This is a genomic window from Pedobacter sp. KBW01, assembly GCF_003852395.1.
Lineage (GTDB): Bacteria > Bacteroidota > Bacteroidia > Sphingobacteriales > Sphingobacteriaceae > Pedobacter.
In genome coordinates this window covers 173,014-230,684 of the sequence record NZ_QAJQ01000002.1, presented here as the reverse complement: position 1 = coordinate 230,684, position 57,671 = coordinate 173,014, and the positions used below count along the sequence as shown (strand labels likewise).

Genomic DNA, 57,671 nt, shown 5'->3' with positions numbered 1-57,671 from the left:
CATTACCTGTATTAATTGAGCTTGATGGTACAAATACTCCCCTGTTTCCTTCATTTGATAAGGTGAAGAAAGGATTGGCAACCATATTCCGATCCACATACATATAGTTGTTACGTGCTAAAGTTGCATAACCCGTAATACCTATTCGTATTTTATCATTTATCAATTTGTTGTATGATAGGTTGGCTTTATAAACCACTGGTACTTTCGCATCATCAGCATAGGTGTTTATGGTAGGGATTTGTAATGCAGGTAGGGTTGGTGCTGTAGCGGTTCCGTTTCTATAGCCGATAAAGTTTGGAGTTGGTACGCCCGTGCCAGTAACATCAACTGTAGCTAAATGTTTACCATCAAATGTTAAGTTGTTAATGGTTACATAGTTGTTAACATCCGATCCGAAAATACCTGCCCCTAAGCGAAGGTAGTCGGTATGGTTTTCATTAACATCCCAGTTAAACTGGATACGGGGCTGAATTAAAAATTGTTTTAACTCATGATCTGTTCTTACACCGATAGCATCAAATAATTGTTGATTTAATGGTGATGTTGGGTACTTGCTATAATCTAAACGTAAACCACCTGTAAAGTCTAAGCCTTTACCTAGTTTGGTTTGCATCTGGCCGTAAATTGCAGTATTCCATAACTTGCCTACAACAGTTGGATCAGCAACTAACGGAACTTCTCTGTAATAACTGATTGGTAATAAATTATCGAAGTTTTGTAGCGCGGTTGGATCGGTTGCTCCAGTGCCTGATCTGTTAAACGTAAAACGACCATTTACTTCACTGCCATACAATGATTTTGCATGGGTGTACATGATATCTACACCAAAAGTGTATTTAATTTTATCTGTGTTATAATATAAGTTATCTACCAATTGGAAAACGTTATTGGTAAAGCCTTCTTGTCCGAAGCGGTGACCACCAATTTGAACAGCTGTTAATAAATTGCCAGCTGGGGTAGTAGATTGTAAGTTAGAAACTACCGCTCTTGGTATAGCAAAACCTAATTCATCATTTTGCGTACTGGCCTGGTAGGTGTACAAATGCTGCAATTTTAATTCATTGGTAACTTTGCTACTAATGGTTGAACGTAAGGTAGCCAATAAACTATTATCAACGTTTTTATCATTACCGTAACTTTCATAAAAGTTGATAGCCGTATTATCCGCCAATCCCAGCGGATTTCTATCGTTGGTATAGTTATCCCTAACCGTTAATAAATTCTTTTCATCAATTTGCCAATCCAAACGTAAGAAACCGGCATCAGTTCCCCGCTTTTTATCGAAAGAACCAAATTGTGGCGTGTTGGCTACACCATATTTTGATCTTGCAACAGCTAAGAAATTATTTAATGTGGCATTTGTAATGTTGAAACGGGCAACATCCGCATCCGAGTTAATATCAGCAATAATTAATGGACGCGAATCTCTTTGGTGATCCCAAGCTGCAAAATAATGTAATTTATCTTTAATGATCGGGCCGCCTAAGCTAAAACCATACTGATAAGTTGAAAAATCATTAGTTCTTCTGTTGCCTCTGATGTCATACTTACTCGCAAGGAAATCGGCCCGGTTATAAGCAAAAGCACTACCTGTAATTTGATTTGTACCAGATTTAGTTACAGCACTGATTGTACCGCCACCAGAACGGCCTAAACTTACGTCGTACTGATTGGTTACTACTTTAAATTCCCTAACACTTTCAATAGAAATGGAGTATGGTGCACCACTACGACTGGTTGTACTACCTGCCGAAGTTGGGTTTTTGGCGGTCATACCATCAATGGTGAAGTTGGTAGAAGAACCTAACTGACCAGAAATACCACCCGGACCAGCCAAAGGAGATAAATCTGTTAAGCTTGAAAAGTTACGGCCATTTACCGGCAATAAATTCATGGTTTTCGACGAAATCTCTGTAGAGGCACCAAATTGCTGAACCTTATTTTTTAATGAAGATCCATTAACTTCTACTCCATCAAGCATCTGGGCGCTTTCTTGCATGTTAATGGCAACACGTACGGCATCACCTTGATTTAACATGTAGCCTGTTCTGTTTTGCTCAGCATAGCCGATATAAATGGCCTTTACAGTATAAGGACCACCTAAAGGAAGTTCTTTAAAAGTGTACTCGCCCTGTGCATTGGTTGAGGTTCTGGTGGTAAAACCAGTAGAGTTGTTTCTGATCTGTACCGAAACTCCAGGAATAGGTTTCTTTTGCTGATCGGTAATGATACCTGAAATAGATGCCTGTGTGGTTTGCGCCAGCACTGCATTATGGGTACAACACAGCAGCAGCAACACTGCAATAAGTAAATTTTTCATCATCGTTTTTTTAAGAATTGGATGTCTGCCAGGCGTTATTTATCTGCCACGCAGGTCATCATGATTAGTTTCTGATTTTTTATGATGACAAAGATGTTAATGTAGTATTAAGCAGAATTGGATTCTACATTATGAAATGGTTTAGGAATAGTTAGGTTTTAAGGCAATTGTTAAAATAAATACATCAGGCCAATTAAGTAAGGGGGGCTGGTGTTAAACTAATGTTAGCTGAGTTTCTTTTTGCAGTGTATTGGACGCTGAAAATTTTTAATTGCTTTTATTTTTTATTAATAATTATTAATTTAGTTATCTGCTGATAAGCCATATAAATTTGTTAATGGCACAAGGCAACGTTTCCTTCCCAGGCCCTTTATGGCCTAAAACCCACCCTAAAAAGGGCTCTCAAAGCCCAACATCCCACAATGATAATGCAGAGGTATAAAAGCTTCAGCATGGTATTTTATATTTTTTAATGCTTGCTGCTGACCAATCCTCAGTGGCAGCGAAATTTAACAATGTGTGTGATGACCAATTGACTACTGCAACGAAACAATTAATACTGGAAGCCCAGCATAGCATGGTGGAAGCAAAACAATTAGTGCTGGTAGGTTAGCAAAGCAGGCTGCAGTACAAACAATCGACTATGACAATGAAACATATAACTCTTGCATAAAAACATTGGTGTGTGGCTTTTGAACAACACATTGATCAATAAAAAAACATTAATAAGATTTATCTACAAACAAAACATGACACAAAAAGAAGAGAATTACCTAACAATGGCTAATGTAACATTTTAGGTATTGCATGCAAACAAATCAATCTGGTCTGAGCAGGCCGTATTCAGTAAAATTGTTGACGAAATTGAGGAGGATGTGAAAAGCATTAATGCAGCCATCAATAGCGCCGGCGTAAAAAGCACCGGAGCTACGGCAACAAAATATCAGGCAGCAAGCTCAGCTATTGGCCGTGCGGTTAAATACTCTGGCCTGGCCCAAATCCATGCTTTGGAAATTGGGGATACTATACTGTTTGATGCGCTTAGAACATCGGCCACTAAATTAGAAAGGCTGCCCGATCAACAATTAATCCCTGCATTGGAGCATATTTCACTCATCCTCGTTACAAACGAGGACCAAACACTGCTCAAACAAAAAACGGCCGATAAATGAATATCGGCCGTTGTATTTTTGGGTACTAACAGTTACAGTTAACTGTATGCACAGTTTTCAGTTAGCAATTGGCAGTTAATAATAGGCAGTTTGCTATGCAGCAATCCAACAATTAACCGATTTAAACAATTAACCAGTTAACCCAACAATTGCTATTTCTTATCCGCTGTATATTTATCGCTAAATTTCTTGTCCAGCTGTTTGTGTAGGTTATCGAGGTTAATATCCCTGCCCTGAATAAAAGCCTGCTCAACTTTGTTGGTACGCATATCCAATGCATCGCCGGCAGAAATAAAGAAAGTGGCATCTTTGCCGGTTTCGATACTGCCAGTGGTTTTATCAACCCCCATAGCTTTAGCAGCATTTAAAGTAATGGTAGATAAGGCTTTTTCCTTATCCAATCCCCAGGCAGTAACAGTACCGGCCATAAAAGGCAGGTTGCGTTGTTGCCAGTAACCATCTATACTTAATACCACATTTAAACCTGCATTGGCCAGTACGGCTGCGTTTTTATAAGGCATGTTAACATCGTCATCATTATTGTTGGGCAAGGCATGAGGCTGCTTAACTATTAAGGTGATGTTGTTGTCTTTTAAGAAATCGATTACCAGATAAGCTTCATCAGCACCGGTAATAACCGGGGTAATGCCGAATTTTTTGGCAAAATTTACTGCAGCAACAATATCTTTCTGACTATCGGCTGCAATAAATAATTTTTCATCGCCTTTAAAAACCTTTTTCATGGCTTCGAAACGGGTGTTGATTACTTCGGGCTTGCTGATTTCAGCATAGGCTTTAGCTTCGGCAAAGAAAGAGGTTAACTGTGCAATGGCTGCCTGAGTTCTTTCTGCTAAAGCTTCGGGCGATTGCTGGGGACGGCCGAAACCACCAAAGCCACCTCTAAAACGTGGGGTAACCGGCCAGGTCATGTGCATGGCATCGTCGGTTTTTAATGCGGCATCTTCCCAGTTCCATGCATCGAGCTGTACTACTGATGAACTTCCTGAAACGGTACCGCCTTGCGGGGTTGGCTGTGCCATTAAAATACCATTACTACGTAAAGTTGCGGGAACCTTTGAATCAGTATTGTAGGCCACAATAGAACGGATGTGCGAATTGTAATCGCCAATCTCTTCAAAATCCAAGGTAGCCTTTACTGCTTCAATTTCTGTTAAACCAAGGTTGGTGGTTGCGGCAATAAAACCGGGATAAATGTGTTTATCCGTAGCTACAATGCGCATTACATCATCCTGCGGTACCTGCCCATTGGCTGTAACCGAAATAATTTTTCCATTGCCAAAAAGAATGGTGCCATTTTCGATTATGGTTCCATTGCCAACGTGCACCGTAGCACCTGTAATGGCAATGGTTTTGCTTTGTTTTTTTGCAGGCGAAATGTTGGCCTGGGCAAAGCACATCAGACTTGTTGCCGATAAAGCCAGACTGAATAAATATTGTTTAGTGTGCATGTTCTTTCTCGGTTAATTCTGCTGAATAGTTTTCTAAGGTTTCGCAATTGTAAAGGCGTGGTGCATCACCCATTGGGCGTTGTGTGCGGCCACCTTTGCTTTTGCTTTCTAACATTTTTTGGATCAAACGGGCTTTTTCTACCTGTTGGGCTTTAATCACCTGTGCATCTTTATCAAGATCCCAATAAGCAACGCCATCAACAAAGGTTTTTTCTGCTTTGGCATAAATAGAAAGTGGATTGGCCGTCCAAATCACCACATCGGCATCTTTACCAGCTTTTAAACTGCCCACTTTATCATCAATGTGAAGCATTCTGGCTGGATTTAAGGTTACGAATTTTAAAGCATCCTCTTCAGGCACATTACCGTATAATACCGATTTTCCAGCCTCCTGGTTTAAGTGACGGGCCATCTCGGCATCATCAGAGTTAAAGGCAGTGGTAACACCTACATTGTGCATAATTTTTCCATTGTATGGGATTGCCTCAGCAACCTCGTTTTTATAAGCCCACCAATCAGAGAAAGTAGAACCTGCTATACCATGTGCCTTCATTTTATCGGCCACTTTATAGCCCTCTAAAATGTGCGTAAAAGTGTTGATTTTAAAACCTAAGCTATCGGCTACGTGAATAAGCATGTTGATTTCGCTCTGCACATAAGAGTGACAGGTAATAAAACGCTTGTTGTTTAAAATTTCTACAATAGCATCTAATTCTAAATCGCGGCGTACGCTGTTACCTTTTACCGAAAGGGCTTTGGCATATTCTTTTGCGCGGGTAAATTCATCAACAAAAGTTTGCTCAACACCCATGCGGGTAACCGGGAAACGTGCACCTGTACCAAAGTTACTTTGTTTCACGTTTTCGCCGAGTGCGAATTTGATGAAACCATCAGCACCTACAAATTTCAATTCCTCAGGCGATTTACCCCAGCGCAGTTTAATCAATTGCGACTGGCCACCAACCGGGTTTGCCGAGCCGTGCAGAATGTGCGAAGTAGTTACTCCACCGGCTAACTGGCGATAAATATTTACATCTTCTGAGTTAATGATATCGGCAATGCGTACTTCGGCTGAAACCGATTGTGCCCCTTCGTTGATACCTCCCGCACCTGCAATGTGCGAATGCTCATCAATAATACCAGCAGTAATGTGTTTGCCAGTAGCATCAATTACTTTAGCTCCGTTTGCCGATAGGTTTTTACCTACGGCCTTAATTTTTCCGTTTTCTAAAAGTACATCAGCATTTTGCAGAATGCCATCTTTCTCATTCGTCCAAACGGTGCCATTTTTAATCAATACTGTTTCTTGTTTAGGCAGCTCTGTTGCGCCAAATGCAGTAAAAGGATAAATTATCGGGCCAATGGCTAATGTTGATTTAGGCTCGTCCTTTTTAGGCGTTTCTTTTGCCGCTTCTTTATAGGTTGCGGTAAACTTGCCTGTAGTACCATCGGCCAGTGCCGATTCGCCTTTTATGGTAATGGGATTGGCCGAAGTAATGTAACCACTTAAGCGAATATCGCCTTTAGGGTTTTTCTTTAAATTGAAGTTAATGCTTACCCAGTCGCCATTTCTGGTAAAGGTTGCAGTGGTTTTTACGCTATCAGCACCAGTTCTTTCAATGGCTGCGGCCGAACCACCGCCTGTACCTGTAATTTTAAGGGTTAATGCACCAACACCATCAACATTGAGGTTGTAAGTGCCACGCACATCGCTCACATCCATTTTGTTTACAATGAAACGTTTGCCCTGCACCCAGTTTTCGAAGATAATATTGGTGTTTTTAAACAGGTTATCGGATGAGATTAAAAAGTTGGCCACTTTTCCTTTTTCGAGTGAGCCTACTTTGTCGCTAATACCCAGTAGGGAAGCTGGTACTTCTGTTACCGATTGTAAGGCCTGCTTTTCGGTTAAACCGTTTTCGATGGCGGTGCGGATGTTCGCCCAAAAGTCGCGGCTGTTTTCTAATCCAAAAGTGGTTAAAGCAAATTTAATCCCTGCTTTTTCTAATGCTGCCGGATTGGTAGGTGCCAGCTCCCAGCCTTTCATTTGCGATAAACTCACATTTCTGGCCTCGGCAGGATCTTCCACATCGTAAGCTTTGGGGAAAGTTAAAGGGATAATTAAACTTGCCCCTGTAGCCTTAACTTCGTTAATGCGCTGATATTCATCGCCCGTAGATTTGATGATATAACTCTTGCCAAATTCCTTGCCTATTTTATTGGCGCGGAGAATATTTTGCCAGCCATCTACCTCAAAAATTTGTGGGATAGCTTGTTGTTTGCCGAATTCATCTAAGGAGATATTGTACTCATCTTTTTGTTTGCCATACCATTGGGCATCGTAATAAGTTTGGCGCAATAAAGCAATCGAACCCATTAACGAAGTTGGGTAATCGTTTGATGATGTACCCTTGTTGAATGAATAATTGGCTGCGGTTTGATCTTTCAGGATTACATTGTTATCGGCACCTTCGTTTAAGGTTACTGCTGCCGAAACACCACGGGCAATACCATCACGGTTAATTACATTTACACTTCCAAAACCTACTTTACGCAACTCGTCGGCTTTTTTGCTATCGGTTGAGAAAATATTTTTGACGTAAGTTTCTGGTCTGATGGCTTCGTTCCAACCGTACGCCCCTTTTTTAGTCGAAACAAAAATAGATTGGCGCTGACCGCCAAAACCACGTTGCGCGGCTGGCGTTTCACTAATGCCGTAGCTGGTAAAGGCATCTACCAGCGATGGATAAATAAATTTTCCTTTCAAATCGACCACCACATAACCTTTAGGCACGGCTAAGCCGGCTCCAACAGCCTGAATAGTTTGTCCTTTAATTAAAAGGGTAGCATTTGTTAAGGTTTGATTGGCATTTACTACTATAGTTGCGTTGGTAAAGGCAAACATTCCAGGTCTGGTATCAAAAGAGCCGTTAACAGGGAAGGTTGTTTGCTGTGCAAACAGAAATGTAGCAGAAAATACCAACCCAAGGGCGAGTAAAATTTTCTTCATAATAAGTTTAGATTTTAATTTGTTTAAAACTAATATAAATAAGCGTTCATTTTGCAGAATAACCTATTTTTTACAATTAATGCCTACTTTTGATTAAACATATTTTAGAAAAATGTACAATATCTTAAAATCTGCGCACTCCGGATGGCGCTACATCGTATTAATTTTATTGGTTATCGCGGTAATAAATGCATTATCGGGCTGGTTTGGGAATAAAACATACACAGAAGGTAACCGCAAACTAAATGTATTTACTTTGATTAGTGCACATATCCAATTGTTGATTGGCTTGGTGTTGTACTTTTTAAGCCCTTTAACAAAATTGCCAATGAGCGAGGCTGTTGGAAGGTATTTTAAAGCAGAGCATACTGCTATGATGATTATTGCAATCATTTTGATTACGGTAGGTAATGCCAGATCGAAAAAAGTAGCAGACTCTGTTGCCAAACACCGCACCATTGCTGTGTTTTTCAGTTTGGCCCTGATTCTGATTATTGTGGCTATTTTATTGATGGTTAAAGCAGTTCCCGGAAGATCGTTTTTTGGAGTTTCTTAATAAGATATTTTTTGCGAATTAATATAGAATCCTGCTTTATAAGAGCGGGATTTTTTGTTTTAAAAGCACCGTCATTTCGAGCGAAGTGCAACGTAGCCAAGAAATCTTTAAAGTAAATCACTCCGTTTTTGTTAAGCTGTCATACTCGATGCAATGAAGCATCTGAAAGAGAAGAGCTCCATATGTGAACAATAATCTTTGCTATGTTAGAGATCCTTCGCTGCGCTCAGGATGACAACTTGAAGTAGGTTCCCGCAGATTTCGCTGATTTGCTCGCAGATAGCTTACCACTTATATTCCCTTACATTTCTTAAATGTTGAATGATTAACCTTTGCCTACTTTGCGCCTCCCTTAGCGACCTTTGCGGTTAAAATGATTAGGCTTATAAAGTATCATTCTCTCAAAATAATTAACCGTTTGCTCAATTATTTTTATAAATATTTCGCTTTTTCAAAATTCTTTATATTTTTGTGGCTCATGATCAACAATATACACACATGGCTTTGGCAAAGTAATTCGAAAACGGATTGCGCTGGCTGCGTATGAAAAAAATATAGTTTATCAACCTAAACCTTATTAAAGAACCATTAAAGCCCGGCGTAGAACCACACGCCGGGCTTTTTATTGTTAAAAAAAATAATTTAACCGTTGTTGCAATGCACGAAGCAATAACCACACTGTAAAATCATGTATAAAATAAATACAACTTACAAAAAACTACTTGCCGATACCACCACACCAGTAAGCATTTATTTGCGCCTGCGCGATGTATATCCAAACAGCATTTTACTGGAGAGTTCGGATTATCACAGTCGCGAAAACTCGATGAGTTTTGTATGCGCGGATCCTGTTGCTGGTATCATTTTAAAAGGTTCACGACTGGAAACCTATTTTCCTGATGGAGTTGTTGAAATTACCGAAAGCAAGAACCTGATTGATGAAATTGCCGATTTTAAGGATAAGTTTAAAGAAACAGAACTGCCTGAAATCAAATTCATTTCGAGCGGCCTGTTTGGTTATTTTACCTGGAATGCCGTGCAGCATTTTGAAGATATCAAATTTGTTTCTGAAACGCCGGAAGGAGAGGAAATCCCCGAAATGCAATATCACCTTTACCGGTATATTATTGCTATCGACCATTTTAAAAATGAAATTACCCTTTTCAAAAATACTTTCGAAGGTGAAGAAGAAGGTGGCCTGGAGAAAATGGAATACCTAATCCAGAACAAAAACTATCCCGAATATAAATTTCAGACCAGAGGTGAAGAATCTTCAAACCTGACCGATCAGGGTTTTATGGATCTGGTAGAAAAACTGCAAAAACATATTTACCGTGGTGATGTTTTTCAAATTGTGCCATCACGCGCTTTTAAACAAGCTTTTTCGGGAGATGAATTTAACGTTTACCGTTGCCTGCGTTCTATAAACCCATCGCCTTATTTGTTTTATTTCGATTACGGTAATTTCAAGCTTTTTGGCTCGTCGCCAGAAGCACAGATTACCATTAAAAACAATTCTGCTAATATTTTTCCCATTGCCGGTACCTTTAAACGAAGTGGTAATGACGTTGAAGATGCTGAACAAGCCAGAAAGTTAGAACAAGATCCGAAAGAAAGTGCTGAGCATGTGATGCTGGTTGATTTGGCCCGGAATGATTTGAGCAGGCATTGTAACCGGGTAGAGGTAAAATCGTTTAAAGAAGTACAATACTATTCGCACCTGATCCATTTGGTAAGCAAGGTTAGCGGTCATTTGCAGGAAAACGTAAGTGCCTTTAAGGTGGTGGCCGATACTTACCCTGCGGGTACGCTAAGTGGAGCGCCGAAATATAAAGCCATGCAGTTGATCGATGAAAATGAAAAGCTTGGCCGTAATTTCTACGCCGGCGCAATTGGCTTTATGGGCTTTAACGAAGATTTTAACCATGCGATCATGATCAGGACTTTCATGAGTAAGAATAACGAACTGCATTACCGGGCAGGAGCAGGTATTGTGGCCGATTCGGTACCTGAAACCGAAATGCAGGAAGTAAACAATAAAATTGCCGCATTGCGTAAAGCAATAGAGATGGCAGTGAGTATTTAGCCAGGGCAAAAATGATAGATTCGCCAGAAAGCTGTAAAGATATAAATGAAATCCGGTCTGCTATTGATGCTATCGACCAGCAGGTTATTCAATTGATCGGGGAAAGATTTAAATATGTAAAAGCAGCTTCAAAATTTAAAGTAAACGAAGAGGCTGTTAAAGCTCCCGAAAGATTTAAAAATATGCTTTTACAAAGACGGGATTGGGCGGATGCAGCTGGTTTGAACCCCGATATTATTGAAAAAGTATACAGAGATCTGGTAAACTATTTTATCAGTGAGGAAATAAAAAATTGGAATATTGAAAATGGAAACAAATAATAAAGTTCTGGTAATCGATAATTACGACAGTTTTACCTATAATTTGGTTCACTTAATTAACGAAGTTGGTTATGAGGCCGAAGTATGGAGAAATGATAAATTCGATTTAGCAGATGTAGATAAATACAATAAAATTTTACTTTCACCAGGACCGGGCATCCCTGAAGAGGCTGGTTTACTTTTAGATGTAATTAAAACTTATGCCTCAACCAAAAGTATTTTTGGTGTTTGTTTAGGACAGCAAGCCATTGCCGAAGTTTTTGGTGGTACCTTACTTAACCTGGGCAGGCCAATGCACGGAATTGCTACTCCGGTTACTGTAGTAGATGGCGATGAGCCATTGTTCTGGGAATGCCCGCAAACGATAAATGTTGGGCGTTACCACAGCTGGGTAGTAAGTAAAGAGAACTTTCCTACATGCTTAAAAATTACGGCCCGCGACCATAAGAATGAAATTATGGCCTTAAGGCACGAAACGCTTGATGTGCGTGGTGTGCAATTCCACCCCGAAAGCGTGCTTACAGAGTATGGCAAACAGATGATGGAAAATTGGTTAACAGCCCCGAACCCCTAGCGTCTATTCACCGGTCGTCATCCTGAACTTTCTTCAGGATATCAATTGACTGGAATTAATTAAATTTTAGGTGCTGAAACAAATCCGATAGCTATCGGATCAGCAATACGGATTAGAAAAAAATGAATATTTTAGATAAAATCGTACTTCGTAAAAGAGAAGAAATCGCAGCTGCTAAAGCACTAGTTTCGATGCAGGATTTAGAAAAATCGGTACATTTTAACCGAACCCCTTATATTTTTAAAGAGTTCTTGCTGGCCGAAGATCGTACTGGTATTATTGCCGAGTTTAAACGCAGTTCGCCCTCAAAAGGATTAATTAACGGAGTGGCTGATGTAGCTGAAGTTACGCAGGCTTACAACAATGCAGGTGCATCGGCTCTTTCAGTACTAACCGATGTTGATTTTTTCGGCGGTAAAACAGCAGATCTTGTTGCAGCACGGGCAGCAAACAATATCCCGATTCTGAGAAAAGATTTCATGATTGATGAATATCAGATCCTTGAAGCTAAAGCCTGGGGAGCAGATATTATTTTATTAATTGCCTCGATTTTAACGCCGCAACAGATTAATGATTTTGGCAAGTTTGCTCATGATTTGGGTTTAAATGTGCTTTTAGAAGTGCATAATCTCGAAGAGTTGGAAAGAAGTATTTCGCCTAATTTAGATGCAATTGGGGTAAACAACCGGAACCTGGCCGATTTTACAGTTGATATCCAAACCTCGTTCGATTTGGTGAATAAGATTCCGAATGAGTTTTTAAAAATCTCCGAAAGTGCCATCAGCAATACAGAAACCATTAAAGAATTGAAAACAGCTGGTTTTAATGGTTTCTTAATTGGCGAAAACTTTATGAAAACCGATAATCCAGGTCTTGCCATTCAGCAATTTGTAGTCGGATTATAAACCTCACAGATTTTTAAAACCCCTGAGGTTTGGAAGAGCTAAAGCAACTTTCAGTGGGTTACTTTTCCATTTCATTGCGTTAAAAACTTTTATTGCATCCACATGGTTTGTTAATGGATTTACACGTTTGCAAATTTTGTATCTTTGTATCAATTACATGGGAAAACAAAAATTTTATGATACTGCCGTTGTGCAGGAACGGGCAATTTTAGTGGGGGTGGTTACTCCCGGCGAAAAGGAAGCCCAAACCAAAGAATATTTAGATGAGCTGGCCTTTTTGGTAGATACAGCCGGTGGGAAGGTGGAGAAGGTTTTTACGCAAAAAATGCTTAAGCCAGAGCGTGCCACTTTTGTGGGCACCGGTAAGCTGGAAGAAATTAAAGCGTATGTAAAATCAGAAGAAATTGATACTGTAGTGTTCGATGATGAATTATCGCCATCGCAACTACGCAACATAGACCGCGAGTTAGGGGTTAAAGTATTAGATCGCAGCAATTTAATTCTCGATATTTTTGCCAACAGGGCTCAAACTGCTCAGGCCAAAACACAAGTAGAGCTGGCCCAGTTACAATACGTATTGCCACGCCTAACAGGTATGTGGACGCACTTGGAGCGCCAGAAAGGTGGTATCGGGATGCGTGGGCCGGGTGAAACCCAGATTGAAAGCGACAGAAGGATCATTTTAAATAAAATCTCTTTATTAAAAGAACGCCTTAGAAATATCGACAGGCAGAATGAAACGCAGCGCAAAAACCGTGGTCAGTTGATTAGGGTGGCTTTGGTAGGTTACACCAACGTAGGTAAGTCGACCATCATGAACATGCTCTCGAAATCGGAAGTATTTGCAGAGAATAAACTGTTTGCTACTTTAGATACGACTGTTCGTAAAGTTGTGATCGAGAACCTGCCTTTCCTGTTATCTGATACGGTTGGATTTATCCGCAAACTTCCTCACCATTTGGTAGAATGTTTCAAATCTACATTGGATGAAGTTAGGGAAGCCGATTTGTTGGTTCATGTGGTAGATGTTTCGCATCCAAATTTCGAAGATCAGATCAATACGGTTAACGAAACTTTAAAAGATATTGGCGCAATTGATAAAGACATGATCCTGGTTTTTAATAAAATTGATGCCTATGTTTCGCCAGAGGTAGAGGAGGGTGATGAAGATGGGAAACTGACGCTTGAAGATTTTAAAAACAGCTGGATGAGCCATGGCAAAGTGCCGGTGCTGTTTATTTCAGCCACACAAAAAGAGAATATAGAAGAATTTAAAACGTTATTGTATGATAAGGTTAAAGCTGCGCATGTGGCGAGATACCCTTACGATAGCAATTTACTTTATTAGATAAAACCCCGTCATTGCGGTGGACAAAATAAACCTTGCGGGTTTTAAAAACCTGTATGGTTTGGTTCGTAAAAGCGCAATAACGATAGACAAATACAATATGGAAAGTAAACGTCAGCAGAAATTTGCAGGAGTATTACAAGAGGAGTTAGCACAGGTTTTTCAGCGCGAAGGGGCTTCATTTTTGCCAAATACATTGGTTACCATTACCCGCGTAAGGGTTTCGCCCGATTTGGCAGTGGCAAAGGTTTACCTGAGCTTTTTTAATACCAATAATACCACGCTTTCTATCAATACCGTTAATGCACATGCGGGTGAGATCAGATATAAACTGGGTAGCAGAATCCGCCATCAGGTAAGGGTTGTACCCGAACTGACTTTCTTTGTAGATGATACCAACGAATACGTAGAGCGTATGGATCATCTTTTTGATAAGATTGCAAAAGAACCCAGACAAAAGGACGAAGACAGCGAATAATTTTCTGTGAGGAAGCTAAGGGAACCTGTTAATTTCTTCACACACTTTATACCGGCTTTGATTGCAATTCCGGCAGGGTACTTTTTGCTTCAGAAATGCAATACGCCAATTGAACATACTGCCGCCTGGATTTATAGTATCGGTACTTTTATTCTATTCGGGGTAAGTGCGATGTATCACGGTTACCCGACAACGGAGTACGGTGTGCGGTTTTGGCAGAAATTCGACCATTGCTGTATTTACCTTATGATAGCTGGCTCTTACAGCCCAACAGCTTTACTGGTTTTTGATGACTGGTTAAGCTGGAGCCTTTTCGCTATTGTGTGGATTATTGCCATTGTAGGCTGTCTGCTAAAAATCTTTAACCGGTTAAAATCCACAGCCATGTCTTTATCAATCTATATTTTAATGGGTTGTTTAATTGTACCTTTACTTCAAAAAATGTTGGGTACACTGCCCATTGGTGCCGTAGGTTGGCTGCTTTTAGGCGGTATTTTTTACATTGGCGGCACTTACTATTATGCAAAAGACAAACAATTATCTAAGTGGATGCACAGTCATGAACTTTGGCATTTGTTTGTAATTGGCGGAGCGTTATCGCACTACATTTACAATTACGTTTATATTTTTAAGTAAACTTTCTGATGCATATGCTTGAACAGGTAATTGCAGCCAACCGTGACTTGATCCACAGGGTTGTGGATTTCGATCCGGCACTTGATCAACTTTTAGCCCTGGATTTTACCGCTGCCAATACCGAACTTAGTAACGATATTTTAGATAATATTGATCGGTTCACGGCTTGGATTGAAGAAAAACTTAAGCTAAATAACACGAGGTACGGCATTGGTGGTTATAATGAACACCGCACCATATATTCGCGCAGTGCACATTTTGATACCGGCGAAGAACCCCGGAGGCTGCATTTGGGAGTAGATGTTTGGGCTCCGGCCGCAACGCCGATATACAATTTCTACGATGCAACTGTTCAGAGCTTTGCCAATAACAATAACTTTGGAGATTACGGTGCAACCATTATTTTAGCTTATGATATTGCAGGGTATAAATTCAATGCACTTTATGGTCACCTGAGTCTCAATTCTTTAAACCACCTGGACGAGGGAATGTTTATTAAAGCCGGAACGAAATTCGCCGAGCTTGGCAACAAGGATGAAAACGGTTGCTGGCCACCACATCTTCATTTTCAACTGATAAAAGATATGCAAGGCTTAAAGGGCGATTACCCGGGGGTGTGTAAGTTTAGCGAAAGGGAAAAGTATCTGGCTAACTGCCCTGATCCGGAGCTTATTTTGAGATCTACTTTTTCTTAACGCAAAGATTTTTAACCACAGCGTACACAAAGAAAGGCACTGAGCACACAGAGCGGTTTTTAGGCAATCGTCATTTCGAGCCTAGCAGAGAAATCTATGTTTCTGGCCACGGATTCACGGAAGGCATGGATTGTTGATCTTATGTCTTGCCAGCAGGCTGCTCTTATTTTCATGGGCGCTTATACTTCTGTGTTTTCTGTGCCTCGGTGGTTAATATTAGCCTTGCTGTATAAACTAAGTCCGTCTCATGCTTTCAGCTTTTTTTAGTAAATTAGTCTTATGAAATACCTGTTCATTATTTGCTTGTTTTTCTGCTGTTCGTTGGGCATGGCCCAGGTGCAATTTAAATCGGGTAAAAGCGGTTTCACCAATTTCCTGAGAGATAATACTATTTATCCGCAATTTTCGAAAGACAACTGCATTCAGGGAACTGTGAATGTAAGTTTTAAACTGGATGAGAAAGGGAAAGTATATTTTTCGAAAATAAGTAAAGGAATCCTGTCCGATTTGGATGAAGAGGCCTTACGCTTGGTGCGATTAAGCAGTGGCAAATGGCAGGTGCCTGCAGGTTATGATACGACCGTTTCGATTGTTGCGCCAGTTAATTTCAGGCTTTCAGGCTACAATTGCGAAGGTAAATCAAATGAAGATATTCAGGAAGCCATTCGCAATTATCAGGCTGAAGAAGGTTTAACCAATTCGGTTATCAATTTCTATAAAAATATCGATCAGGCCAAGCCGGGACAGGAAATCCAGATTATGGCGATTAAAAGCCAATTAGGCATTGACGATGAATATCTCGACGACCGCATTAAAATGGGTTTAAAAAAGATAAAACAAGGCGATAAGCAAGGGGCCTGCGAAGACTTTCTTTTTGTTAAATACATGGGGAGCAAAAAGGCGGATGACTATCTGGCCAAATACTGTAAGTAATAGCTAGCTACAGTAAACAAATCCGTGAGGAAAGCGTGGTTATTGTGGCCACTTTTTTACCATTACACATTGCTGGTGTCCATTTAAATGATTTAGCAATCTTTAACATCTGCTCGCCAACTTTACCAACTTCATCTTTTACTACCCTTTCTCTGGAGATGCGGCCATCTGCATCAACTAAAAAAGATACCATGAACTGGGTTGATGCACGACTTGGAATAGAATCTAATCTTACATTAATCATTGCGCGATAAAGTTTTGCCTGGCCTCCTTCATTTGTGGCGGGGACATCATAACTGGTATAAATTACCTTGCCTGTTATAAGATCTTTTTTACCGATGCAATCCGTTTTGTTGTTGGTAGGGGTGATTGGGTTCTGATTAATAAAATAACCTAAAACAGTGCTTGCGAGAATTGAAACCGTTAACATTAATCTGAACATGGAGCAATGAATTTGAATAATGGCTAAAGCAAGATAACAAAATTGATTAATTTAGCCAACAATGAAGAACACCACCCGATTTTTTGCCTTATTGGATATCATCAGTATTGTTTTGCTGGCCAAACAATTTTGGCAGATTTTAACACACTTAAACGAAATTCCCGATCAGGTACTTTCGCAGGCCAAAGTGGTATTGCTGCTACCCTTATTCGTTTCGTTATTTATCTCAGCGGCAGGTTTAATCCTGAATAAGAAATTTGGCTTCATTACCTATTATATCCAGTTTCCGTTCCGTTTGGTGGTATGGGTATTTTCTATTGGTTTTATTACTTTTTTGCCCGAAATGTTAAACCTCAGCGAACGCTGGTTCGATATTCTGTTCCGGATCTGTTTTATTGCCGAATTCTTCAGATTGTATTTTACCATCAGGATTCATCGCGCTACATTTCGTTAGGTAGAATAACGGTAATGGCTGCAGGTATAATGTTGGCTTCAACTGTATTTACGCGGCCAATATATTCACCGTCTACCTGAAAATGGGCTTTGTGTTTAGAAGAAATTTTTACTGCTGCAGTTTGAAATACTTCTATTTTCTTCGGGTTGAAGGGAAGTTTGGTGATCCATATTTTTAAAATCTCCAGGTAAGAGTAATCCTTAACCAAAACCACTTCAAAAAGTTCATCATCCAGTTTGCCATCAGGATTGATTTTTAATCCGGAGCCATATCTGGTTGCATTGGCAATGGCCACCATAGCTGCTTTTGAGGTGATGGTTTCGTTTTTAAGCTTCAATTGTACGTCCATTCTGCTGTGGTTCCATAAGGCATGCCAGGTGGCTTTTGCATAGCCCCACATACCACGTTGAGGTAGTGTATCAAATTTTTTAACCAGGTAGGCATTAAAACCCAAATCGGATAAATGGATGCAGATTTCATTATTGAGTTTAACTACATGGATTTTCTGTTGCCTTCCTTCCTCCACAATCGCTAATGCCTGTTCTACCTCGGTTGGGACGCCCAGTTCTTTGGCCATGCCATTGGCAGAACCGGCAGGGATAATGCCTATTGGGGTGCCGGTATTCAATAAACATTCGGCAACCAGTTTCAGGGTTCCGTCGCCACCAACGGCCACCACACGGTCTGCCTGCGAACTGTTTATTTTTTGCTTAATCTTTTGTAAAGAACAATCTTTAGGCAATTCGAAAAGATCAGTTTCAGTAGTTTTTTCTTTAAAATAGGTAGAAATTACTTCTTTTAAGTTTATATCGTGACTGCCTGAGCCTGGATTTATGATGAATAGTAATTTCATTGGGTAGCTGATGCTTTTAATCACAAACAACTTTTAATAAACTCTGTTTTAATAACGATGAATAAATCGGTTAGTGTAAAAGTATATCACGGTTATGGGCATGCACATAATCTGGTTGTTTACGGCCATGTTTTTAAACGTAAGGCCAAAACAAGGCAGGTTTACAGTAACAACATCGTCGTTAATATTGTACATCTTTTAAAGCTGTTTATTTTAAAACCTTATGCTTTTGTTGATGTACGGCTACAGTTTTTTGATCAAACCATTTACAATAAAACAGAGCGCGATGGCTTTTTTAAATTCGAATGGAAAGCGGAACGGGAAATTCCGGCTGGCTGGCACCACGTAAAAGTAGAAGCGGTTGATGCGAACGGAAAAGTTTTGAACGCTGGCGAGGGAAAGGTTTATGTGCCGCACCTTACGCAATACGCTTTTATTTCGGATGTGGATGATACTGTAATGGTTTCGCATTCGGCCACCATCGGAAGGAGGTTGAGGGAGCTGTTTATTAAAAATCCGCATACAAGGAAAACTTTTCCTGATGCGGCCAGCCATTACCAGCAACTGGCCCTTTCACATACGGAAGCACAACAGCCCAATCCCTTTTTTTATGTAAGCAGCAGCGAGTGGAACCTGTACGATTACCTGCTCGAAACTTTTAAATTCAATAAATTACCCGATGGAGCTTTTTTGCTCAATACGTTAAAAAAATGGAAGGATTTAATCAGGACTGGTAAAACCGGCCACGAAGCTAAACTACTGCGGGTGATGCGGATTCTGGATGCTTTCCCGAACCAGAAGTTTGTGTTTTTTGGTGATAATTCTCAGCAGGACCCCGAAATTTATACCGCTATAGTAGAAAAATACCCTGAAAATATCGAAGCGGTTTATATCCGTAACATTCGTCCTGAAAAGGAGCTCGATACCTTGCAGCTGCTTAAAAGGGTTGAAGATAAAAATGTAAAAACCTGTTTATTTAATAATAGTAAGCAGGCGATTGAACATTCCAAATTGATAGGCTTAATTTGATGAATTTTTAAGGAGAGCAATTGTGGTGCTAGCCTGTTTCGATAGTTAGACTTTCTACTTTTTCTAACAGTTGCCTTTAAGAAATTGATTTACCAAAGGGGGTAAAAGCCAGATTCATTAATTTAAAATGCTGGCGGCCAAATGGAATGCCTACAATGGTGATGCATAGCAAAATGCCAAAGAACAAGTGGGTCAAAGCAATCCAAAAGCCTCCGCAGAAAATCCAGATCAGGTTCATGATAGTAGAAAGACAACCGGTATTGGATGTGGTATCGGTTATTTTAACACCAAAAGGAGCCAGGCCTACAATGGCAAATTTAAAGCATTGAATACCGAAAGGAATACCTACAATGGTTAAGCAAAGGATTAGTCCTCCGATAATGTATTCGAAGAAAATAAAAATACCGCCAAAAATAATCCAGATAATATTGCCTAAAAAGTTCATTGTATTTTTTTAGATTAAGATTTACTTTCAAAGTATTTGTTACAAGATCACTCTTCTTTTCCATGAATCATCGGAATCTGATAATCGAGTTTCCGGCTTTTAAAGAATGCTTTTAATTTTTGCCAGGTAATGATTCTTAAGCTATCCGAAAGCTTAATATCATTAGAAGTTACAAAATGTTTGCAGTCAAAGCAGATATCGAAAAAGGAACATTTATCTTGTTTGTAAATTAAAATACCGTGATGCGGCATAAAACACCTACCGCTTTCAAATGTTTCTCCTATTTTAAGGGGCATAATTAAAATGCTTGCTAATAAATCGATATCTTTTTTGTCGAGTTTCAGCGTTTGCTTTATAATTTTCTGATTTAGTTTTCCATTCTCGATTAAACGGGGGGAATAATCATCCTCGCTTATTTTTTGAGTGTAGGTTAGTGTATGACTAACAATTATGACAGAATCGGCGGCTGTAAAGGTTTGGTAAACTTTGTTTTTGCTCTTTTGTCCATATGTAGCCGATATTATATAGAAAAAGAGTACAGCTAAGCTGAGGAAGATTTTTTTCATGAGCATTAACAATTAAAACTAATATAGGTTTTTTTAATTCATTCTTTTGTAATTTAGAATACACACAAAAGAAACACAACATGAAAAAATTATTGATCTCTGCGGCTGCGGTCGTATGCTTTGCGCTTTCTTCCGCCCTGGCGCAAACTGTTAATGGTATCAGATTAACGGAACTAAAAGCCGATTATATCGAGCTTTCTTCAGTAAGTAGCACTTTTGAAGATAAATTATGGATTAAACTCGAGTACGGCCAAAAAGTTTCAGCAATGAACGATGCTTGTATTAAGGATGATAATGGCAAGCGTCTGGAATTTAATTCGGCTATTGATGGGGTGAATAAACTCAAAAACTACGGATATGAGCTTTTTAATATCTATACCAGGCAGATTGATAAGGATAGCAATAGGCCCGTTTACGTCTTAAAAAGAAAGTAAATTGTAAAACAATAGCTATGGGCTTAAGCCCATAGTTATTGTTTTTTATATAAAATCAAGTGTATTAAACTTCTTATTAAGGATATCTGCATTGTTCACGTCCAGCCATTTATCTAAAATAGTGCCGTAAACCTGCCGGAAATCGAGTTGGTATTTTAAGTCGCCCGTGTCCAGATCGCTCAGGTTAGGGGCTGCGTTAAAAATACCCTGTTTCTTTAATTTTCCGCCAAAAACGAACATGTTGTTGGCCGTTCCATGGTCGGTACCATTACTTGCATTTTGCTCAACCCGGCGACCAAATTCAGAGAAGGTAATCACCAATGTATCATCCAGTTTGTTGTTCGATTTTAAATCTTTTAAGAAAGCTGCCATCCCTTCGCTATATTGTTTAAGCAGGTTGCCTTGCTGCCCAATCTGGTTTACGTGGGTGTCAAAACCACTCAACGAAACATAATAAACCCGGGTTTTTAATCCCGAAGAAATAAATTTAGATACCGTTTTTAACTGATTGGCAAAACCACTGTTCGGATACGCCGATTTAGACTGATAAATTTTTGAGGTATTTTGGATATAACTGGCCGAAGATGAGGTTTCGATCATGGTTTTGTACAAATACCCTAAATTATCTTCGTCTAAATGCTCCTTATCGTTCTGTAGCATAGCTTTAAAAAACGGATCGTTGGTGTTACGGAATAAAGCAGCGGGATCTTTTAAAGCAATTCCTTTCTTGGTTTGTCCTTTCATGGCCAGAGAAAGCGAATCATCTACTTCTATGGCGGTGTAGGGGAATTTGCAGGTCTGGCAGTTGCTGTCCAGATAACGACCAATCCAACCGGTTGATAAAAACTGGTTACTGTCGCTACCGGTTTGCCAGATATCCATTGAGCGGAAGTGCGAACGGTCGGGGTTAGGGTAACCCACATCGTTAATGATGGTCATCCAGCCCTGATCGTGAATCTCCTGTAAAGCGGCCATGTTGGGGTTTAAGCCTTGCATGTCGTTGAGCTTTATTACCTCTTCGGGTTTAATGGCGATACTTTTTCTTTTCTGGTAATAAATATCGTTGCCAAAAGGTATAACCGTGTTTAAACCGTCGTTTCCGCCCGATAACTGCACCACTACAAGATTTTTGTAAAGGCTTAATTCGTCCAGCGCCATGGCTTCGAGTGGTTTCATAAAAGCCGGAACAAATAACGAGCCTGCAGCAACAAAACCTGTATTTCTTAAAAAATTTCTTCTGTTCATCTTGTTAGTTCTTTACTGGTTTTTGTGATCAATGGTTGATGGTTTAGTGTTTGAAAAACTACAATGAACTATAAGCCATCAACTATTAACCAATTTTTAACAAAGTTGATATTCGGGCATGCTGGTAATTTCGACTGCGGTACTCCGCAAACCTTTATTATCGCTCACCATTGAGGTTATTTTGGTGTTTAATTTAGGCTGCAACAGAAATTCGGTAAGTTCCAGCGGTGTTAAGCCTTTGGGCAGCGTATCTAAAAATTTGGGCCAGTCGGCATTTGCGTTTACATACGATTTTGGTTTGTTATTGGCATTTGCGTTACTGGTTGCCGTTCTGCTCAATGCAATTACAGCTTCATCTTCAGGATCGGCCTTACCGCTAAAATCAATTTCCCCATCGTTCAAGACCAGTGATGGAATGCGCATTCTGAGCATTAATGAGGAACTGTCGATCCAGCTTTGCCCGCCTGGCCAGCCTGCCACGTTGGGTGGATTAAATAAATATTGACCTAAGCTGCTTTGCAGCTGAATGAGCACCTGTGGTTTGTTGTAGGTAACATAAAACTCGCGACTTAAGCCTACTAAAAATTCGGCCGGCGATTTGATTTTTGTGCCCACATTTTCCGGTGCGTAAAACCAATCGGAGGTGAACATCTTTTTCATCATGGCGCCTATGTCGTATTTCGAATGGTAAAAATGTGTAGCCAGTTCTTTAATGTGTGCATCATTAGGATAATCATTTACAAAGAACTTATATACTTTCTGCGCTATAAATTGTGCTGTTTCGGGCTTTTCTAAAATAATATCGATAATGTTTTCGCCTTCAAAGTTGCCAATTTTACCAAAGAAAGTTTTGGTGCCATCGTCGTGCAGGTTCTTACGGAAAATGAAAGAACCATCCTTATCGTACATCCAGCCGGTAAACGAACGAGCCGATTCTTTAATATCCTGCTCAGTGTAATTGCCTCTGCCCAGGGTAAAAAGCTCCATCAACTCGCGTGCAAAGTTTTCATTAGGTTTACCTTTCCGGTTTTGCTGGTTGTTTAAGTATTGCAACATAGCCGGTGCTTTCGATACTTCGACCAAAAGCGTTTTAAAGCTACCTAAGGCATTTGCCCTTTGAATATTATTTAACTGTTGTGCAAAGAAAGGATTGTTGCTGCGGCAGGCAAAATGCCCATGCCAAAAAAGGGTCATCTTTTCTCGTAATGGTGCCTCTGTATTAATCATTTTGGTTAAAAAGGCAATATTAAGATCACGGCTTACCTCATTTTGCTCGCGAACGATTTGCTGACGCATTTTCTTTTCCTCGTCGGTAAGGTCTTTTTTAGCGTACAATCCTGCCTGTGCCAATAGTTGCCGTTTCGATTCGAAATCATTAACTAAAGCTATTGGGTCGTCTTTCTGTGAAGTCTCGATCAAACGATCAACAGTTTTTTCGAGATTTTTCTTGCTTAATTTTTGTAAGTCGGTATATGAAATCCCGAATCCGGCACGGTTATAAAGATGTTTAACTTTGGAGAAATTATCTTTTGCGCTCATAGTTAACGATTTTACAGTATGACTTATTTAAAACGCAAGGGTTTAATCTTTGTTTTCTTTCTTATTTTCGTCCATGTTTTTTCAATTGTTAGCTGATGATCCTGCTTTTCCCGATCCTGCCCTGGCAGAAGAAGATGGTTTATTGGCTATTGGCGGCGATTTAAGCATGGAAAGGCTGTTAATTGCCTATTCAAACGGCATTTTTCCCTGGTTTAGCGAAGGTGAGCCTATTTTATGGTATTCGCCACACGAGCGCTGTGTAATTTACCCAGATCGGATTAAGATCAGTAAAAGCATGAAGCAGGTTTTGAAGCAAGGAATATTTAAGGTAACGCTTAACCAGGCTTTTGAAGAAGTGATATTAAACTGTGCTACTACTGTAAGGAAAGGGCAGGACGGCACGTGGATTACGACAGAAATGCAGCAGGCCTACCTCAATCTGCATCAAAAAGGTTATGCACACAGTGTAGAGGTTTGGCAGAATGATAAACTGGTTGGTGGTTTATACGGCTTAAAGGTAAACCGGGTTTTTTGTGGCGAAAGCATGTTTAGCCACGTAAGCAATGCTTCAAAAACGGCGTTAATTTTTTTAAGTGAACATAATGTAGACCTGATTGATTGCCAGTTGCCTAACGATCATTTAATGACCCTTGGTGCTGAAATGATCAGTCGTGAAAGGTATATGGAAATGCTTCAGGCGAATGAATTTTAGTTCTGATTATTGCTGTCTATTAAATTTTGCTCACGCATGGCGTTTTCAATCCTACTGTCGGGTATAAACCAGATACACGCCACTATGAAGTACATTGCAACGCCGATCCATGGGTTTATAAAACTTAATCCAACCCCTGCAATGTAAAAAAGCAACGATATTTTTCCTTTGGCATCGTTACCAATGGCGTGTACCACCAACGAATGCTGGCCTTCGGTTCTTTTGATTACAATAACCAATAGGGTATAAGAAATAGCTGCCAGAAGAAGCACTGCCCCATATACAATAACCGGCCAAAGGGCAAAGTGATGCTCACCCATCCAACCAGCAGCAACCGGAAATAAGGATAGCCAGAATAAGAAATTCAGATTGGCCCACAACATTGGCCCACTTACTTTTTTTACTGTGTGCATTAAATGGTGATGATTGTTCCAATAAATGCCCACATAAATAAAGCTTAAAACATAGCTGATAAATTTAGGGATCAGCGGTTTTAAACTATCTAAAGTTTCGCCATGTTCGGGAACTTTAATTTCTAAAACCATAATGGTGATGATAATGGCGATAACACCATCGCTAAATGCCTCTAGTCTGCCTTTGTTCATAACGAATGTACCTTTAATCGTAGTTGCTACAAGTATCAACCAAATTAATTACAAAAACAAAATCTTGTAGCATTCGCCTGCGGCTTTCTCGGCCCGTATATTTATCAGGTGGGTGTCCCCACCCACCTGATAAACTTGTGAATTTTTTATGGCGTACAAGCGGTAAAATCGCCATTCTCGTTAATCCTTATTACAAACGAGGACTATGCTTTGGTTAGATGAAACTGTTTAAAAACAAAAACCTGCAAGTTTTAGCCTGCAGGTTCCTTATTGTTGTTTTGTTGCAATTATAATTCTCTAACCCAAATGTTTCTGAAACTGATTGCAGGACTTGGGTCGCCATGATCTTGCAGTTTAATTGAAGCAGGGCCATGTTTTTTATATTGTGGCGCACCAATATAACGGGTTTCGCCTTTTAATACAAAACCGTTTTGCAATAGCACGCCATTCAAGAACAAGGTAACGCTTGCTGGTTTTTGTAAGGTTCCGTCTTCATTAAAACGTGGCGCATTCCAAATGATATCGTAATATTGCCATTCGCCTGGTTTTTTGTTGGCGTTGGCCAAAGGGATACCCTGTTTGTAAACGCTTCCCGTTTGTCCGTTAACATAGGTTTTATTGTTGTAGGCATCCATAATCTGGATTTCGTATCCATCATCGCCACCGCCTGTTGAAGCTAAAAACACACCGCTGTTTCCACGTGCCTGTCCTTCTCCCGAAATATTAGCCGGAATTTTCCATTCCATGTGCAACTGGTAATCGGTAAATTTTTTATTGGTTTCGATATTGCCGGTTCCTTTTTTAACTGTGAAGAAACCATCATCGATGGTCCATGCAGCAGGTTTAGACGGATCTTTTACCGAGTGCCAGGCATCAAGATTACGGCCGTTGAATAAAATAATAGCATCTGATGGGGCATCTTGTGGCAATTTACCTGCAGTAACAACTTTAGGAACTGGTTCCCAAACCTCGGTTGTTTTAGGGTCTTTGGCCGGATCTGGTTTTTTATCTTGTGCCATAGCTTGCCCTGCAAATAAAACAGGAATAAATAATAGTGTGTATTTGTTCATAATTGTGGTTTAACTTTTTAAAGTTAACCAGTTTATTAAGAAATGGAAATTTGGTATTTAAAATTTTACCCCAGGTCATCTACAACATAGGTTTCGCTGATGGTAATTTCATCTGGCGCTATATCTTCTTTTCGCTGTTCTGCTAAATCGCGCATTGGGCAATAACCTGTAATGCCACGATATAATAGCCCTGCGCCAATTGCAGCGCCTGTTAATCCGATTAGAGGATGGGTAAAAACACTGGTTATGCCTTTAAAGAGGAGGTAAGCGCCCGTTGCTCCTGATAACCAACGTTCTGATTTGGACACGTTCTGAAATAGTTCGGGATATTTCCAGGCTTCTTTTACATTGGTAATGGCCGTGTTGAAATCTTGATTTGTCATGATGGTAGAGTTTATGTTCTACACTATAACAAGTAAAGGCGGATTGAGTTTGAAAGAATTTTATTTGTAGGCTAAACAATAATTATTTTACCACCTAAGGCATGTAAGGGGATTTAAGTTGGTCATCATCTCGACTGAAGCGCATCGATTTTTCATCGATAGCGGAATGGAGAGATCTATCACGGTTAGATTTAGCTTCGCTGAGCTTTACGTGGTTCTCGACTGCGTTGCACCTGATAGCTGTCGGTTCCGCCCGAAATGAGAATTCCGTTCAAGCCCATAAAAAAAGATCCTTCATTACATTCAGGATGACACCTGTCTTAGTTCAAGATCTCGCGGATATCTTCCTTACTCAGCGATTTAAAGAAACTCTCCTCTGTAGTAATGAGTGAATTGGCCAATGATTTCTTCCTGTTTTGCAAGGCCAGGATTTTCTCTTCAACGGTATCTTTAGCAATAAATTTGTAGATGAAAACCTTTTTATCCTGCCCGATACGGTGCGTTCTGTCTATGGCTTGTTGTTCTACGGCTGGGTTCCACCATGGATCGAGGATAAAAACATAATCAGCCTGCGTTAAATTTAAACCTACACCACCCGCTTTTATTGAAATTAAAAACACTTTCAGTTCGGTATTTTGCTGAAATTCTGCTACAATTTCGCCACGGTTACGCGTTGCGCCGTCTAAGTAAGCAAAAGGGATATTTTCGGCTTCAAAATGTTTTTTGAAAATATCGAGATGCTTTACAAACTGAGAAAAAACTAAAACCTTATGACCGCCTTTCAATACGTTATCGAGCGTATGGATTACGTTTTCAAACTTCCCTGAATCTGACATATATTCGCCATCGATCATTACCGGGTGATTGGCCAACTGACGCAAAGCGGTTAAACCCTGTAAAAGCTGAACCTGTTTCTGGGCAAATGTTCCATCATCCATACTTTGCAACAGATCGTTCCGGTAGGCCGATTTGGTTTTTTCGTAATATGCCGCCTGGTCTTCGCTCATATCGCAGTAAATAACCTGCTCGGTTTTGGGTGGCAACTCTGCTGCTACCTGTTCTTTCGTTCTGCGCAGTACAAAAGGTTTGATTATGGTTTGCAGTTTGCGGGCTTTTTCTTCGTCTTTTTTCTTCTCTATAGCCTGCACATATTCTTCAAAAAAGAAAGCCTGCGTGCCTAATAAACCCGGATTTAAAAAGGTTAACTGCGACCATAAATCGCTTACCGAATTCTCTACCGGCGTACCACTCAAAATTAAACGGTGTTTCGATTTGAGGCTCCTAACTGCTTTAAACGATTTGGAAGCAGGGTTTTTAATGTTCTGACTCTCGTCTAATATTACGTAGTTGAAGTAAAAGTTCTTCAATTCATCAACATCTACCCGCGTGACACCATAAGTGGTAATCACAATATCGTAATTAGCAAAATTGGCCACATCTTTATTACGGTTGGTGCCGGTATGCGCCAGTATTTTAAGTTTTGGTGTAAACTTTTTGGCCTCCGTTAACCAGTTGTAAATTAAAGAGGTTGGCATAATAATGAGCGAGGATGTTTGGATGCCCTGCAACTGATCATCTTCCTTTACTTTTTGCAGCATGGCCAAAGTTTGGATGGTTTTACCCAAACCCATATCATCGGCCAGGCAACCGCCAAAGTTATACTCGCGTAAAAAGCTAAACCAGTTGTAGCCCGCCTTCTGGTAATCGCGCAAACTTCCCTTAAAATGAGCAGGCATTTGCGTATCGGCGATATCTTCAAAGTCGGATAAACGTTGGAGCTTACGCTCGAGGGTTACGTTGGCCAAACTATCTTCGGCCAGATCGTTAATTAAGCCAATGTGATGCTTCTTTAACTTTAAGCTTTTGCCGGTTTCTGCCAAACTGAATAAACTGCCATATTGCGTAAACCATTTATCCGGGATAATGGCCACTTCGCCATCGGGCAATAAGAATTCGCGTTTTTTATGGAGGATATGTTGTTTTAAAGAAAGAAAAGGGATCTGATATTTGCCAAACCAAACCACGGCATTAATATCGAACCAATCGTTTTCTTCTTTAACCTCGAGGTCTATTTTGCTAACCCCAAACACAAATTTCTTCTGTCCAGTAGCTTGTTCAATCTCAAAACCCGAAGCCTGTAATATTTCAATATGCTCATTCACCCAGTTAATGGCAGCGTAACTTGGGTTTTCTTCTCCCGAAATTACTTCCAGGTTACTGAATAATGAACTCGTTTTTTTTAGTCCGAGCGATAAAAGCAGGTTGAATTGTTTTTTCTCCCAGTCTGCCGAACGTTTAATGCGGTGAAAAATATAATTATCGGCCGTTTTTTCCAGTCGAACGGTTACTTTATGCGCATTTTCTACCGGGAAAGTATACTCGCCATACTTAAAGTACAGCTGGATTTGCGAAAGGCCACCATCTACATACAGTACCTTAATTACCGGGATCGCTTCGAACTGTTCGGTTCTGATTTCGAAACCTTCGGCATAAACATGGTGCTTCTCGATTAAAGGAGCAACAAATTTTTCGAAATAGGTAGCCTCGGTGGTTTTGGGAATGGCAATATAGCGTTTGTTCAAAAACGGCTGTAACTTTTTGCCTTCAATATCCTGATCAAAAAAGTACAAAACATCGTTAAGCAATAACCAGGCAGGTTTGTTGCTAATGATTTGCGCTTCTTTAAACATAAACTCGATGCGCAGGTTCTGGTACTTAATGGTAGGGAAGTAGCGCGTTTCGGTTTCGTTTCTGCGGAAGTGAAAAAGGATAGAAGCGGGTTCGGCAGCGAGTTCGATTTTACGCTCAACCGGCCAGCCATCTTTATCCATTACATAAAGTTCGTTTTTGGTTTTCAGTATTTCTAAAGCCTCAGCCAGTTTCTTCTCTATTTTCGGACGTACATTTTCATAAAATTTATCGTCGAAAACTTTGGTGAAAAACTCGGTTGGCCTTATTAGTTTTTTATAATACTTTTTGATAATTGAATCCTGCTCAATGTCGTCCAATATTCTGATCAGTTTATAATCAATATCGCTTAAATAACTATTGAATTCTTCGGCCGTATGGGTAAAGATTCGCTGGTATGTAAAAGAGAAATCGCCTTGCGGATTTAGCTGAACGATGTGTGGTTCAATTAAATAGCCCAAATACTCATGCTTGCACAAAGAGTACACTATTTTACAGGCTTTGGAACTATCGACACGTAACATTGATGGGATTAAAATTTTTGCAAGCTAAGCGCTTAAAAAACTTTAAACTTACAATATTTTGGGGTTACATCAAAAGAACTGATGGTTTTTGAAACAAAAAAATCAATTTTCTTGAGGAACAATTGAAGGGCAATAATTTAACTAAATACTTAAATTAAGTTAGCGTAAAAACTGCATAAACATTAATCCTTTATAATTGGTTACAACTTATTATCTTAGCACTCGTATAACGGTTTGTTAAAGACCGTTAAGCTTAACGCACGACCAAACCAAATGAAATTTTTTTACCCGCTCTCTCTGTTTATCTGCCTGTGCTTTTGTAGCTATGCGCAAGAAATTCCAAGAAGTACACAATATATTTTTAATAACATTCTGCTTAACCCGGCTTTGGCAGGTATTGATAATTATACCGACTTAAAAATTGGTCTGCGTAAACAGTGGAGTGGTTTGGAAGGATCGCCAAGTACACAATACCTGTCGTTAAGTACAGCTATTGGAGAAGATTTTGTAAGGAGCAATGTAAACTCATTTGCTGGTAATGGCGAAAATCCGATGAGCAGGAGTTATGTAAACAACTATACTGCAGCGGAGCCGCACCATGGCATTGGTTTGGTAGCCATGACGGATAAGGCGGGCTTGATCAGGCAAACCAATGTGAATGTAACCTATGCCTACCACCTGGGGCTTACCAATGAGATCAACTTATCATTAGGTTTATCAGGCGGTTTTAAATCAATCAGTGTAGATGTACGCGGAATTGTAGCCGACGAATCAAGCGATCCATTGTTTTCTGCAGATTATAATAACAAAATCAGACCTGATATTGGCGCAGGTTTATGGTTGTATAGTCCCAGGTTTTTTGCAGGCGTTTCGGCCAAGCAATTAATCGGGAATAAAAACAGTGTAGTAAACAATCAGGTGAAAAGCAGTCCGTACCAATCGGCAACTTTTTACGGAACGGCAGGTTACAAAATATTCTTAGATGAAGATATCGCAATGATCCCATCGGCGCTGATTAGCTATTGGGCCAATGCACCGGCTACTTTTGATGCCAATTTAAAATTTGCCTATAAAGATAAATTTTGGGTAGGAACGAGTTTCCGTAATAACGACTCCTTTTCGCTTTTGGCTGGTTTCAATATTGCGTCGCTGGTTAACCTCAGTTATTCTTATGATGTAAATACTTCGGGATTACGCTCAGTGAATAACGGTACCCACGAAATTGTGCTGGGCATACTACTCAATAACCGTTATCAGGTAGCATGCCCAAGCAGGCAGTTTTAACGTAAAAGCGTAATGCTGCCACCAAGTGGTTTACATTCGGCCCTTAAATCGATCACATAATAATAAACGCCGGCTGGTAATTCCTTATCCCTGAACCTGCCATCGAAAGGTTTGGTATAGTTACCGATAGATTCGTAAACGAGCTGACCACCACGTGTGTAGATCTTAATATTGGTGCCTTTAAAATCGGGTAAGCCCCGTACCTGCCAAACATCGTTCATGCCATCTCCATTTGGGGTTATGGTATTGGTAATTTCTAAGTTATCGTGTGTTACTTCCACATGCACTTTGGTAAGCTCGCTGGTGCAGGAACCCAGTTTTCTGCGTACAAAATAATCGGCTGTTTTGGCAACTTTGAAATTGAAAATACCTTTTGTACTTTCTAAAAATGGTTTGCTATCGTCTATTCTTTCAAATAACTGATAAGTTCCTTCTTCGGGAGCAATTACCGGCAAAGTTATGTCCGAAACATAACAAACACGCAGGTCGTTTATCACCGGAGCAAGAATTTTAAAGGGTTCATCAACAATGGTAAAAGGCTCACTGATGGCGTAACCACAGCTTGTTTTATCCTTTACTGTTAAGCGGTATGTGCCCGCACCAATATTCGTTAAGTCTTGTGTAAACTGAACAGCTTCTCCTGCTTCGTTAATCCACTTAAAGTCGTAACCTGGTACACCGCCAATTACCTGTACACCGGTAACCGAGCCCCTTTGTAAAGAACAGCCATCTTTAACTGGTTTTCCGGTGTTTGGTACAATGGTAAGGAGAGGAGTAACTTCTATGGTGTAAGGGCCGATAATAAAGGGTGCACAGTTATTAATATCATAAGCGTACATGGTATAAACGCCGCCTGGTAAGTTTTTGAGTGATATAGAATTGACTGTTTTAGTACTTAATACAATGTTGCCAGCTTCATCTTTCCATTCATATCTATATGGCAGTGCAGAGCTAAAATCCAGGTCGATAGTTCCATTAGTCTGTCCGCAGGTTGTTGGCGATTCCCGGTGAGAAAAGTTATACACTGGCGGAGCAATAGCTGTTACGACAAAATCTCTAGGTACACGCGGGCAACTGGATTTGCTGTTGCTTGCCCATAACCTATATGAGCCTGGTTTTAGATTTTCAATTAATAATGATGTTCCTGCAGAATATGTTCCTTTTTTTACGGTTATTCCATCTGGTCCAATCCATTCATAGCCATCAGCATCAGTTAGGTTAATTCCTCCTATCGCTCCATTATCACTGTTACAAGTCACATTCTTTCTGATTGAGGCATCGCTGATTTGAATGGTATTATCGGTAATGATAAAAAAGGATGCAGTAGTAGCCGGACATTCACCTTCATCGGATACCACAATGGTATAATTTCCTCCTTCTACGTTTTGCAAATCGAGCGTTGCAGCAATTACATCACCCAATGCTCCGGTTATTGGGTCGGGTTTGTACCATTTATAAGTAACAGTGCCGGTGAAATCGGTAATTTTTAAGCCTGTAATGGCACCATTCAAGCTACCACAGGTGGCGTGTTTTGGTGGTATAGTACTCGCAATAATGATTTTAGGCTTTCTTTTCACTATAATAGGATCAGAAGAAAGGGTACAACTTGCTTCATCTGATACTTTTACCGAATAAGTACCTTCGGGTAAACTTGCCGGGTTGCTTCTGCTTACAACAGCATTTGTAGCGGTATTGATCCACTCGTATTTTAAAACTCCTTTTCCTCTTAAAACCTCAGCGGTAAAGGTAAAAGACGTTTGACCGCAAACGGGGTTTATGGGTAAAATGGTAGGTTTGGTTAACTTTTGGTCTTTAATGATGAATACAGTTGGAAATGGTTTACAGCCATCATCAACAGTTACTTCATAAGTGCCTACGTCCAGGTTCGAAATACTTTGTGTATTACCTTTTGACACGCGGCTACCATCTGTTTCTATTTTTACCCAGCTAAAGGTGAAACCCTCCCGTGGTTCGGGGATAGTGATTGATCCGTTGGCACTGCAGGTTACCGGTTCTACTATGGCTTCGTTGGGTAACAGCTCAGCGGTTGAAAATGGAGAGGTTGTAGCATTTAACAAACTGGCGGTTGCTGTAACCATTCCGCTTAGCGCGCCGTTGTATTCCCAACGACCATCACTACCAGCTTGTACTGTTGCAATATAAGTTTTACCCTCGCAAATGCCCTGACAGTTTATGGTATAAAACAACTCTACTTCTGAGTTTGGAGTAGCCCGGCCCGAAACATAATCGCTGCGTTTTTTCAAGATTTGAATATAAGGTTGAAGGATGGTCAGGGTTTTTCCGATCCCAAAATTCTTGTTGCAAAAGAAACTGTTGCGGGTAACTTTTACTGGTTTGGCTGATACTGTTTCCAATCCGAAGTTATTATTAGCAATTAAGTTTGCTTCAGCAGGAGTTGCACCGCCCACGATTCCGCTGGCACCTGCTTCTAATTTTACCCCCATGCCATTTCCCAGTACTACTGTTCCGGCAGCATCGGTACCAATGGCGTTGCCGGTTAATATAAAGTCGGAATTGGTTATCGAAACGCCTGTCGTCCGGTTACCGCCAATGATGTTATTACGTACATAAAGAGCACTATTTACCGCATTAACTTTTAATCCCGAAATTTCTAAAGCTGAAGAGGAAAGAAATAACGGGAGCTCATGAAAATCCTTTTTACCGGTATAGTCGACACCAATTTTATTGTTGATAACATTGATATCAAATCTGGCACTGCTGGAGTACGATGAACGGGTAATATCTACATTAATGCGGTTTGCGGCAATTACGTTGCCTTCGCCTACATTATCACCGCCAACATCCAATGCACAATCGTATAAATTGGCCGAAATACCGGTTACGTTGGTATTGGGAGTAATTCCATCGTAAATTATTCCGATTAAATTCGACTGGATTTTAATTTTGGTTGCTGCTACTGTAGTAAAGAAATAGTTATTCTGAATCAGGATTCCGTAAATGTTACCGCCAATTACGTTCCCCTTTCCGGCTGCGCCAATAATGATATTACTTGCACGGTAATCGACAATAATTCCTGAACCCTGCGCAGTGTTTACATTTTGCAAATTGGTAATGGTAGCAAAATTACGGATATACAAACCATATACTTCTACTCCGCTGGTGGGTACATTTGTACTTGATGATTGCCCAATAACCAAACCTGAAAAAGTGGTATTGGTATACTCAGGCTCTAAAATTACTTTCGCGCCCGAAACCCCAAGGGCAGGCCATGCAGCTTGTGAGGTTCCATCGATTACCACATTTGACGAAACTACCGGAAGTGCTGTGCGCAACCTGATGGTACGGTTAGCGTTATCTGTTGGGGTGCCTGGTAAATTAAAATTAATGGTAAAAGTAGAAGTCCTGTTGGCTACGGCAGCTTGTGTTAGGCCTTCGCGCAGGGTACCCGGACCGCTATCGGCATTGCTGGTTACCACATAAGTTTGGGCGTAAATATTCTGGAAGAAAAATAAGCCGGCAAATAGGGCTAAAAGTTTAGAGAGGCGCATAAAATTGTTTGGTAGCGCCAAAATACAAATAAACTGTTTAGTGGCTAGCGTTTTAGTTAAAAAACCAGGTTATTTTTTCTTTGCTTAAAGCATTAATCTTCGTTTTGTGAGAGAGAAAAGATTTTTCCCGCAGATTTAAGGGATTAAAGTTGCAGATAAAACATGATTAATATGGACCTCGTTTGTAACGAAGATCGTTGGGAAAGACGATTTTATCACTTTTACAAACACCTTAATGTGCGTCTCTTGCATCCGCGTTACAAACTGGAACGATAACTGGGCGCATAAATATTCCGACTTAAATCTGTGCCTTTTTCTGCGTTATCTGCGGGAAATACAAATAGCGCTTTCTTAAGTTATTCCAAACAAGAAAGGCATCCTGAAAAATCAGAATGCCTTTCTTTTACATTGACTTGTAGCTTATTTCCAGCCACCGCCCAATGCACGGTATAAATTAACTACCGATTGTAGTTTTTGCAATTTATCGTTAATGCCGCTTAACTGTGCTGTTAACAAACTTTGTTCAGAAGTTAACACATCAGTATAGTTGGTGGCTGAGCTATAACGCAGCAACTCCTTTGTAAAATCTACTGCTTTAGTTAACGAGGCAATTTGTTTTGCCCTTGTGGTTTCTTTTTCAGCTGCTGTTTGGTAAGCAAATAAAGCGTTCGATACTTCCTGCCCACCAGTTAAAAGAGTTTGCTGAAAGGCATAAAAAGCAATTTGCTGATTTGCCTGCGCTGTTTTTAAGCGGGCTTTATTGGCACCTTTTGCAAAAATGGGCTGGGTTAAACCTCCTATTAAATTGTAGAAAATAGATTTACTGAAGAAATCCTGCAATTGTAAACTTGATAAACCACCGGCAGCAGTTATGGTTAAAGCCGGATAAAAATAAGTTTTAGCCACATTCGTATTTTCAAAAGCTGAGCGGAAACCAAACTCCGCTGCAATTACATCCGGGCGGTTCTGCAGCAATTGTGCCGAAACACCGGTTTTTAAATCGGCGTAAGGTGTTTGCTGATCTAAGGTCGTACGGTTAATCGCATTTGGTGCTTTGCCAAGTACAACGCTCAATGCATTTTCGGCCTCTTTAATGCTTCTTTTTAAATCAGGCAGCGTAACCTGTGCAGCGTATAAATTGGCCTCGCTTTGTACCACAGCAGCACCATTTACTACCGCGCCTTGTTTAAGCTCTTTCATGGTTTCCACATCCTTAGTTCTCACTTTAATGGTTTCCTCGGTAATGGCAAGTTGCTTATCCAGCGCCAGCAAAGTATAATAGTTATTGGCAATTGTGGCAATTAACTGGGTTTGAACGGCCCTTTTAGCGGCATCGCTCTGCAATAAGGTAGCATAGGCGGCACGTTTGGCACTGCTTAATTTGCCCCATATATCGGCTTCCCAGGCAGTACTTAGCTGTGCTTTATACGTTTGGGTTTCCAGATTGATGTTAATCCCTGCTGGAAAGTTTAATGACGCCTGCGATTGTTTATTGTCAGTTACATTTACATCGGCCTGTAAGCTTGGTAAAAATGCCGCCCGACTTTGCTGTAAGGTTGCCTCGGCAATTTTAATCCTTTCGATGGCTTGTTTCAGATCTAAATTTTCATTTATCCCTTGTTTAATCAGCGATTGCAAAGTGGTATCCGAAAACAGTTGTTTCCATTGCAAAGCAGCAATAGTGGTCGTGTCTGTCGTATTGTTCTCGCGGTATAAACTCTCACTTTTCAGCTGCGGGCGCTCGTACTTTTTAGTTACGCAGCCACTAAGGCTTAAGATGGCTATACCGGTTAAAATAGAATGCTTATATGTAAGTTTCATGTTTTTAAAATTAATGTGGACTGTTAACCGCTAACTCGTACTCTTCTTCTGTTTGTTCGCGGTCAATGCCTTCATCAAAGGGAGATTTGTTACTTATTTTTTCTTGCAAAGTCTGGAAAACAATAAACAGTGCAGGAATAACAAATACTCCGAATATAGTACCGATTAACATTCCCCCAACAGCTCCTGTACCAATTGATTTATTACCAGCTGCACCAACACCTGATGATAACATTAAAGGTAATAAACCTAAAATAAAGGCAAATGATGTCATTAAGATTGGGCGTAAACGTGCAGTAGCACCATCAATAGCCGCATTGGTAATGCTCATGCCTTTCCGCCTTCGGTCTACCGCATATTCTACAATCAGAATGGCATTTTTGGCCAGTAAGCCCACCAGCATAATCAGGGTAATTTGAGTGTAGATGTTATTGTCGATACCAAAAATCTTATCGAACATGAATACCCCTGCTAAACCGATTGGCAGTGAAAATAATACGGCCAAAGGTAAAATGTAACTCTCGTATTGTGCCGAAAGCAGGAAGTAAACGAAGATTACACAAAGAAGGAAGATGAAAATGGTCTGACTGCCGCTGCTTACCTCTTCACGTGATAAACCTGAGAACTCATATCCGTATCCTGTTGGAAGGTGGATAGCCGCTTCTTCCTGTATCGCCTTGATGGCATCGCCAGAACTGTAACCGGCATTTGGGTTACCTGTAACCGCAATTGAAGTGTACAAGTTGAAACGTGAAATGGCCTGTGGCCCATACACCCGCTCTAAAGTAATAAACTCAGATACCGGAGCCATGGTGCCGCTCGAGTTGCGCACGTAAATGCTGGTTAAGCTTTGCTGGTTAGCGCGATACTTGGCATCGGCTTGGAACATTACCCGGTACTGCTTACCAAATTTATTAAAGTTAGAAGCGTAAACCCCACCGTAATAGCCTTGTAAAACGCCCAGTACATCGCTAACAGTTAAGCCTGCCTGTTTAATTTTTGCTACATTAACATCAATTTGATATTGCGGGAAATTAGGGTTAAAGGAAGTTGATGCGTACTGGATTTCCGGACGTTTACTCAAGGCTCCTAAAAATGCATTACCTACTTCGTTGAATTTCTTAATATCGCCACCAGTTTTATCCTGCAGTTGAAATTCGAAACCACCACCTGTACCAAAGCCCTGGATGGTTGGCGGGGCAAAGAAAATTACTTTTGCACCTTTAATGCCGGCAGCTTTAGCAAATAATTCACCAATAATGGCCTTAACATCTCTTTTACGCTGATCCCACGGTTTAAGCCTCGCGATAACCATACCGTAAGAGCTGCCCGAACCACTAATTAAACTCCGGCCAACTACCCTGAAAGTCGCTTCAACTTCTGGTACTTTACTTACAATATCATTTATTTTAACAATGATTTTATCAGTTTCTTCCTGCGAAGTTGATGGTGGTAAAGAAATATCAGAGAAAACAGTTCCCAAATCTTCGTTAGGTACGAATCCTTTAGGCGTGGTATTCATGATCCAAACCAGTACCACAGCAAAAACTGCAATGCCTAAACCAGCTAACCATCTTTTTCTACCTAAAAAGCCTACCGAACGTTTATATTTATGCGTTACGGCATCAAATGAGGTGTTAAAAGCGTCATAAAAACGCTGTAAAAAGTTTTTGCTTTTTCCGTGGTCATCTTTGTGCGGCTTTAAAAATATGGCACATAACGCCGGACTTAAAGTTAATGCGTTAATGGCCGACAAAATGATGGATATGGCCAGTGTTAAGCCAAATTGTTTATAAAATACACCCGATGAACCCTGGATAAAACTTACCGGGATAAATACCGCCGCCATTACCAACGTAATAGAAATGATGGCTCCGCTGATATCGTCCATAGCATCTTTGGTTGCTTTCTTGGCATCGGTATAACCTGCATCGAGTTTAGCGTGTACCGCCTCAACCACTACAATGGCATCATCTACCACAATACCAATGGCCAGTACGAGGGCAAACAAGGTTAATAAGTTAATGGTAAAACCAAATAAACTTAAAAAGAAGAAGGTACCGATAATTGCCACCGGAACACTAATTGCCGGAATCAGCGTTGAACGGAAATCCTGTAAGAAGATAAACACCACCAGGAACACCAGGATAAAGGCCTCAATCAGTGTATGGATTACCTTTTCGATTGAAGCATCGAGGAAGTTGTTTACGTTAACAACCGTTTCATAGTGAACACCCTTAGGGAAAGAAAGCGCAGCTTTATCTAAAGTTTTAATCGAATTGTCAATTACTTCTTTCGCATTTGAACCAGCGGTTTGGCTAATGGCAATACCCAATGCAGGTTTACCATTAAATTTTACATAACTGGCATAACTTTGTGCACCAAGTTCTATTCTGGCTACATCTTTTAATCGTAAAATCTGTCCGTTTGGATTAGCTTTTATTATAATATTGCTAAACTCGGTTTCGGTTTTTAAACGACCGCTATATTTTAAAGTATATTGGAATGCTTGTCCGCCTTGTTCACCAAACTGACCTGGTGCGGCCTCGATGTTCTGCTCGGCAAGGGCTACATTCACATCATTCGGAACCAGGCCATAAACCGCCATTACATCAGGCTTAAGCCAAATTCGCATGGTATAATCTAAAGTACCAAAAGCACTGGCATCACCCACACCATTAATCCTTTTAATTTCAGGAATAATATTGATGTTGGCGTAGTTCTGTAAAAACTTCTGGTCGTACGATGGGTCGTCGCTGTAAATAGCGAAAATAAGCAGGTTACTCGCCTGTCTTTTAGCGGTAATTACACCTGATCTTGTTACCTCTGCAGGTAATAAGCTGGTTGCCCTGGCCACGCGGTTTTGCACATTTACAGCCGCCAGATCGGGGTTTGTACCCAGCTTAAAGTTAACGGTAATGGTAGCACTACCATCGTTACTTGCACTCGAAGTCATGTAGGTCATGTCTTCCACACCATTTATTTGTTCTTCGAGTGGAACAACAACACTACTCATTACCACATCGGCGTTGGCACCCTGGTATGAAGCCGATACCTGAACGGTTGGCGGCGCAATTTCAGGATACTGCGAAATGGGTAAAGTTACAAGGCCTAAAACGCCTAATATTACAATTATAATGGATATAACTGTCGATAAAACGGGCCTGTCTATAAATTTCTTAAACATAAATAATAGGGATTACACTGATACAGTGTGATTGCACTAATTGTATTTTTATTTTTTTATTTCAGCATAAACTGAATCGGCTGCTTTTTCTTCAGGTTTAATTTTTGTGCCGTCTTTTAACGATTGGAAACCTTCTAAAATCACTTTGTCGCCGGTTTTAAGCCCTTTTGTAACTACGTAGAAATTGCCTTTGGCTAATTCCATTACCTCAATTTGCGTATTAACAACCTTAGCCGAATCGCCTAAAATGTAAACGAATTTCTTACCCTGTAAATCGATTGTTGATTTCTGAGGGATTAGAATAGCATTTTCAACATGCTGAGGAATTCTAACCGAAGCACTGGCACCATTTTTTAATAGGAAAACCGGGTTAGGGAAGGTAGCCCTTAAGCTTGCCGAACCTGTGTTGGTGTTAATCTGACCGTTAATTGATTCGATTTTACCATTTTGCGCGTAAACACTTCCATCAGCAAGTACTAAACTAACCGGCGGAATGTTATTCATTTGCTCGGTTAGGGTTTTGCCTTTATAGGTGCTGGCAAAATCTAAAAGCTGTTTTTCGTTTAAAGAGAAGTAAGCATAAACTTTAGAGGTATTCGAAACCGTAGTTAGTGGCTGTGTGCTGCTGCTACTCACCAGACTTCCGTTTCTAAAAGGAATACTGCCTACTACACCATCTACCGGACTGGTAATTGAAGTATAACCAAGATTAACCCTCGCATTTACCAGCTCTGCCTTTGCCTGTGCCAACGCAGCTTTTCTGCTTTGAAGCGTTAATTGAGCTGCATCCAGGTCATACTTACTGATAATATCTTTTTCAACCAGGGGTTTGGTCTTGTTTACCGTTAACTGGGCGGCATTCACATCGGCCTCAGCACTGCTTATGGCTGCCCTGGCTGTTCTAACCTGTTGTTCGTATTGAGGGGCATTGATGGTAAAAAGTAGCTGACCTTTTTTAACCACCGCACCTTCATCAACAAATATTTTTTCGATAAAACCATCAACTTTTGGGCGAATATCGATATTCTGGATGCCTTCTATAGTTGCAGGATAATCTGAATCGAGGGTGGTGTTCTGTGTATTTACTGTAAATATTGGGTAAGCTTGCGGACCTGCAGCAGCAGCAGCAGCGGCAGCTTTTTTAGCTTCGTCGTTATTTCCGCAGGATGCCAAAAGCATACCAATGCTCATGCTAAAAAAGAGAGTTGTTACTTTTCTCATGGACTATTTCTGTGTGTTTAAATTTAAATTTCCGGATTAAGGGCGTTGTCAATTGATGGGCTTTAATCGTCGCCGATAACTGTCCAAAAATAGAGCCTAAACAAAAATAAATCTGTCCAAATTCTGTCATTTAATCAATCGATTGATTTATTTTGCGTTTGGAACGCTACTTAAATATAACTAAAATATTGTTTTTAAGTAATTTAACTGCTTTATTTATTTTAAAATGGTGCTTGTAAATATCTTGAGACAGATGTTAAAAGCTGTTAAAATCGTCGATTCTGTATTGGAATTGTCACAGCGGGCTGTTGTTTATTTCGAGCAGAGATGGAGATAAATGGTGTATATTTTACACTGCCAGGGAAGAGATAGCACTCAAAATTTTTCTTAGCTTTAAACATATGAAATACCTTTTGCTGCTAACGGTTATGATATTGGGCTCGGGCTGTTTAATGCTAGGCGCACCCCACTATTATAATTACAAATCAATTCATGCGAATGCCGATTCAATCGTGGTAATTTCTTATCCCTCGCGGCTCGACTATCAATATCGCTTTACAAAAAATAAGTGGGACAGTGTTTTGGTTTTAGACCCCATACACTTGGTTTATCAAAAAATGGCCCTAAAAGAAAATGAGAACTTCTATCCAAAAGCCTATTACTCATTTTATAAAAATGAGCGATGGAATCTGAAAAAAATGGAAAAAGTGAAATCAGTAGTAGTGAAAAGGTACCAACAAAATCTGGCTGATGTTGATACCCTTTATTATAGGATAGTAAAATGAGTTTGATTAATCTACCTCTCCCTCAAAAACCAATTTGGCTGGTCCGCATAAAAACACGTTGGTAAATGCAGCACCATCGTAATCGAATTCAATTTTAATATCGCCACCCAAAACTTTAATATCGGTTTTAATGTGGCCACTCAGGTTTTTATGTTTGGCCATGGCCATAGCCACTGCAGTGACCCCGGTGCCACAGGCATAGGTCTCGTCTTCAACACCACGCTCGTAGGTACGCACAAACAGGTGGTCGGCTTTATCTTCTACAAAGTTTACGTTTATACCCTCGGTTTTATAAGTATCGTTGTAACGGATACTTTTGCCTTCATTGAAAACATCCAGGTCTTTTAAACCGGTTTGTAAAGCAACATAATGCGGGGAGCCTGTATTTAAAACATAGGCATCACCATCTTTGTTAACCGTGTCTACATCAATCATTTGCAAATCAACCCATTCGCCATTTTCTGAAATTCTGGCATAATGCGGCCCGTCTACTGCCAAAAAGTTGGTTTCCCGATCAATAATGCCAAGCTGTTTGGCAAAGGCAACAATGCACCGGCCACCATTACCACACATACTGCCCAGGTTGCCATCGGCATTAAAATAATGCATTTCAAAATCGTAATCTTCGTGTTTGGTCAGGAACATTAAACCATCTGCACCTATCCCGAATCTTCTGTGGCATAGTTGTTCAACTAATTGATTATCAATGTTTTTTAACGGACTCGTGGTGTGGTCTATTAAAATGAAATCGTTGCCTGCGCCCTGATATTTATAGAAATTAATTTTCATGAAAGCTTCATCTTTTAATGCAATATTTGAATTGCAAAGGGTAACCTGCACCTCGTGTTTTTTTGATTTAACATTTTTTAACACAAAACCAGGTGCACTAATGATGCAAATATCGTTTATATGGTATTAAATTTGAATAATTAACGAAAAGAAATTTTAGCAGATAAAAACTGCAGGAGCATTCTGCTTAAATCAAAGTGAAACAAACACTCCCGCAAAAATTAGTAAATTTAACAAATGAAATATTGTAGGCTAAAACATTTAGCTAGCAAAATGGCTTATAATAGATCAGGGGTTTTTAAAATAATATAGCACATGAAAAAAATATTGGGAATTACCGTGTTAGCTGCATTTATAGGTGGGGCAGCAGCAATAGGGGGTTACAAACTATTTGAACGTAACCAAACAGGCAGTACAATTTCTGAAAAACAGAATTTATATTTTGCAAATAATCCACTTAAGGTATCATCGGCAGGTACAACCGATTTTACACAGGCTGCAGCAGCAGTTGCGCCAGGTGTGGTGCACATTAAAACCACTTATGCCGCACAAAGTGGCGGTGGCAGAAGCTCTTCTCCGTTTGATATGATGGAAGATTTCTTCGGTGGCGGTGGCCGTCAAATGCAACGTCAGCCAAGGGCAGCATCGGGCTCAGGTGTAATCATCAGTCAGGATGGTTATATTGTAACCAACAACCACGTAGTAGAAAATGCAGAGAAGGTTGAAGTAGTTTTAACCGACAGACGTAAAGTAGAAGCCAAGGTAATTGGCCGCGACCCAAATACTGATTTAGCATTAATTAAAGTAAATGCAACCAATTTACCGGTAGTAAAAATGGGTAACTCTGATAATGTACAGGTAGGCGAGTGGGTTTTAGCGGTAGGTTTCCCGTTAGATTTAAATACAACGGTAACTGCAGGTATTGTGAGTGCTAAAAACCGCAGTATCGGTATCATTGGCCGCGAGCAACAAGGCAACGAAATTACAGAAGAAGAATACCGCGAATACCAACGTACTGGTAAAAGACCAGATCGTCCGGCAAATACAAGCATCGAATCTTTTATTCAGACAGATGCTGCCATTAACCCTGGTAACAGTGGTGGTGCACTTGTAAATGCAAATGGTGAGTTAGTTGGTATTAACTCAGCAATTGCTTCGCAAAGCGGTTATAACCAGGGCTATGGTTTTGCTATCCCGGTTAACCTTGCCCGTAAAATTGTTGATGATTTTATGAAATATGGTTCGGTTAAACGTGGATATATTGGTGTTAGTTTTGTTCCGTTAAGTGGAGAAGAAAAACAAGAAGGTGTTAAAACCAACGAAATCAGTGGTTTATATGTAAATGATGTAGTTGCTGGCGGTGGTGCTGCTGCGGCTGGTATTAAATCAGGCGACGTAATTAAAAAAGTTGATGGTGTGGTAATTAATGATTCGCCAGACTTACAGGAAAGAGTTGGTCGTTTAAATCCAGGCGATAAAGTTAAATTAACTGTATTGCGTGATGGATCTTTGAAAGACTACACTGTTACCCTTAAAGGTGAAGCCAGTGTAGGTTTAACGGCCAATAACACAGCAAGTAAAGGTGCTGAAGTTTCGAAATTGGGTGCAACTTTTGCTCCTGCCAGTCAGGCTCAAAAAGCTAAATACGGCATTAACGGCGGTGTAGTGGTAACTTCGGTTACAACTGGCAAAGCTTTCGATAACATTGGTGTAGAAAAAGGCTTAATTATTACAAAAGTAAACGGGCAACCTGTAAACTCGGTAGCCGACGTACAAAAAGCACTACCATTAGGTAGAAACAACATGGTAAGCATTAGTGGAGTTGGTGAGCAAGGATCGTATAACTACAGTTTCCCGGCTCAATAATTAACAGATAAAAATAGTTTTAAGAAGCCCTCCCGATTGAAGATATCGGGAGGGCTTTTTTTAGTCCTGGTGAATTGGCTCGTGATGCGCATGGCAGGCATCTGCACATTCTTCGCACATTAGGGCACACTGCCTGTAGTGCTCATGGTCGTGTTTACCACACTCTGCAGCGCATAACCTGCAAATTTCTTCGCACAGCAGTAAATACTGAGGGCCGATTACCGAATCAAGCCGCAAGAACCTGGCGGCCTGTGTACAAATGTCGGCACAATCGCGGTCCAGATTAATACAGTCGATCATCATGCTAAGGTCTTCTTCCTGCAGGCATGATGCTGCACAATGCTCGCATGCCAGTGCGCAGTCTAATAAAGCCTTTATTAAGGCATGGTTATTCCGTGTTTCCATAGCTCAAAAATTTAGTTATCAATATGCTCTCTATTAATAACCTAAAGGAAATTAAACGGTTCTAATAAATCAAAATATGGTGGCGGCACTTGTTAAAGTTTGTTAATGTTCGTCGAGGTAAAATATATTAAATCCGTTTTGAAGCGTTTTGGAACATAAGCCCGTTTTGTTAATTAATCCATGTTCATCCTAAATTCATCATTGCGATTTAGTTTAGTGATTTACCGATTGATTATCAGTGTTTACCGATACTCTATAAAATTAATTTTTTTATTGTTACATATTTGAAACAGCAACAAAAACCAAATATTATGGCTTTAGCTCACATTAACCTCAGCGTAAAACAGTATTTCAATTTCATGTGCCAAAACGATTTTGAAAGAAGGATATTCCACGATAGCTACAGGGAATTTCAGAAGAAATCAAAGATATTCAGCCAAAATCAGCAGGCTCATACTTTTTCGCAGATGTTGCAGTTAAACGAAAAGGCTGGTTCGTTGCATCAGAAACTGCAGTATTCGGTTATGCCGAGCATTGCAGCTTTAGATGGTAAAATGCCGGTAATGGGCGATTTGGATGGTAATGCACTTAAATTTGATTGGGCCGAATTACATATTCTGAGTTCCGATTTGTTAAATAAAGCTGCCCATGTGGTTTCACTTACCTACACCAGCCCCACATTGGTTCTTCACGAAATCATTGGCGATTTACTGGTTTTAAGTTACGACAACCAAAACACAGGTGGCGAAACCATCATGATAAAAATTACCGAAAACCTAATGGTAAATTACAAGGAAAGTAACAGTTTGGTTTACAGTTAGGTCTTACTGGCATTTCTTTTCCTGCGGCCAGAAAAAATATTATTAATTTGTAGCATGCAACAATTTAAAGCTCCAACTTTTATTATCCATGTGGCAGGTTGGCTTTTATTCCTAACCTTTCCATTGTTGTTCATCAATAACGAACAATCGGGACAAAGTAGCTTTTTGTTGCTGGCATCGCCATTTTACTGGCTGTTTTGTCTTACTTACATGTTAATGTTTTATTTCAATGCCCTGGTACTGGTTCCTAAACTCATGTTCAAAAAACGGTACCTGCTATATACGGCAACTGTTTTAGGCTTGTTTAGCTTTGTGTATTATGCCCAGCCTTACGACAACCTGCTTGGGCACAACAAAAGTGTAATGGCGGCATTAAAAGGCGAGACGAATAAACAACCAAAAGGCTTAAACCAATCGCTGCAGCCGGGTAAGGATAGTGTAATCGGGCCTAATGCAGAAATGCCTTTCGGCCCCCTGCCCAATCAGGATTTGAGAATGCAGGACCCGAACCTGAAAAAACAGAAAGGGATTTTAGATTTGCACAAACCCGATAATATTGACGTAATCAGCCTGTTTATTTTTATGATGATTATGGGTTTGAGTATTGCCACCAGTACCGTTGAGCGTTGGCAAACCGCCGAATCGAAAGTGGTAAAGGCAGAGGCCGAAAAGGCTACGGCCGAGCTTTCATTCCTGAAAGCACAAATCAACCCCCATTTTCTTTTCAATACCCTCAATAACATTTACACGCAGTCGGTCATCAATAGCGAACATACTTCAGAAAGTATCATGAAGCTTTCGAATATTATGCGTTACGTTACTGATGATGTAACGCAGGATTTTGTGCTGTTAAGGGATGAAATAGATTGTGTACGCGATTACATTGAATTGCAAAGGCTAAGACTGGGAGCCGATGCCGAAATCAGTTTTCTGGTAGCCGGAAGATCTGAAGGAAAAAAAATTGCACCCTTAATTTTTATGACCTTTATCGAAAATGCTTTTAAATATGGGGTAACCAAAAAGGAAAAAACCGTAATCAGTATTAATTTGAGCATCGATACTAATAGAATTGATTTCTCATGCCAGAATAAAATTTACGGACATAAATCTAATTTAGAGCGGTCGGGAATTGGAATAGCCAATACACGCCAAAGGTTAACACATTTATATCCACAGCAACACAGCATAAACATTAAAAACACCGGCGAAATGTTTACCGTTAATCTTTGTGTAAATTGCTAACTTTTAACAACGACAATATGGCCCTAAAATGTGTAGCTATCGATGATGAGCCTTTAGCGCTCGAACTGATCAAGAACTATGTATCCAGGTTTCCGGGCTTGCAATTGGTGCAGGTGTTTGAAGATGCTTTATCGGGTGCAGAGTACCTAAAGCAGAACCCTGTAGATTTGTTATTTGTAGATGTGAACATGCCTGATATTACAGGTGTTGAACTGGTACGCAGTTTGGTAAATAGCCCGATGATTATTTTTACTACTGCTTACCGCAACTACGCCTTTGAGAGTTACGAGCTTCAGGCTATCGATTATTTGTTAAAACCCATAGATTTTAATCGTTTTACCGCTGCGGTAGAAAAAGCAATAGACTTTCATAAATACAAAAATGCTACACAGGAGAATACCAGCGACGAGAGCATTTATGTGTACTCGGAATATAAAATGATTAAGATTTTGCTCCGCGATATTGAATACATAGAAAGCATGGGCGACTACCTTAAAATTTACCTGTGCAATGCAGATAAGCCGGTTTTAACCCTCATGACCATGAAAAAAGTGCTGGAAAAGCTGCCTGAAGATCAGTTTGCCCGCGTACACCGGAGCTTTATTGTAGCGCTAACCAAAATTAAATCGATACACAACAGAAAAGTAAATTTAACCAATGCCGAATTGCCTATAGGTGATGCATACAGCGGTTTTATCAACCAACAGAAGGGGATATGAAATTAAAGGCAAACATAGCAACAAGCGAAAACGGATTTATTTTCAATCCGGCAACCGGCGATTCGTTTACCAGCAATACCATCGCAGCAGAGATTTTAACCTGTTTAAAAGCCGGGGAAAGCGAGATGGAAATTAAACAGAAAATCCTCGATCTATACGAAGTAGAATTGTGCCAGCTGGAAAGAGATTGGGACGATTATATGCTGCAACTAAAGGAGGCAAATCTTTTAGATTTGTAACCCCGAAAAATAACACTAATCATGAGCGTTTCTCCCAAGCCAGACCAAACAAAAGCCTTAACCATTGCAGTTACGGGCTTAAATGCCAACGATAATCCCGGCCCTGGCCTAGCGGTAATCAGGGCGTTAAAGGATGGTTTTGGAGAAAACTTAAGGATTATTGGCCTGGCCTACGAAACGCTGGAGCCTGCTATTTATTTAAGCAATTTGGTAGATAAGACCTATCGCATTCCTTACCCAACTGCCGGAACAGAGGCATTGAAAGAACGTTTGCTGCAAATTCAGGAAATAGAACACATTGATGTGCTGATCCCGAATTTTGATGCAGAGCTATTTAATTTTATTAAGCTAGAAAAAGAGCTGTTGAATATGGGTATCCATACTTTTTTGCCTACACACCAGCAGCTGGCCGCGCGCGATAAAGTAAATCTGCGGGCATTTGGCTATAAACACGGCTTTGATGTACCTGTTAGCGAAACCATTTTTGGTGTGTCGGAACTTGATCAGATAGCTGATAAATTAAGCTTTCCGCTGGTAGTAAAAGGAAAATTTTACGAGGCCAGTGTTGTACAGAATATCAGCGAAGCCTACAAAGCTTTTTACAAATTGCAAGCCAAATGGGGGCTGCCTATTATTGTGCAGCAATTTATTAAAGGCACTGAAATTAATATAGCCGGTCTTGCCGATGGTAGTGGAAATGCCCTTAGCGTAATCCCCATGCGTAAATTGTACATTACCGAAAAGGGTAAAGCCTGGGCAGGAATTACCATAGCAGACGAAAAACTGATTAACCTGGCTAAGGCATTTGCTAAAGCAACCTTGTGGAAAGGTGGTTTTGAGCTCGAAATTATGCGCGATGACAACGACGCTTTATATATTATGGAGGTTAACCCCCGTTTTCCGGCGTGGATTTATTTATCGGCTGCTGCTGGGCAAAACCAGCCCAAATTGCTGGTTGATTTGGCTTTGGGTAAGCCTGTACAAGAATTAACAGCGTACACTGCTGGTAAAATGTTTGTCCGCTATGCTTGGGATAATATTGTTGACGTAGCAGAATTTCAAAAGTTATCGGCTTTTGGAGAATTATAAAAAGGTAGAAAGGAAATAAACACTGGGCCGAATCGGGTCTTGATACTTCCTGCTAACCCCTTGATACTAATAGAAGATGAAACAAAAATACGAACGACCAACCATCAGGAAAATGAATACCGGACTTATGAACAAGTTTGGTACCCGTACTGATTTTGACCCTGTTGAAAGCATTGATGGCGTTGCCGTTAAAGACCTGGTTGAGCAATACGGTTCGCCGGTTTTTGTCTTGTCCGAAAAACAGATCAGGCGCAATTACCAGGCGGCGCTTCGGTCGTTTAAAACACGTTATCCGAAAGTGCAGTTTGCCTGGAGTTATAAAACCAATTACCTGAATGCCGTTTGCAGGGTTTTTCATCAGGAGGGAAGCTGGGCCGAGGTTGTATCTGGTTTTGAGTATCATAAAGCTTTGGGCAATGGCGTTGCCGGTCATCAGATTATCTTTAACGGACCCGATAAAAAAGAAGCCGATTTAATTCTGGCGATAGAAAATCATTCGCTCATCCACATCGATCATTTCGATGAACTTTATTTGCTGATTCAAATTACCGAAAGGATTAATAAAACTGCAAAAGTGGCTATTAGGGTTAATTTTGATACCGGAGTTTATCCGATTTGGGATCGGTTTGGCTTTAACTACGAAAATGGCCAGGCCTGGACCGCTATTGCCAAAATTTCAAAAGCCGATAAGCTGGAACTTGTTGGCCTGCATTGCCATATTGGTACCTTCATGCTATCAACAGCCGCTTACGGTATTGCTGCAACTAAACTTTGTCAGTTAGCGCTGCGATGTAAAAACGAACTTCAAAATCCGCTGCAATATATAGACCTGGGAGGAGGATTTCCCTCAACCAATACCCTAAAAGGAGCTTATCTACCAGGGGTAGATACGGTTCCATCAGTTGATGATTTTGCCGATGCCATTACCAATACCATTTTAGATGCTGGTTTTGCTACAGACGAACTGCCCCTTTTAATTTTGGAAAGCGGGCGGGTATTGATTGATGATGCCGGTTATTTGATTGGGAGTGTTTTGGCCAACAAAAGGCTAAGCGATGGCAGGCGGGCTACCATTTTTGATTTTGGTATCAATATTCTATTTACCTCTAACTGGTATGATCATAAAATAAGTGTTGCAAAAGAAGCGGGACAGTACACTGAAGAAACTGTTTTATTTGGTCCACTCTGCATGAATATTGATGTTGTACGCGAAAGCATTATGTTACCGCTATTAGAGCGGGGCGATCAGGTTGTTGTACATAAAGTTGGCGCTTACAACATGACGCAGTGGATGCAATTTATCAATATGCGGCCGGCTGTAGTATTGATTGATCAACATGGTAAAAGCCATCTGATCAGAAAACCCGAAAACCTTGCTTATTTAGAAATGATGGAGGAAGTACCCGATTACTTAAAATAAAACCATTAAAGAAGTTGAGAAAAAATCTGCAATATTACCTTAACGCTGCTTTAAATAGCTACGCCATCCTGTTCTTCTCGCAGAACCGGGTTTTAGGTGCCCTATTGTTGGTTGTTTCCTTTTTTAATTTCGATGCAGGGTTTACGGGGGGTGTTTGCGTAATCGGCTCCTTGTTACTGGTTACCGTATTAGGTTTTAAAAAAGAAGATATTAAATCAGGACTTTATAGCTTTAATTCACTTTTGCTTGGCATTGGCTTCGGTACTTTTTTTGGTTTCAGTTTTGCTTTCTGGTTATGGTTAAGCGCAGCATGTTTGTTATGTGTGGTTTTAAGTGTTAACCTCACTTCACTTTTAGGTAAGTACGCACTGCCAGGACTTTCTATCCCTTTTGTGCTTACCTTTTGGATGGTTTTAATTGCTGCCAACGGCTATTTGGGTATGGGCTTACTGCAAAAAGGTAGCTCGCTGATATTTGAACTAAACGCAAATCCACCCTCCCGTTTTGCCCAGCTTTGCCATCTTTTCGATCACCTGAGCGTACCAGCATATGTACTGCTTTTCTTTAGGTCGGTTAGTGCTATCCTGTTTCAAAATAGTGTGCTTGCGGGTATAATTATCAGTATTGGGTTTTTTATCCATTCGCGCATTGGTTTTAGCTTGCTCGTAATCGGTTTTATTACCGCCTGTGTTATTAACCATCTTACCGGAACTTATCCAGAAGGCATTAGTAATTACCATTTGGGCGCAAATTTTATGATGGTTAGCTGCGCCATTGGTGGTTTTTTCCTTATCCCATCATGGCGTTCATATTTGTGGGCAATTGCAGTTATACCTTTTACCTTTCTTGTGCTCAATGGCTTATCTCGCATATTGGTGTTGTTTAACCTTCCTGTATTTTCATTGCCTTTTTGCCTGGTTACCATTGGTTTGTTATATTTTTTTATGTTGAGAAAAAAAGCGGGCAAACTTCAGCTTACTCCGTTGCAGCATTATTCGCCCGAAACCAATTTATACCAGTTTTTAAATGGCCAGTATAGGTTGAAAGATTTTAAATACTTTAATTTCAGTTTGCCATTTATGGGCGCGTGGACGGTTTCGCAGGGTTACGAAGGAGAAATTACACACAAAGGAGATTGGCAGCATGCATTAGATTTTGTATTAAAAGATATTGATAATAAAAGCTATCAACTGCCAGGATTAAAGCTCGAAGATTATTACTGTTTTAATAAGCCTGTTTTAGCAGTTGGCGATGGTGTGGTGAAGGAGGTAATAGGCCATGTAGACGATAATGCGATTGGCCAGGTTAATCTGCAACAAAACTGGGGAAATACCATTGTAATTAAACACGCCGAAAATTTATACAGCAAGGTTTCGCATTTAAAAAAGAACAGTATAAAAGTTAAAGTGGGCGACTATGTAAAACAAGGCGATATTATTGCACTTTGCGGCAATTCTGGCCGTTCGCCAGAGCCACATTTGCATTTTCAGGTTCAGTGCACGCCCTACATCGGATCCAAAACATATCCCTATCCCATTGCTTATTTCACTTCAGCAAATCAGGCTATATTGCATTCTTTCGAAATACCTGAGGAAGGAAGTGCTGTAGAACGCCCTGAAATAAACCCATATTTAAAGAATGCTTTTCATTTTCAACCTGGTTACATCGCTAGTGCTACAGGTGATAATGGACAGGTGGAAACCTGGGAAGTATTTACCGATGATTTTAACGCAACTTACTTTTTTTGCCAGGAGAACCAGGCTGTAGCCTATTTTGTAAGCAATGCCAATATATTTTATTTTACCAGGTTTTATGGCGATAAAAACGCTTTGCTTTTCCGTTTTTACCAGATTGCCTATAAAGTTAATTATTCGGCACAACCTGTAGCCGATAGGTTTGCCATAGATGCTGAAAGTTTTAATCCGGCTTTATGGCTGCAAGATATACTGGCTCCATTCTACAGTTTTGTCAGGCATAACTATTGCAATTCTGTTAAAACGGATGCAAGCGCATTAATTATACATGCAGCAGTAAACAAACAACTTTCAGGGGGCAGTAAACAATTGTCGAATGGCGAAATTTTTATCGGATATAAAGGCATAAAGGAGTTTGCTGTTCAATATAAAAACAAACATTTAAAAGTAAAATGGGAAACAAGTTCAGTTTAACAGCCTTGCTTTTAATTGTTTGGATAACAGTTGCCAAAGCGCAAAGCAATTATCAGGCAACTGATAGTACTTCTTTGGCGCTTTTTAATGCTGCCGAATGGCAGCAACTTATTGTTTTTGGTAAAGCGGCAATTAATAAGGGCGAAGATTTCCCCTTGCTGCGGTTGCGTGTCGCCTATGCCTCATTTGTTCGTGGTAATTATATTGATGCGCTTGTTCAGTACAATAAAGTTTTAGCCAATGATAAGCACAACCAGATTGCCCTTTACTATGCTTATTTATGTAACATTAATTTAAACCGGCCGGAGAACGCTGGCTGGCTTGCCGTTGCTTTAGATACGGCAAGAGTAGAAGGCAAACAATTAAGACCGTTTAAAATTACTTCGGCAGGGGCAGAGAGTGGGATTAAGTTTACCAATATTTACGAAAGGGGCAACTCTTCCTATTCGAGGGCTTTTGTTAATTTCGGTCTCACTTACAAGTTAAATTTATCAACCTCGTTTTCCTACTATAATCAGCCCGTACACGATGATCATATTGTACAGCCAGGCTACTATGCAAAATTAAGTTATACGCCCCTTAAAAGATTTAGCTTTATTGGGGCCTATCATTACATGCGGTCTGATTTGAGGCAATTGGTGTATCAGAACAATGCGATCTTGTTAGGCGTTAAATATGCAGGAGATGCCGGTGATTTACAGGGAGATTTTGTCTTATCGCAAATTGGCGATGAAAAAACAAGGCAGTACAACATGCAATTTGTAAAATATTTATCAGGAAATCTGGATTTTTACAGCATTAGCCGCTTTTCACTGGTTGATGTGTTAAGTGATCATAACATAGTTGTACAGCAGTTGTTTGGCATTAAGCCCATCAGCAAACTTTGGTTTGAAGGTGTGGTAACCTTAGGTAACCAATACAATTATGCAGAAGCTGATGCATTGTATATTTATAACGGATTCGATAAAACGAAGTTCAAAGCCGGAGCAAACTGTTATTTTTTGTTAAAACAACATCTACTTTTAGGATTGAATTATACATTTGAACGTAAATCTGATAATATCTTTAAATTTAACTATTTACAACACTCAATTAACGGAGGCATTACATGGAGTTTTTAAAACAATTTATGGTAGTTGCAATTCTTGGCTTATCTGTATTTGAGGCAAATGCTCAAACCAATGTTGCATTGCAAAAGGCCTTCCAAAATAGTTATAACAACGAAAGTAAAAAGAGTTATACCGAAGCCATAAGTGATATAATGCCTTTTTATGCCGAAAATAATTATGAAACCAACCTCAGGATAGGGTGGTTGTATTATTTGGCCAAGAACTATACTGCATCTCAAAATTATTATAACAGGGCAATTGCAGCACGACCAAATTCGGTTGAAGCGCGGTTTGGTTTAATAAAAGCCCTGTCGTTGTTAGGCAGTTGGGAGAAAGTGATGGAGCAATATAATAGCATCATTAAAATTGATCCTCAAAATACGCAGGCAAACTATTGGGTGGGGGTAATTATCTACAACCGGAAACAGTATGTAAATGCTTCCAAGTATTTTGCCAGGGTTGTGGCTTTGTACCCTTTTGACTATGATGGCAATCACATGTTAGGTTGGTCTTTATTGTTTTCAGGCAGAAAATCAGAAGCAAAAGCTTGTTTTGAACGCGCATTATTGATAAAACCAGGTGATACATCGAGCACAGATGGGCTAAATAGATCGGTTAAATAGGGCTTAAAAGGCAATTAATCAATATATTTAGCAATTATTTAAATATTAAAAAATAAAAAAGTGATTTATAGGTATTTAAGTCTATATTTGACGCAAATTAAAATACAATATAATGCAACAAGGAACAGTAAAATTTTTTAATGAAACTAAAGGTTTCGGATTTATCATCCCGTCAAATGGCGATGCCGAAATTTTTGTTCATGCTTCAGGCTTAATTGACAACATTCGCGAGAATGATACCGTAAACTACGAAGTAGAAGAAGGTAGAAAAGGCCTAAACGCGGTAAATGTTAAAGTAGCTTAAGAAAACTCAAACACATAAATCGTAAAAGGTCCCGATGTAAATCGGGACCTTTTTTTTGCTTTTGAATGTAGGTTTTGCAGTAAGCAGGTCTATCTGCCTGCCAGGTTTTTACTGATTTCGTCGTCAACTAAATCCAAATTCAGATCGTTATTACTTAATACCGTACCGTTTTTGTCAGCCAAAAAGAAATAAGTGATGCTGTAATTACTTATCTTTTTTGCATTTGGGGATTTTGCTCCCTTTAAATCAGCATATTGTGGCCAGTTTAGCTTATCGTCTTTAATTACATTTATCCACCAATCTTTCTTTTTGTCGTAGGAGATACCAATAAACTCGACATCTTTATTTTTATACTTATCATAAAGCGTAGTTAGAATGCGGTTGTTTTCTCTGCTTTTTGTGCTATAAGATGCCCAACAGATAAAAAGATTGACCTTTTTTAAGATCTTGGAATCGAATTTCTGTCCCTGCTGGTTTTCACCTTCAATATTTGGCATTTTGCTTCCGGCCATCATTTTGCTGGCTTGCTCGGTCTCTTTTAAAAGTTGCTTACCTCTTTTACTTTCTTTAACCTCATCATCTAAGCTGTTAATAATAGATGTGTAAAGGTTAGGATCAGTTTCGGCCCTGCCATAACGCTCCAACAGAAAAAGGCTTAATTCAGACCCCGGGAATTTTTTAGCGAAAGCTTTTATAGCATTAAACTCGAAGTGGATTTTTTTCTCTCTCCAGCGATCTGCATTTTTGGCCCGCTCCATAATGTTGTTTGGATTTGCCTTATCCAACTCATCTTCTACTATCACGAGACTATCCATTAGGTTTTTGGTCAGGTTTTGGCGTATTTTATAAAAGTCAATAAATTCTTCACCCTTTTTTGAGGGTAGGCTTTTAAAGGGATAAGCGTTGATGTCTGATCCATCTAATACCCCATCGAAATTTCCTTTATCCAGATAAAAGAAATACTCCTGTTTTTTCGTGCCATCTTCTGTTCTTAAAATGGCATAGCCTTTATTAAACACATTGATCTTAAAATGTTGTTTTCCATTGGTGATGTTTTCTACTTTTAGTGTTTCGCTATTTTCAGAACTTTGAATGGTAATTACCGCATTCGGGCCAAAGTTTTTGGTTTCTACATTAAAGGTAGCAGGTGCAGGGTCGCATGCAGAGAACAGGCAGGCGACGAGCGCAATCAGGTAGAGCTGTTTTTTCATGTTTGATTATTTGGAGAGCTAAATATAACGAAAAGTTTAGTTGATTTAATTAGTGTAAGTGAAAATAAATCTTTAGTATATCTGCCATGTGGGTAAAGAAACGATTACAATACAGTTTATCGTAGTAACTTGGGCTGTTGTTCCTCCATAAGATGAGTAATATTCTATTATAAAACCAGAATAATCGCCTAATCTTCCATTTATCTCTGAATATGCTTTAGAATGTTTCTAAATAAATGTTTTATCGTTGTTTTGTCATATTCGTTTATAAATTAAACTCATAATTAAATACTTTTGCAAGAAATATAGATATAAATCCTAATCAAATGAGTGGTTTCGGAAATGCGTTTTCTTCATCAATAGGGAAGAAATTCATCATGGGTATTACAGGTTTGTTCCTGATACTTTTTTTAGTAGTACACTGTTTTATTAATGCATTAATTTTCATTAATGACGGTGGCTTAACCTTTAACATTGGGGCGCACTTTATGGCCACCAACTGGCTTATTAGGGCGGGCGAAATTGTGTTGTTTATTGGTTTGCTTGTACATATTTTTCAGGCATTAAGGCTAACCTTGCAAAACCAAAAAGCACGGCCGGTCAAATATGCAGTAAACGATGGTAAGGCAAATAGTAAATGGTATAGCCGCTCAATGGGTTTATTGGGTACACTATTACTTATTTTCTTAGTAGTTCACCTAAAAGATTTTTGGGTAGTTTCTCGTTTTACCGGCATACCAACTGTAGATGCCAATGGCCACGAAGATTTGTATGCAGTAATGAGAGAGAAATTCCAGGATCCGGTAAGGGTTGTGGTGTACATTTTAGCTATGTTTTCTTTATGCTACCACTTATTGCATGGTTTTGCTTCGGCTTTCCAAACATTAGGATGGAACCACTCAAAATATAACGGTATAATAAAAGGCTTAGGTGTTTGGTATTCGATCATTATTTCGATTCTTTTCGCCGCAATGCCAATTGCAGTTTATGCAGGTTTAATTAATTAGTTTTTAGCACAAAAGAGATATGTCAGATATTAATTCAAATATTCCAGAAGGCGAGTTAACAAGCAAATGGACTAAGTATAAGTCTTCTGTGCCTTTGGTTAACCCATCGAACAAAAGAACTATCGAAGTAATTATTGTAGGTTCGGGTTTAGCAGGCGCATCGGCGGCAGCTACTCTGGCCGAAATGGGTTACAAAGTTAAATGTTTCTGTTTCCAGGATTCACCGCGTAGAGCACACTCCATTGCGGCTCAGGGTGGTATCAATGCAGCAAAAAATTATCAAAATGATGGCGATAGCACTTATCGCTTATTTTACGATACCATTAAAGGTGGCGATTACCGTGCCCGCGAAGCCAATGTGCATCGTTTGGCCGAAGTAAGTGCCAATATTATAGATCAGTGTGTGGCCCAGGGTGTGCCTTTGGCACGCGAGTATGGCGGATTGTTAGATAACCGTTCATTTGGTGGTACACAGGTTCAACGTACTTTTTATGCTGCGGGTCAAACCGGTCAGCAATTGTTATTGGGAGCTTATTCTGCTTTAGAACGCCAGATTGGTATGGGTAAAGTAGAAATGTACACCCGCCACGAAATGCTTGAGGTTGTTAAAATCGATGGCAAAGCCCGTGGTATTATTGCACGTAACTTAATTACCGGCGAAATCGAACGTCACTTCGGTCATGCAGTGGTATTGGGTACAGGTGGTTACGGAAACGTATTCTATCTTTCTACCAACGCTATGGGTAGTAACGTTACAGCAGCATGGAAAGCACACAAACAAGGTGCTTACTTTGCAAATCCTTGCTATACACAAATTCACCCAACCTGTATCCCTGTTTCCGGCGATCACCAGTCAAAGCTAACGCTGATGTCTGAATCGTTACGTAATGATGGGCGTATCTGGGTGCCTAAAAAGAAAGATGATACCCGTAAAGCTTCAGAAATTCCTGAAGATGAAAGAGATTATTACTTAGAGCGCCGTTACCCTGCTTTTGGTAACCTGGTTCCACGTGATGTGGCCTCACGTGCAGCTAAAGAGCGTTGCGATGCAGGTTATGGTGTGGGTACATCTAAATTAGCTGTTTACTTAGATTTTAAAGCCAATACCGAGCGTTACGGAAAAATTGAAGCTGCTAAGGCGGGTAACCACAATCCGGATAAAGAAACCTGCATGCGTTTAGGTACTGCCGTAATTAAAGAAAAATACGGTAACCTGTTCGATATGTATGCGCAGATTACAGGTGAAAACCCTTACGAAACACCAATGCGTATTTACCCTGCGGTACACTATACCATGGGTGGACTTTGGGTTGATTATAACTTAATGACTTCGGTAC

Annotated in this window: 50 protein-coding genes (2 of these 50 only partly in view); 30 read left to right on the top strand and 20 right to left on the bottom strand. The window is 40.0% G+C overall.

The genetic code is table 11. The features are described from left to right. Window positions 1-2,323 carry the 5' portion of a TonB-dependent receptor gene (locus DBR40_RS02115; protein WP_199748255.1) on the bottom strand. 848 nt of this gene lie to the left of the window's left edge, so the window shows 2,323 of its 3,171 coding nt (coding positions 1-2,323); it begins with the start codon at window positions 2,321-2,323; the stop codon falls past the left edge of the window. Window positions 2,324-3,126: 803 nt separating this feature from the next. Here DBR40_RS02115 and DBR40_RS02110 point away from each other — a divergent pair. After that, window positions 3,127-3,495 (top strand): hypothetical protein, encoded by a 369-nt coding sequence (locus tag DBR40_RS02110; RefSeq protein ID WP_124558149.1) that lies wholly within the window; start codon window positions 3,127-3,129, stop codon window positions 3,493-3,495. Window positions 3,496-3,647: 152 nt separating this feature from the next. Here the strand turns inward: DBR40_RS02110 and DBR40_RS02105 are convergent, their stop codons facing one another. Both DBR40_RS02105 and DBR40_RS02100 read right to left on the bottom strand, forming a co-directional pair. Next, window positions 3,648-4,964 carry an amidohydrolase family protein gene (locus DBR40_RS02105; protein ID WP_124558148.1) on the bottom strand — a complete coding sequence of 439 codons (1,317 nt, stop codon included), beginning with the start codon at window positions 4,962-4,964 and terminating at the stop codon, window positions 3,648-3,650. Continuing rightward, window positions 4,954-7,974, bottom strand: a complete 3,021-nt coding sequence (locus tag DBR40_RS02100; protein WP_124558147.1) for an amidohydrolase family protein — start codon at window positions 7,972-7,974, stop codon at window positions 4,954-4,956. Before DBR40_RS02100 ends, DBR40_RS02105 begins: the two co-directional genes overlap by 11 nt. Before the next feature lie 112 nt (window positions 7,975-8,086). Here DBR40_RS02100 and DBR40_RS02095 point away from each other — a divergent pair, with 112 nt between their 5' ends. The 10 genes from DBR40_RS02095 to DBR40_RS02050 all read left to right on the top strand — a co-directional run bounded on the left by DBR40_RS02095 (window position 8,087) and on the right by DBR40_RS02050 (window position 16,505). After that, complete coding sequence (locus tag DBR40_RS02095) at window positions 8,087-8,530, top strand: cytochrome B (protein WP_124558146.1); 444 nt, start codon at window positions 8,087-8,089, stop codon at window positions 8,528-8,530. A 688-nt stretch (window positions 8,531-9,218) separates the two neighbouring features. Beyond that, window positions 9,219-10,616 carry an anthranilate synthase component I family protein gene (locus tag DBR40_RS02090; RefSeq protein ID WP_199748254.1) on the top strand — a complete coding sequence of 466 codons (1,398 nt, stop codon included), beginning with the start codon at window positions 9,219-9,221 and terminating at the stop codon, window positions 10,614-10,616. Window positions 10,617-10,627: 11 nt separating this feature from the next. Beyond that, a complete protein-coding gene (locus DBR40_RS02085; RefSeq protein ID WP_124558144.1) occupies window positions 10,628-10,936 on the top strand; it encodes an isochorismate lyase in 309 nt (102 codons plus the stop codon). Continuing rightward, the gene (locus tag DBR40_RS02080; RefSeq protein ID WP_124558143.1) at window positions 10,923-11,510 is read left to right on the top strand and encodes an anthranilate synthase component II; all 588 of its coding nucleotides are present in this window, start codon (window positions 10,923-10,925) and stop codon (window positions 11,508-11,510) included. The genes DBR40_RS02085 and DBR40_RS02080 overlap by 14 nt, the downstream gene beginning before the upstream one ends. Window positions 11,511-11,632: 122 nt before the next feature. After that, window positions 11,633-12,415, top strand: coding sequence for an indole-3-glycerol phosphate synthase TrpC (trpC, locus tag DBR40_RS02075; protein ID WP_124558142.1), 783 nt, complete (start codon window positions 11,633-11,635; stop codon window positions 12,413-12,415). 157 nt (window positions 12,416-12,572) lie between these two features. Beyond that, window positions 12,573-13,763, top strand: a complete 1,191-nt coding sequence (hflX, locus tag DBR40_RS02070) for a GTPase HflX (RefSeq protein WP_124558141.1) — start codon at window positions 12,573-12,575, stop codon at window positions 13,761-13,763. A gap of 100 nt (window positions 13,764-13,863) precedes the next feature. Continuing rightward, a complete protein-coding gene (gene rbfA, locus DBR40_RS02065; RefSeq protein WP_039472670.1) occupies window positions 13,864-14,241 on the top strand; it encodes a 30S ribosome-binding factor RbfA in 378 nt (125 codons plus the stop codon). Between the two features lie 6 nt (window positions 14,242-14,247). Beyond that, on the top strand, window positions 14,248-14,877 hold the full coding sequence (gene trhA / locus DBR40_RS02060; RefSeq protein WP_124558140.1) for a PAQR family membrane homeostasis protein TrhA: 630 nt from the start codon (window positions 14,248-14,250) through the stop codon (window positions 14,875-14,877). A gap of 14 nt (window positions 14,878-14,891) precedes the next feature. After that, window positions 14,892-15,572 carry a peptidoglycan DD-metalloendopeptidase family protein gene (locus DBR40_RS02055; protein ID WP_233603762.1) on the top strand — a complete coding sequence of 227 codons (681 nt, stop codon included), beginning with the start codon at window positions 14,892-14,894 and terminating at the stop codon, window positions 15,570-15,572. Between the two features lie 279 nt (window positions 15,573-15,851). Beyond that, on the top strand, window positions 15,852-16,505 hold the full coding sequence (locus tag DBR40_RS02050; protein WP_124558138.1) for an energy transducer TonB: 654 nt from the start codon (window positions 15,852-15,854) through the stop codon (window positions 16,503-16,505). Between the two features lie 7 nt (window positions 16,506-16,512). Here the strand turns inward: DBR40_RS02050 and DBR40_RS02045 are convergent, their stop codons facing one another. Continuing rightward, window positions 16,513-16,947, bottom strand: coding sequence for an energy transducer TonB (locus DBR40_RS02045; RefSeq protein ID WP_124558137.1), 435 nt, complete (start codon window positions 16,945-16,947; stop codon window positions 16,513-16,515). Window positions 16,948-17,008: 61 nt separating this feature from the next. On the opposite strand from DBR40_RS02045, the gene DBR40_RS02040 reads away from it, so the two are divergent. Next, complete coding sequence (locus DBR40_RS02040) at window positions 17,009-17,401, top strand: hypothetical protein (RefSeq protein ID WP_124558136.1); 393 nt, start codon at window positions 17,009-17,011, stop codon at window positions 17,399-17,401. Here the strand turns inward: DBR40_RS02040 and DBR40_RS02035 are convergent. After that, complete coding sequence (locus tag DBR40_RS02035; protein WP_124558135.1) at window positions 17,388-18,254, bottom strand: diacylglycerol/lipid kinase family protein; 867 nt, start codon at window positions 18,252-18,254, stop codon at window positions 17,388-17,390. The two genes, DBR40_RS02040 and DBR40_RS02035, sit on opposite strands and share 14 nt — an antisense overlap. Before the next feature lie 57 nt (window positions 18,255-18,311). On the opposite strand from DBR40_RS02035, the gene DBR40_RS02030 reads away from it, so the two are divergent. Continuing rightward, window positions 18,312-19,283: an App1 family protein gene (locus DBR40_RS02030; protein ID WP_124558134.1), complete on the top strand. Its 972-nt coding sequence runs from the start codon at window positions 18,312-18,314 to the stop codon at window positions 19,281-19,283. A gap of 76 nt (window positions 19,284-19,359) precedes the next feature. Here DBR40_RS02030 and DBR40_RS02025 read toward each other — a convergent pair whose 3' ends face one another. Both DBR40_RS02025 and DBR40_RS02020 read right to left on the bottom strand, forming a co-directional pair. After that, complete coding sequence (locus DBR40_RS02025; protein WP_124558133.1) at window positions 19,360-19,728, bottom strand: YccF domain-containing protein; 369 nt, start codon at window positions 19,726-19,728, stop codon at window positions 19,360-19,362. A gap of 47 nt (window positions 19,729-19,775) precedes the next feature. Beyond that, window positions 19,776-20,294, bottom strand: coding sequence for a hypothetical protein (locus DBR40_RS02020; protein WP_124558132.1), 519 nt, complete (start codon window positions 20,292-20,294; stop codon window positions 19,776-19,778). Window positions 20,295-20,374: 80 nt separating this feature from the next. On the opposite strand from DBR40_RS02020, the gene DBR40_RS02015 reads away from it, so the two are divergent. Beyond that, window positions 20,375-20,728 carry a hypothetical protein gene (locus tag DBR40_RS02015; RefSeq protein ID WP_124558131.1) on the top strand — a complete coding sequence of 118 codons (354 nt, stop codon included), beginning with the start codon at window positions 20,375-20,377 and terminating at the stop codon, window positions 20,726-20,728. 45 nt (window positions 20,729-20,773) lie between these two features. Here DBR40_RS02015 and DBR40_RS02010 read toward each other — a convergent pair whose 3' ends face one another. Together DBR40_RS02010 and DBR40_RS02005 are read right to left on the bottom strand one after the other, a co-directional pair. Next, on the bottom strand, window positions 20,774-21,973 hold the full coding sequence (locus tag DBR40_RS02010) for a DUF1501 domain-containing protein (protein ID WP_124558130.1): 1,200 nt from the start codon (window positions 21,971-21,973) through the stop codon (window positions 20,774-20,776). 96 nt (window positions 21,974-22,069) lie between these two features. Continuing rightward, window positions 22,070-23,512 (bottom strand): DUF1800 family protein, encoded by a 1,443-nt coding sequence (locus DBR40_RS02005; protein ID WP_124558129.1) that lies wholly within the window; start codon window positions 23,510-23,512, stop codon window positions 22,070-22,072. A 73-nt stretch (window positions 23,513-23,585) separates the two neighbouring features. Here DBR40_RS02005 and aat point away from each other — a divergent pair, with 73 nt between their 5' ends. Beyond that, window positions 23,586-24,224: a leucyl/phenylalanyl-tRNA--protein transferase gene (aat, locus tag DBR40_RS02000; protein ID WP_124558128.1), complete on the top strand. Its 639-nt coding sequence runs from the start codon at window positions 23,586-23,588 to the stop codon at window positions 24,222-24,224. On the opposite strand, the gene DBR40_RS01995 is transcribed toward aat, so the two are convergent. The 4 genes from DBR40_RS01995 to DBR40_RS01980 form a co-directional block, all read right to left on the bottom strand. Next, the gene (locus DBR40_RS01995) at window positions 24,221-24,829 is read right to left on the bottom strand and encodes a TMEM175 family protein (protein WP_124558127.1); all 609 of its coding nucleotides are present in this window, start codon (window positions 24,827-24,829) and stop codon (window positions 24,221-24,223) included. The genes aat and DBR40_RS01995 overlap by 4 nt on opposite strands. 287 nt (window positions 24,830-25,116) lie before the next feature. Next, window positions 25,117-25,899, bottom strand: a complete 783-nt coding sequence (locus tag DBR40_RS01990) for a DUF1080 domain-containing protein (RefSeq protein ID WP_124558126.1) — start codon at window positions 25,897-25,899, stop codon at window positions 25,117-25,119. A gap of 65 nt (window positions 25,900-25,964) precedes the next feature. Next, window positions 25,965-26,282 carry a DUF2892 domain-containing protein gene (locus tag DBR40_RS01985; RefSeq protein ID WP_124558125.1) on the bottom strand — a complete coding sequence of 106 codons (318 nt, stop codon included), beginning with the start codon at window positions 26,280-26,282 and terminating at the stop codon, window positions 25,965-25,967. Between the two features lie 320 nt (window positions 26,283-26,602). Beyond that, a complete protein-coding gene (locus DBR40_RS01980) occupies window positions 26,603-29,494 on the bottom strand; it encodes a DEAD/DEAH box helicase (RefSeq protein WP_124558124.1) in 2,892 nt (963 codons plus the stop codon). Between the two features lie 273 nt (window positions 29,495-29,767). On the opposite strand from DBR40_RS01980, the gene DBR40_RS01975 reads away from it, so the two are divergent. After that, a complete protein-coding gene (locus tag DBR40_RS01975) occupies window positions 29,768-30,778 on the top strand; it encodes a type IX secretion system membrane protein PorP/SprF (protein WP_124558123.1) in 1,011 nt (336 codons plus the stop codon). Here the strand turns inward: DBR40_RS01975 and DBR40_RS01970 are convergent. From DBR40_RS01970 to DBR40_RS01955, 4 genes are all read right to left on the bottom strand, one after another. Beyond that, window positions 30,775-34,308: a gliding motility-associated C-terminal domain-containing protein gene (locus tag DBR40_RS01970; RefSeq protein WP_124558122.1), complete on the bottom strand. Its 3,534-nt coding sequence runs from the start codon at window positions 34,306-34,308 to the stop codon at window positions 30,775-30,777. The genes DBR40_RS01975 and DBR40_RS01970 overlap by 4 nt on opposite strands. 420 nt (window positions 34,309-34,728) lie before the next feature. Beyond that, window positions 34,729-36,129 (bottom strand): efflux transporter outer membrane subunit, encoded by a 1,401-nt coding sequence (locus tag DBR40_RS01965; RefSeq protein ID WP_124558121.1) that lies wholly within the window; start codon window positions 36,127-36,129, stop codon window positions 34,729-34,731. Window positions 36,130-36,139: 10 nt separating this feature from the next. Further along, window positions 36,140-39,316, bottom strand: coding sequence for an efflux RND transporter permease subunit (locus DBR40_RS01960; RefSeq protein ID WP_124558120.1), 3,177 nt, complete (start codon window positions 39,314-39,316; stop codon window positions 36,140-36,142). Window positions 39,317-39,364: 48 nt separating this feature from the next. Continuing rightward, a complete protein-coding gene (locus tag DBR40_RS01955) occupies window positions 39,365-40,537 on the bottom strand; it encodes an efflux RND transporter periplasmic adaptor subunit (protein WP_124558119.1) in 1,173 nt (390 codons plus the stop codon). Window positions 40,538-40,938: 401 nt separating this feature from the next. Between DBR40_RS01955 and DBR40_RS01950 the strand changes: the two genes are divergently transcribed. After that, the gene (locus tag DBR40_RS01950) at window positions 40,939-41,322 is read left to right on the top strand and encodes a hypothetical protein (protein WP_124558118.1); all 384 of its coding nucleotides are present in this window, start codon (window positions 40,939-40,941) and stop codon (window positions 41,320-41,322) included. A 6-nt stretch (window positions 41,323-41,328) separates the two neighbouring features. On the opposite strand, the gene dapF is transcribed toward DBR40_RS01950, so the two are convergent. Further along, window positions 41,329-42,111: a diaminopimelate epimerase gene (dapF, locus tag DBR40_RS01945; RefSeq protein WP_124558117.1), complete on the bottom strand. Its 783-nt coding sequence runs from the start codon at window positions 42,109-42,111 to the stop codon at window positions 41,329-41,331. 315 nt (window positions 42,112-42,426) lie between these two features. Between dapF and DBR40_RS01940 the strand changes: the two genes are divergently transcribed. Further along, the gene (locus tag DBR40_RS01940; protein WP_124558116.1) at window positions 42,427-43,977 is read left to right on the top strand and encodes a trypsin-like peptidase domain-containing protein; all 1,551 of its coding nucleotides are present in this window, start codon (window positions 42,427-42,429) and stop codon (window positions 43,975-43,977) included. Window positions 43,978-44,037: 60 nt separating this feature from the next. Here DBR40_RS01940 and DBR40_RS01935 read toward each other — a convergent pair whose 3' ends face one another. Then, window positions 44,038-44,382, bottom strand: a complete 345-nt coding sequence (locus DBR40_RS01935; RefSeq protein ID WP_124558115.1) for a four-helix bundle copper-binding protein — start codon at window positions 44,380-44,382, stop codon at window positions 44,038-44,040. A 311-nt stretch (window positions 44,383-44,693) separates the two neighbouring features. On the opposite strand from DBR40_RS01935, the gene DBR40_RS01930 reads away from it, so the two are divergent. The 10 genes from DBR40_RS01930 to DBR40_RS01885 all read left to right on the top strand — a co-directional run bounded on the left by DBR40_RS01930 (window position 44,694) and on the right by DBR40_RS01885 (window position 54,116). Next, entirely contained in the window at window positions 44,694-45,203 is a 510-nt protein-coding gene (locus tag DBR40_RS01930) for a hypothetical protein (protein ID WP_124558114.1), read from the top strand. Window positions 45,204-45,257: 54 nt separating this feature from the next. After that, a complete protein-coding gene (locus tag DBR40_RS01925) occupies window positions 45,258-46,445 on the top strand; it encodes a sensor histidine kinase (protein ID WP_124558113.1) in 1,188 nt (395 codons plus the stop codon). 17 nt (window positions 46,446-46,462) lie between these two features. Next, a complete protein-coding gene (locus DBR40_RS01920; protein ID WP_124558112.1) occupies window positions 46,463-47,164 on the top strand; it encodes a LytR/AlgR family response regulator transcription factor in 702 nt (233 codons plus the stop codon). After that, a complete protein-coding gene (locus tag DBR40_RS01915; protein WP_124558111.1) occupies window positions 47,161-47,403 on the top strand; it encodes a PqqD family protein in 243 nt (80 codons plus the stop codon). Before DBR40_RS01920 ends, DBR40_RS01915 begins: the two co-directional genes overlap by 4 nt. 21 nt (window positions 47,404-47,424) lie before the next feature. After that, window positions 47,425-48,492: an ATP-grasp domain-containing protein gene (locus tag DBR40_RS01910; protein WP_124558110.1), complete on the top strand. Its 1,068-nt coding sequence runs from the start codon at window positions 47,425-47,427 to the stop codon at window positions 48,490-48,492. Window positions 48,493-48,568: 76 nt separating this feature from the next. Beyond that, window positions 48,569-49,912 carry a diaminopimelate decarboxylase gene (locus DBR40_RS01905; protein WP_124558109.1) on the top strand — a complete coding sequence of 448 codons (1,344 nt, stop codon included), beginning with the start codon at window positions 48,569-48,571 and terminating at the stop codon, window positions 49,910-49,912. A gap of 14 nt (window positions 49,913-49,926) precedes the next feature. Then, window positions 49,927-52,080, top strand: coding sequence for an urea transporter (locus DBR40_RS27170; protein WP_124558108.1), 2,154 nt, complete (start codon window positions 49,927-49,929; stop codon window positions 52,078-52,080). Continuing rightward, the gene (locus DBR40_RS01895; protein ID WP_124558107.1) at window positions 52,059-53,201 is read left to right on the top strand and encodes a hypothetical protein; all 1,143 of its coding nucleotides are present in this window, start codon (window positions 52,059-52,061) and stop codon (window positions 53,199-53,201) included. The genes DBR40_RS27170 and DBR40_RS01895 overlap by 22 nt, the downstream gene beginning before the upstream one ends. Before the next feature lie 8 nt (window positions 53,202-53,209). Continuing rightward, a complete protein-coding gene (locus DBR40_RS01890; RefSeq protein WP_158673977.1) occupies window positions 53,210-53,812 on the top strand; it encodes a tetratricopeptide repeat protein in 603 nt (200 codons plus the stop codon). Window positions 53,813-53,924: 112 nt separating this feature from the next. After that, entirely contained in the window at window positions 53,925-54,116 is a 192-nt protein-coding gene (locus tag DBR40_RS01885) for a cold-shock protein (protein ID WP_039472718.1), read from the top strand. Window positions 54,117-54,205: 89 nt separating this feature from the next. Here the strand turns inward: DBR40_RS01885 and DBR40_RS01880 are convergent, their stop codons facing one another. Next, on the bottom strand, window positions 54,206-55,327 hold the full coding sequence (locus DBR40_RS01880; protein ID WP_124558105.1) for a TlpA family protein disulfide reductase: 1,122 nt from the start codon (window positions 55,325-55,327) through the stop codon (window positions 54,206-54,208). A gap of 326 nt (window positions 55,328-55,653) precedes the next feature. Here DBR40_RS01880 and DBR40_RS01875 point away from each other — a divergent pair, with 326 nt between their 5' ends. Next, entirely contained in the window at window positions 55,654-56,334 is a 681-nt protein-coding gene (locus DBR40_RS01875; protein ID WP_124558104.1) for a succinate dehydrogenase cytochrome b subunit, read from the top strand. A gap of 19 nt (window positions 56,335-56,353) precedes the next feature. Next, window positions 56,354-57,671 carry the 5' portion of a fumarate reductase/succinate dehydrogenase flavoprotein subunit gene (locus DBR40_RS01870; RefSeq protein ID WP_124558103.1) on the top strand. Its footprint extends 662 nt past the window's final position, so only the first 1,318 of its 1,980 coding nucleotides appear in the window; its start codon is at window positions 56,354-56,356; its stop codon lies off the right edge, out of view.

Bases quoted from the DNA above. Each gene is read 5' to 3' on its own strand.
- DBR40_RS01885 (WP_039472718.1), top strand. From the start codon at position 53,925: ATGCAACAAGGAACAGTAAAATTTTTTAATGAAACTAAAGGTTTCGGA.
- DBR40_RS01920 (WP_124558112.1), top strand. From the start codon at position 46,463: ATGGCCCTAAAATGTGTAGCTATCGATGATGAGCCTTTAGCGCTCGAA.
- DBR40_RS02030 (WP_124558134.1), top strand. From the start codon at position 18,312: ATGAATAAATCGGTTAGTGTAAAAGTATATCACGGTTATGGGCATGCA.
- DBR40_RS01880 (WP_124558105.1), bottom strand. From the start codon at position 55,327: ATGAAAAAACAGCTCTACCTGATTGCGCTCGTCGCCTGCCTGTTCTCT.
- DBR40_RS02050 (WP_124558138.1), top strand. From the start codon at position 15,852: ATGAAATACCTGTTCATTATTTGCTTGTTTTTCTGCTGTTCGTTGGGC.
- DBR40_RS02105 (WP_124558148.1), bottom strand. From the start codon at position 4,964: ATGCACACTAAACAATATTTATTCAGTCTGGCTTTATCGGCAACAAGT.
- DBR40_RS01935 (WP_124558115.1), bottom strand. From the start codon at position 44,382: ATGGAAACACGGAATAACCATGCCTTAATAAAGGCTTTATTAGACTGC.
- DBR40_RS01930 (WP_124558114.1), top strand. From the start codon at position 44,694: ATGGCTTTAGCTCACATTAACCTCAGCGTAAAACAGTATTTCAATTTC.
- DBR40_RS01875 (WP_124558104.1), top strand. From the start codon at position 55,654: ATGAGTGGTTTCGGAAATGCGTTTTCTTCATCAATAGGGAAGAAATTC.
- rbfA (WP_039472670.1), top strand. From the start codon at position 13,864: ATGGAAAGTAAACGTCAGCAGAAATTTGCAGGAGTATTACAAGAGGAG.
- DBR40_RS02100 (WP_124558147.1), bottom strand. From the start codon at position 7,974: ATGAAGAAAATTTTACTCGCCCTTGGGTTGGTATTTTCTGCTACATTT.
- DBR40_RS01905 (WP_124558109.1), top strand. From the start codon at position 48,569: ATGAAACAAAAATACGAACGACCAACCATCAGGAAAATGAATACCGGA.
- DBR40_RS02085 (WP_124558144.1), top strand. From the start codon at position 10,628: ATGATAGATTCGCCAGAAAGCTGTAAAGATATAAATGAAATCCGGTCT.
- DBR40_RS02015 (WP_124558131.1), top strand. From the start codon at position 20,375: ATGAAAAAATTATTGATCTCTGCGGCTGCGGTCGTATGCTTTGCGCTT.
- DBR40_RS02055 (WP_233603762.1), top strand. From the start codon at position 14,892: ATGCTTGAACAGGTAATTGCAGCCAACCGTGACTTGATCCACAGGGTT.
- DBR40_RS02020 (WP_124558132.1), bottom strand. From the start codon at position 20,294: ATGAAAAAAATCTTCCTCAGCTTAGCTGTACTCTTTTTCTATATAATA.
- DBR40_RS01915 (WP_124558111.1), top strand. From the start codon at position 47,161: ATGAAATTAAAGGCAAACATAGCAACAAGCGAAAACGGATTTATTTTC.
- DBR40_RS02005 (WP_124558129.1), bottom strand. From the start codon at position 23,512: ATGAGCGCAAAAGATAATTTCTCCAAAGTTAAACATCTTTATAACCGT.
- DBR40_RS02025 (WP_124558133.1), bottom strand. From the start codon at position 19,728: ATGAACTTTTTAGGCAATATTATCTGGATTATTTTTGGCGGTATTTTT.
- DBR40_RS01960 (WP_124558120.1), bottom strand. From the start codon at position 39,316: ATGTTTAAGAAATTTATAGACAGGCCCGTTTTATCGACAGTTATATCC.
- DBR40_RS02035 (WP_124558135.1), bottom strand. From the start codon at position 18,254: ATGAAATTACTATTCATCATAAATCCAGGCTCAGGCAGTCACGATATA.
- DBR40_RS01985 (WP_124558125.1), bottom strand. From the start codon at position 26,282: ATGACAAATCAAGATTTCAACACGGCCATTACCAATGTAAAAGAAGCC.
- DBR40_RS02045 (WP_124558137.1), bottom strand. From the start codon at position 16,947: ATGTTCAGATTAATGTTAACGGTTTCAATTCTCGCAAGCACTGTTTTA.
- DBR40_RS02095 (WP_124558146.1), top strand. From the start codon at position 8,087: ATGTACAATATCTTAAAATCTGCGCACTCCGGATGGCGCTACATCGTA.
- DBR40_RS01950 (WP_124558118.1), top strand. From the start codon at position 40,939: ATGAAATACCTTTTGCTGCTAACGGTTATGATATTGGGCTCGGGCTGT.
- DBR40_RS01890 (WP_158673977.1), top strand. From the start codon at position 53,210: ATGGTAGTTGCAATTCTTGGCTTATCTGTATTTGAGGCAAATGCTCAA.
- DBR40_RS01995 (WP_124558127.1), bottom strand. From the start codon at position 24,829: ATGAACAAAGGCAGACTAGAGGCATTTAGCGATGGTGTTATCGCCATT.
- DBR40_RS01965 (WP_124558121.1), bottom strand. From the start codon at position 36,129: ATGAAACTTACATATAAGCATTCTATTTTAACCGGTATAGCCATCTTA.
- DBR40_RS01975 (WP_124558123.1), top strand. From the start codon at position 29,768: ATGAAATTTTTTTACCCGCTCTCTCTGTTTATCTGCCTGTGCTTTTGT.
- dapF (WP_124558117.1), bottom strand. From the start codon at position 42,111: ATGAAAATTAATTTCTATAAATATCAGGGCGCAGGCAACGATTTCATT.
- DBR40_RS01980 (WP_124558124.1), bottom strand. From the start codon at position 29,494: ATGTTACGTGTCGATAGTTCCAAAGCCTGTAAAATAGTGTACTCTTTG.
- hflX (WP_124558141.1), top strand. From the start codon at position 12,573: ATGGGAAAACAAAAATTTTATGATACTGCCGTTGTGCAGGAACGGGCA.
- DBR40_RS02090 (WP_199748254.1), top strand. From the start codon at position 9,219: ATGTATAAAATAAATACAACTTACAAAAAACTACTTGCCGATACCACC.
- DBR40_RS02040 (WP_124558136.1), top strand. From the start codon at position 17,009: ATGAAGAACACCACCCGATTTTTTGCCTTATTGGATATCATCAGTATT.
- DBR40_RS01970 (WP_124558122.1), bottom strand. From the start codon at position 34,308: ATGCGCCTCTCTAAACTTTTAGCCCTATTTGCCGGCTTATTTTTCTTC.
- DBR40_RS01910 (WP_124558110.1), top strand. From the start codon at position 47,425: ATGAGCGTTTCTCCCAAGCCAGACCAAACAAAAGCCTTAACCATTGCA.
- DBR40_RS02080 (WP_124558143.1), top strand. From the start codon at position 10,923: ATGGAAACAAATAATAAAGTTCTGGTAATCGATAATTACGACAGTTTT.
- DBR40_RS01955 (WP_124558119.1), bottom strand. From the start codon at position 40,537: ATGAGAAAAGTAACAACTCTCTTTTTTAGCATGAGCATTGGTATGCTT.
- DBR40_RS01925 (WP_124558113.1), top strand. From the start codon at position 45,258: ATGCAACAATTTAAAGCTCCAACTTTTATTATCCATGTGGCAGGTTGG.
- DBR40_RS01895 (WP_124558107.1), top strand. From the start codon at position 52,059: ATGGGAAACAAGTTCAGTTTAACAGCCTTGCTTTTAATTGTTTGGATA.
- aat (WP_124558128.1), top strand. From the start codon at position 23,586: ATGTTTTTTCAATTGTTAGCTGATGATCCTGCTTTTCCCGATCCTGCC.
- trpC (WP_124558142.1), top strand. From the start codon at position 11,633: ATGAATATTTTAGATAAAATCGTACTTCGTAAAAGAGAAGAAATCGCA.
- DBR40_RS01940 (WP_124558116.1), top strand. From the start codon at position 42,427: ATGAAAAAAATATTGGGAATTACCGTGTTAGCTGCATTTATAGGTGGG.
- DBR40_RS02010 (WP_124558130.1), bottom strand. From the start codon at position 21,973: ATGAACAGAAGAAATTTTTTAAGAAATACAGGTTTTGTTGCTGCAGGC.
- DBR40_RS01990 (WP_124558126.1), bottom strand. From the start codon at position 25,899: ATGAACAAATACACACTATTATTTATTCCTGTTTTATTTGCAGGGCAA.